The organism is Actinophytocola sp. KF-1 (assembly GCF_054661535.1).
In genome coordinates this window covers 1-56,843 of record NZ_BAAFVK010000018.1, presented here as the reverse complement: position 1 = coordinate 56,843, position 56,843 = coordinate 1, and the positions used below count along the sequence as shown (strand labels likewise).

52 protein-coding genes and 1 pseudogene (1 of these 53 running past the window's edge) are annotated in these 56,843 nt (G+C 71.5%); 28 read left to right on the top strand and 25 right to left on the bottom strand.

Features of this window, described 5'->3' with window-relative positions:
• Window positions 1-378, top strand: the 3' portion of a protein-coding gene (locus ACYQ77_RS39990; protein ID WP_459721804.1) for an alpha/beta hydrolase. Its footprint begins 567 nt before the window's first position; the window shows 378 of its 945 coding nt (coding positions 568-945); the start codon falls outside the window, past its left edge; it ends in the stop codon at window positions 376-378.
• A 96-nt stretch (window positions 379-474) separates the two neighbouring features.
• Here ACYQ77_RS39990 and ACYQ77_RS39985 read toward each other — a convergent pair whose 3' ends face one another.
• Entirely contained in the window at window positions 475-1,026 is a 552-nt protein-coding gene (locus ACYQ77_RS39985) for a sigma-70 family RNA polymerase sigma factor (RefSeq protein WP_459721801.1), read from the bottom strand.
• 264 nt (window positions 1,027-1,290) lie between these two features.
• On the opposite strand from ACYQ77_RS39985, the gene ACYQ77_RS39980 reads away from it, so the two are divergent.
• Genes ACYQ77_RS39980 through ACYQ77_RS39960 form a run of 5 tightly spaced genes read left to right on the top strand, consistent with a single transcriptional unit; the run spans window position 1,291 to window position 5,558 of the window.
• Complete coding sequence (locus tag ACYQ77_RS39980; protein WP_459721799.1) at window positions 1,291-2,064, top strand: DUF4142 domain-containing protein; 774 nt, start codon at window positions 1,291-1,293, stop codon at window positions 2,062-2,064.
• A 34-nt stretch (window positions 2,065-2,098) separates the two neighbouring features.
• Window positions 2,099-3,520, top strand: coding sequence for a DUF1996 domain-containing protein (locus tag ACYQ77_RS39975; protein WP_459721797.1), 1,422 nt, complete (start codon window positions 2,099-2,101; stop codon window positions 3,518-3,520).
• Window positions 3,514-4,083, top strand: coding sequence for a ferric reductase-like transmembrane domain-containing protein (locus ACYQ77_RS39970; protein WP_459721794.1), 570 nt, complete (start codon window positions 3,514-3,516; stop codon window positions 4,081-4,083). Before ACYQ77_RS39975 ends, ACYQ77_RS39970 begins: the two co-directional genes overlap by 7 nt.
• Complete coding sequence (locus ACYQ77_RS39965) at window positions 4,080-4,298, top strand: ferredoxin (RefSeq protein WP_459721791.1); 219 nt, start codon at window positions 4,080-4,082, stop codon at window positions 4,296-4,298. Before ACYQ77_RS39970 ends, ACYQ77_RS39965 begins: the two co-directional genes overlap by 4 nt.
• On the top strand, window positions 4,299-5,558 hold the full coding sequence (locus ACYQ77_RS39960) for an NAD(P)/FAD-dependent oxidoreductase (RefSeq protein WP_459721789.1): 1,260 nt from the start codon (window positions 4,299-4,301) through the stop codon (window positions 5,556-5,558).
• 45 nt (window positions 5,559-5,603) lie between these two features.
• On the opposite strand, the gene ACYQ77_RS39955 is transcribed toward ACYQ77_RS39960, so the two are convergent.
• The 3 genes from ACYQ77_RS39955 to ACYQ77_RS39945 form a co-directional block, all read right to left on the bottom strand.
• Window positions 5,604-5,948, bottom strand: a complete 345-nt coding sequence (locus ACYQ77_RS39955; protein ID WP_459721787.1) for a hypothetical protein — start codon at window positions 5,946-5,948, stop codon at window positions 5,604-5,606.
• A 15-nt stretch (window positions 5,949-5,963) separates the two neighbouring features.
• A complete protein-coding gene (gene secD / locus ACYQ77_RS39950; RefSeq protein ID WP_459721786.1) occupies window positions 5,964-8,165 on the bottom strand; it encodes a protein translocase subunit SecD in 2,202 nt (733 codons plus the stop codon).
• 186 nt (window positions 8,166-8,351) lie between these two features.
• Window positions 8,352-8,645 carry a hypothetical protein gene (locus ACYQ77_RS39945; RefSeq protein ID WP_459721783.1) on the bottom strand — a complete coding sequence of 98 codons (294 nt, stop codon included), beginning with the start codon at window positions 8,643-8,645 and terminating at the stop codon, window positions 8,352-8,354.
• 114 nt (window positions 8,646-8,759) lie between these two features.
• Here ACYQ77_RS39945 and ACYQ77_RS39940 point away from each other — a divergent pair, with 114 nt between their 5' ends.
• A complete protein-coding gene (locus tag ACYQ77_RS39940; protein ID WP_459721780.1) occupies window positions 8,760-10,028 on the top strand; it encodes a CHASE3 domain-containing protein in 1,269 nt (422 codons plus the stop codon).
• Window positions 10,029-10,114: 86 nt separating this feature from the next.
• A complete protein-coding gene (locus ACYQ77_RS39935; protein ID WP_459721778.1) occupies window positions 10,115-10,237 on the top strand; it encodes a hypothetical protein in 123 nt (40 codons plus the stop codon).
• Between the two features lie 98 nt (window positions 10,238-10,335).
• Here the strand turns inward: ACYQ77_RS39935 and ACYQ77_RS39930 are convergent, their stop codons facing one another.
• The 3 genes from ACYQ77_RS39930 to ACYQ77_RS39920 form a co-directional block, all read right to left on the bottom strand.
• On the bottom strand, window positions 10,336-11,274 hold the full coding sequence (locus ACYQ77_RS39930) for a pentapeptide repeat-containing protein (RefSeq protein WP_459721777.1): 939 nt from the start codon (window positions 11,272-11,274) through the stop codon (window positions 10,336-10,338).
• Between the two features lie 44 nt (window positions 11,275-11,318).
• Window positions 11,319-12,407, bottom strand: coding sequence for a hypothetical protein (locus ACYQ77_RS39925; protein WP_459721774.1), 1,089 nt, complete (start codon window positions 12,405-12,407; stop codon window positions 11,319-11,321).
• A gap of 115 nt (window positions 12,408-12,522) precedes the next feature.
• Window positions 12,523-13,284 (bottom strand): helix-turn-helix domain-containing protein, encoded by a 762-nt coding sequence (locus ACYQ77_RS39920; RefSeq protein WP_459721773.1) that lies wholly within the window; start codon window positions 13,282-13,284, stop codon window positions 12,523-12,525.
• Window positions 13,285-13,353: 69 nt separating this feature from the next.
• Here ACYQ77_RS39920 and ACYQ77_RS39915 point away from each other — a divergent pair, with 69 nt between their 5' ends.
• Window positions 13,354-14,313, top strand: coding sequence for an aldo/keto reductase (locus ACYQ77_RS39915; RefSeq protein ID WP_459721771.1), 960 nt, complete (start codon window positions 13,354-13,356; stop codon window positions 14,311-14,313).
• 53 nt (window positions 14,314-14,366) lie between these two features.
• Complete coding sequence (locus ACYQ77_RS39910) at window positions 14,367-15,800, top strand: gamma-aminobutyraldehyde dehydrogenase (protein ID WP_459721768.1); 1,434 nt, start codon at window positions 14,367-14,369, stop codon at window positions 15,798-15,800.
• A 429-nt stretch (window positions 15,801-16,229) separates the two neighbouring features.
• On the opposite strand, the gene ACYQ77_RS39905 is transcribed toward ACYQ77_RS39910, so the two are convergent.
• The gene (locus ACYQ77_RS39905) at window positions 16,230-16,841 is read right to left on the bottom strand and encodes a hypothetical protein (protein ID WP_459721767.1); all 612 of its coding nucleotides are present in this window, start codon (window positions 16,839-16,841) and stop codon (window positions 16,230-16,232) included.
• 57 nt (window positions 16,842-16,898) lie between these two features.
• On the opposite strand from ACYQ77_RS39905, the gene ACYQ77_RS39900 reads away from it, so the two are divergent.
• The gene (locus ACYQ77_RS39900; protein ID WP_459721764.1) at window positions 16,899-18,215 is read left to right on the top strand and encodes a pentapeptide repeat-containing protein; all 1,317 of its coding nucleotides are present in this window, start codon (window positions 16,899-16,901) and stop codon (window positions 18,213-18,215) included.
• Here the strand turns inward: ACYQ77_RS39900 and ACYQ77_RS39895 are convergent.
• The 5 genes from ACYQ77_RS39895 to ACYQ77_RS39875 are packed head-to-tail and all read right to left on the bottom strand — an operon-like array spanning window position 18,212 to window position 23,459.
• On the bottom strand, window positions 18,212-19,402 hold the full coding sequence (locus tag ACYQ77_RS39895) for a saccharopine dehydrogenase family protein (protein WP_459721763.1): 1,191 nt from the start codon (window positions 19,400-19,402) through the stop codon (window positions 18,212-18,214). The genes ACYQ77_RS39900 and ACYQ77_RS39895 overlap by 4 nt on opposite strands.
• Window positions 19,399-20,199: an ABC transporter permease gene (locus ACYQ77_RS39890; RefSeq protein ID WP_459721760.1), complete on the bottom strand. Its 801-nt coding sequence runs from the start codon at window positions 20,197-20,199 to the stop codon at window positions 19,399-19,401. The genes ACYQ77_RS39895 and ACYQ77_RS39890 overlap by 4 nt, the downstream gene beginning before the upstream one ends.
• A complete protein-coding gene (locus ACYQ77_RS39885) occupies window positions 20,200-21,108 on the bottom strand; it encodes an ABC transporter permease (protein WP_459721757.1) in 909 nt (302 codons plus the stop codon).
• On the bottom strand, window positions 21,105-22,241 hold the full coding sequence (locus tag ACYQ77_RS39880) for an ABC transporter ATP-binding protein (RefSeq protein WP_459721754.1): 1,137 nt from the start codon (window positions 22,239-22,241) through the stop codon (window positions 21,105-21,107). Before ACYQ77_RS39880 ends, ACYQ77_RS39885 begins: the two co-directional genes overlap by 4 nt.
• Window positions 22,242-22,244: 3 nt before the next feature.
• A complete protein-coding gene (locus ACYQ77_RS39875; RefSeq protein WP_459721751.1) occupies window positions 22,245-23,459 on the bottom strand; it encodes a polyamine ABC transporter substrate-binding protein in 1,215 nt (404 codons plus the stop codon).
• 108 nt (window positions 23,460-23,567) lie between these two features.
• Here ACYQ77_RS39875 and ACYQ77_RS39870 point away from each other — a divergent pair, with 108 nt between their 5' ends.
• Both ACYQ77_RS39870 and ACYQ77_RS39865 read left to right on the top strand, forming a co-directional pair.
• Complete coding sequence (locus tag ACYQ77_RS39870; RefSeq protein ID WP_459721748.1) at window positions 23,568-24,014, top strand: Lrp/AsnC family transcriptional regulator; 447 nt, start codon at window positions 23,568-23,570, stop codon at window positions 24,012-24,014.
• A gap of 460 nt (window positions 24,015-24,474) precedes the next feature.
• Window positions 24,475-25,827 carry an aspartate aminotransferase family protein gene (locus ACYQ77_RS39865; RefSeq protein WP_459721745.1) on the top strand — a complete coding sequence of 451 codons (1,353 nt, stop codon included), beginning with the start codon at window positions 24,475-24,477 and terminating at the stop codon, window positions 25,825-25,827.
• On the opposite strand, the gene ACYQ77_RS39860 is transcribed toward ACYQ77_RS39865, so the two are convergent.
• Complete coding sequence (locus ACYQ77_RS39860; protein ID WP_459721743.1) at window positions 25,824-26,681, bottom strand: serine/threonine-protein kinase; 858 nt, start codon at window positions 26,679-26,681, stop codon at window positions 25,824-25,826. The genes ACYQ77_RS39865 and ACYQ77_RS39860 overlap by 4 nt on opposite strands.
• A gap of 87 nt (window positions 26,682-26,768) precedes the next feature.
• On the opposite strand from ACYQ77_RS39860, the gene ACYQ77_RS39855 reads away from it, so the two are divergent.
• The 4 genes and pseudogenes from ACYQ77_RS39855 (at window position 26,769) to ACYQ77_RS39840 (ending at window position 29,808) form a co-directional block, all read left to right on the top strand.
• Entirely contained in the window at window positions 26,769-28,349 is a 1,581-nt protein-coding gene (locus ACYQ77_RS39855) for a phytoene desaturase family protein (protein WP_459721740.1), read from the top strand.
• Window positions 28,350-28,383: 34 nt separating this feature from the next.
• Complete coding sequence (locus tag ACYQ77_RS39850) at window positions 28,384-28,617, top strand: hypothetical protein (RefSeq protein ID WP_459721737.1); 234 nt, start codon at window positions 28,384-28,386, stop codon at window positions 28,615-28,617.
• A 23-nt stretch (window positions 28,618-28,640) separates the two neighbouring features.
• Window positions 28,641-28,739, top strand: a pseudogene (locus tag ACYQ77_RS39845) (protein kinase domain-containing protein); the annotation flags it as partial.
• Between the two features lie 106 nt (window positions 28,740-28,845).
• Window positions 28,846-29,808: a hypothetical protein gene (locus tag ACYQ77_RS39840; RefSeq protein WP_459721736.1), complete on the top strand. Its 963-nt coding sequence runs from the start codon at window positions 28,846-28,848 to the stop codon at window positions 29,806-29,808.
• Between the two features lie 83 nt (window positions 29,809-29,891).
• Here ACYQ77_RS39840 and ACYQ77_RS39835 read toward each other — a convergent pair whose 3' ends face one another.
• The 9 genes from ACYQ77_RS39835 to ACYQ77_RS39795 form a co-directional block, all read right to left on the bottom strand.
• Entirely contained in the window at window positions 29,892-30,338 is a 447-nt protein-coding gene (locus ACYQ77_RS39835; RefSeq protein WP_459721734.1) for an SRPBCC family protein, read from the bottom strand.
• A 38-nt stretch (window positions 30,339-30,376) separates the two neighbouring features.
• The gene (locus ACYQ77_RS39830; protein ID WP_459721732.1) at window positions 30,377-30,811 is read right to left on the bottom strand and encodes a hydrolase; all 435 of its coding nucleotides are present in this window, start codon (window positions 30,809-30,811) and stop codon (window positions 30,377-30,379) included.
• Window positions 30,808-31,251, bottom strand: a complete 444-nt coding sequence (locus tag ACYQ77_RS39825) for a response regulator (protein ID WP_459721730.1) — start codon at window positions 31,249-31,251, stop codon at window positions 30,808-30,810. Before ACYQ77_RS39825 ends, ACYQ77_RS39830 begins: the two co-directional genes overlap by 4 nt.
• Complete coding sequence (locus ACYQ77_RS39820) at window positions 31,244-32,866, bottom strand: sensor histidine kinase (protein WP_459721728.1); 1,623 nt, start codon at window positions 32,864-32,866, stop codon at window positions 31,244-31,246. Before ACYQ77_RS39820 ends, ACYQ77_RS39825 begins: the two co-directional genes overlap by 8 nt.
• Entirely contained in the window at window positions 32,859-33,986 is a 1,128-nt protein-coding gene (locus ACYQ77_RS39815) for a PP2C family protein-serine/threonine phosphatase (protein ID WP_459721726.1), read from the bottom strand. The genes ACYQ77_RS39820 and ACYQ77_RS39815 overlap by 8 nt, the downstream gene beginning before the upstream one ends.
• A 173-nt stretch (window positions 33,987-34,159) precedes the next feature.
• On the bottom strand, window positions 34,160-36,442 hold the full coding sequence (locus tag ACYQ77_RS39810) for a hypothetical protein (RefSeq protein WP_459721724.1): 2,283 nt from the start codon (window positions 36,440-36,442) through the stop codon (window positions 34,160-34,162).
• Between the two features lie 30 nt (window positions 36,443-36,472).
• The gene (locus ACYQ77_RS39805; RefSeq protein WP_459721722.1) at window positions 36,473-37,258 is read right to left on the bottom strand and encodes an alpha/beta fold hydrolase; all 786 of its coding nucleotides are present in this window, start codon (window positions 37,256-37,258) and stop codon (window positions 36,473-36,475) included.
• A 21-nt stretch (window positions 37,259-37,279) separates the two neighbouring features.
• Window positions 37,280-38,065 carry a hypothetical protein gene (locus ACYQ77_RS39800; RefSeq protein ID WP_459721720.1) on the bottom strand — a complete coding sequence of 262 codons (786 nt, stop codon included), beginning with the start codon at window positions 38,063-38,065 and terminating at the stop codon, window positions 37,280-37,282.
• Between the two features lie 209 nt (window positions 38,066-38,274).
• Entirely contained in the window at window positions 38,275-39,438 is a 1,164-nt protein-coding gene (locus ACYQ77_RS39795) for a ThuA domain-containing protein (protein ID WP_459721717.1), read from the bottom strand.
• Between the two features lie 416 nt (window positions 39,439-39,854).
• Here ACYQ77_RS39795 and ACYQ77_RS39790 point away from each other — a divergent pair, with 416 nt between their 5' ends.
• The 8 genes from ACYQ77_RS39790 (at window position 39,855) to ACYQ77_RS39755 (ending at window position 51,967) form a co-directional block, all read left to right on the top strand.
• Complete coding sequence (locus ACYQ77_RS39790; RefSeq protein ID WP_459721714.1) at window positions 39,855-44,210, top strand: ExeM/NucH family extracellular endonuclease; 4,356 nt, start codon at window positions 39,855-39,857, stop codon at window positions 44,208-44,210.
• A gap of 838 nt (window positions 44,211-45,048) precedes the next feature.
• Window positions 45,049-45,942 (top strand): TIGR03619 family F420-dependent LLM class oxidoreductase, encoded by an 894-nt coding sequence (locus ACYQ77_RS39785; protein WP_459721711.1) that lies wholly within the window; start codon window positions 45,049-45,051, stop codon window positions 45,940-45,942.
• A 65-nt stretch (window positions 45,943-46,007) separates the two neighbouring features.
• Entirely contained in the window at window positions 46,008-47,966 is a 1,959-nt protein-coding gene (locus ACYQ77_RS39780) for an APC family permease (RefSeq protein ID WP_459721709.1), read from the top strand.
• Between the two features lie 97 nt (window positions 47,967-48,063).
• Complete coding sequence (locus ACYQ77_RS39775) at window positions 48,064-49,116, top strand: alpha/beta hydrolase (protein WP_459721706.1); 1,053 nt, start codon at window positions 48,064-48,066, stop codon at window positions 49,114-49,116.
• Complete coding sequence (locus ACYQ77_RS39770) at window positions 49,116-49,841, top strand: esterase family protein (RefSeq protein ID WP_459721703.1); 726 nt, start codon at window positions 49,116-49,118, stop codon at window positions 49,839-49,841. The genes ACYQ77_RS39775 and ACYQ77_RS39770 overlap by 1 nt, the downstream gene beginning before the upstream one ends.
• A gap of 11 nt (window positions 49,842-49,852) precedes the next feature.
• The gene (locus ACYQ77_RS39765; protein WP_459721702.1) at window positions 49,853-51,082 is read left to right on the top strand and encodes an ATP-grasp domain-containing protein; all 1,230 of its coding nucleotides are present in this window, start codon (window positions 49,853-49,855) and stop codon (window positions 51,080-51,082) included.
• A gap of 126 nt (window positions 51,083-51,208) precedes the next feature.
• Window positions 51,209-51,595, top strand: coding sequence for a ribonuclease domain-containing protein (locus ACYQ77_RS39760; protein WP_459721699.1), 387 nt, complete (start codon window positions 51,209-51,211; stop codon window positions 51,593-51,595).
• Between the two features lie 9 nt (window positions 51,596-51,604).
• Entirely contained in the window at window positions 51,605-51,967 is a 363-nt protein-coding gene (locus ACYQ77_RS39755; protein WP_459721697.1) for a barstar family protein, read from the top strand.
• Here ACYQ77_RS39755 and ACYQ77_RS39750 read toward each other — a convergent pair.
• Together ACYQ77_RS39750 and ACYQ77_RS39745 are read right to left on the bottom strand one after the other, a co-directional pair.
• The gene (locus ACYQ77_RS39750) at window positions 51,960-52,673 is read right to left on the bottom strand and encodes an isocitrate lyase/PEP mutase family protein (RefSeq protein WP_459721695.1); all 714 of its coding nucleotides are present in this window, start codon (window positions 52,671-52,673) and stop codon (window positions 51,960-51,962) included. The two genes, ACYQ77_RS39755 and ACYQ77_RS39750, sit on opposite strands and share 8 nt — an antisense overlap.
• A complete protein-coding gene (locus ACYQ77_RS39745; RefSeq protein ID WP_459721693.1) occupies window positions 52,670-53,134 on the bottom strand; it encodes a carboxymuconolactone decarboxylase family protein in 465 nt (154 codons plus the stop codon). Before ACYQ77_RS39745 ends, ACYQ77_RS39750 begins: the two co-directional genes overlap by 4 nt.
• A gap of 46 nt (window positions 53,135-53,180) precedes the next feature.
• Between ACYQ77_RS39745 and ACYQ77_RS39740 the strand changes: the two genes are divergently transcribed.
• Genes ACYQ77_RS39740 through ACYQ77_RS39730 form a run of 3 tightly spaced genes read left to right on the top strand, consistent with a single transcriptional unit; the run spans window position 53,181 to window position 56,449 of the window.
• Window positions 53,181-54,551, top strand: coding sequence for an aminotransferase-like domain-containing protein (locus ACYQ77_RS39740; RefSeq protein WP_459721691.1), 1,371 nt, complete (start codon window positions 53,181-53,183; stop codon window positions 54,549-54,551).
• A gap of 48 nt (window positions 54,552-54,599) precedes the next feature.
• On the top strand, window positions 54,600-55,826 hold the full coding sequence (locus ACYQ77_RS39735; RefSeq protein ID WP_459721689.1) for an erythromycin esterase family protein: 1,227 nt from the start codon (window positions 54,600-54,602) through the stop codon (window positions 55,824-55,826).
• Window positions 55,823-56,449 carry a dienelactone hydrolase family protein gene (locus ACYQ77_RS39730; protein ID WP_459721687.1) on the top strand — a complete coding sequence of 209 codons (627 nt, stop codon included), beginning with the start codon at window positions 55,823-55,825 and terminating at the stop codon, window positions 56,447-56,449. Before ACYQ77_RS39735 ends, ACYQ77_RS39730 begins: the two co-directional genes overlap by 4 nt.
• Window positions 56,450-56,843 lie beyond the last annotated feature (394 nt).

Sequence of the window (56,843 nt, the reverse complement as noted above, 5' to 3'; positions counted from 1 at the left end):
GGGCCGCGCAGCACGGACCTGGTGATGGGCATCGTCTCCGCGTACGGGTACGACCCGTTCGCGCTGTGGGGCGACCCGGTCGCCGACGCGCGGATCTGGGCCGCGCACAACCCGTACGACCTGGCCAGGAAGCTGCGCGGGGTGCGGGTGTACCTGTCCACCGGCAACGGCGAACCCGGTCCGCTCGACCCGCCGGGCGCGACGCACGACGGCCTCGAGGAACTGCTCGGCGAGCAGACGGTCGCCGTCGCGGAGCGCCTGGCGCACAAGGGCGTATCGGTTCAGACCGACTTCTACGGCCCCGGCAGGCACACGTGGCCCTACTGGGAGCGGGCCCTGCACCGCTCGTTCCCGCTGCTCGTGAATTCGATCATGTAAAAAGAGGTGTTACCGAAAGGAATAGCCCATTCGGCGTGCCGGCTCAGCAGCGCCGAATGGGCTATTCGTTCTGGGCTGTTCGGGTTTGTCTTCCGGTCATTCCTTCTCGAGAGCGTTCCGCAACGCTCTCAGCGCGTAGTAGACGCGGGACTTCACCGTTCCCTGGGGCACGCCAAGAACCTTGGCTGCCTCCTCGATGGTGCGGTCCCGCAGGTAGGTCTCGGCAAGTGCCTCGCGGTGCTTGGGGCTCAACGCCTGCAGCGCGTCGGCGATCACCATGGCGGACAAGGAGTTCTCCGAATCATCAGGGATGGTCATGGTCTCCAGCGGCGTGGGATCGACCTCGTGCGGGCGCGCGTTCGAACTGCGCCTGCCGTCGATCACCAGGTTGCGCGCCACCGTGTACAGCCACGCGCGTACGCCGATGGACTCGCGGTCCAATCGATCCGCGTTGCGCCAGGCGCGGACCAAGGTCTCTTGCACTACGTCTTCGGCCCATTGCCTGTCGTTGCCGGTCAGGTACAGTACGTGACCGAACAACGCTCCGCCGAACTCTCGGTAGAGCATCCTGACCAACGCCTCGTGTCTGTCCGAGGCGTCGTCCGCGCCGACGACTTCCAATCTTGGACGCCGGCTCACGGCGGACATCTTTGCCCCATCGGGTACCAGAAGTGAAGTGACCCAGGTCACACTTGTTTCCCCGCTGTGATTGAACCGTGATTCTCACGTGTCCGTATTTGCTGGTGACCGCACGTGCTGGTGTCCGGAGCGAAGTCCTTGCGCAGAAAGGAAAACTCATGAGCACCCGATGCGACCGGCTCGCGGAGGTCGCGGGGATCGCCCCTCTCGATCGCCGCACCTCCGCGAGCGACGCCTGAGTCCACTATGGAGGGAGGACGGCTCGGTCGTGTCGTGGCGGTGACGCTGCTGGTGCTGCTCACCCCGTTGGCCTGCGCGGCCTCCGGGGCCGGCGTACCGGCCGCGTCCGGCCTCCCGTCGTTGTCCGGTGGCGCTTCCCCCGCCGCGCAGCCGGACAACGACGCGGAGGCCCCCGCCGGCCCTGTCACCGACGAGGCGTTCCTGATCAGCGTGCGGAAGACCGGCCTGTGGGCGATACCGGCGCGGCGGCAGGCAGAAGAACAAGCGGACAACGCGGAACTGAGGGACATCGGCCGGGGGCTGGCCGACGACCTGACGACGCTCGACGACGAGGCCGGGGCGATAGCGACCCGTCTCGAGCTGACCTTGCCCGACCAGGCGGACGCGGAACAACAGAGCCGGCTCGACGAGCTCGGCGGCTTGTCCGGCGCGGACTACGAGCTCGCGTTCGTCAACCGGTTGCGCGGCGCGCTCGGCGAGTTGTTCCTCGTCGCGGCGCACGCCCGTGCCGGGAGCTGGGACGACGAGGTCCGCGCGTTCGCCTCCCTGGTCAACGACGTGGTCGACGGGCACATGACCGACCTGGACAACACCGGGCTGGTCACGGACGGCGCGCCACCTGAGCCGGCGCGCGCCGCGTCGACCACCCAACCAGCACTGGGACCGGCGACCTCGACACCCGAGGTGACGCCTGTCGCGAGCACGAGCACCGCGGACGGTGGCATCAGCGCATCGCTGATCGCCCTGATCTGCATGGCGGAGGCCGGACTGACCGTCGGCCTGGTGCGATTCGCGCGCTCGCGCTGAGTCCCGAGCACACACGAAATGAGGCATACCAACGATGGGTCGACACAAGAACCCGCGGTACAACCGGAAACGCCTGGTCGTCGCGGGTACCGCCGCCGTGACGGTGTTCGGTGCCATGGTGGGCATCGGCATCTACGGCAGCGCACTGGCTGACCAGGACCAGCGCAGCGCCGCCGAAGTGAGCCAGTCGTGCCTGCCGCCGCCACCCACGGCCAGCGCGCCCCCGAGCACGACGACCACGGAGGCACCGCCGTCGTCCGACACCGCTCCGCCGGAGACCGCACCGACCGAGACCGCCACCGAGACCGCCACCGAGACGGCGACGGACACCGCGACGGACACCGCCACCGAGACGCCGACGGACACGGCGACGAACACCGCGACGGAGACGGCGACCGGCACCGCGACGGAGACCTCGGAGACCGAGGAGCCCATGGGCTTCGGCGGTGACCAGCTGGTGTCGCTGAACGGCCACCCCGGCCGCGGCACGCCGCCCGACTACGGCGGCCCCCGGCCGTCCGAGCAGGCGCCCGCCGCGCCGCGCGGCGCGATCCTGCCGGAGTTCGGCGACGAGGAGTGCGAGGACCCGCTCGGCCCGTTCCCCCAGGACTTCATCGACATCCGCAAGGTCCCGCGGTCGAACCTGGCCGCCCAGCCGAGGACCCGCCGCGGCGGCTCGTCCGGCACGTTCACGGTGCGGTGCGGCCGCAACGAGAACGGCCACAACAACTCGGCGAACATGATCGCCGCGCCGGGCAACGTGAACGGCGCCCAGCACACCCACGACTACGTCGGCAACCTGACCACCGACGGGTTCTCCAGCAACGAAAGCCTGGCCGCCGGCGGCACCACCTGCACCAACGGCGACAAGTCGGCCTACTTCTGGCCGATCATCCGGATCCGCAACGCGGGCTCGACGGCCGTGGACCCGCTGAACGCGCACAACGTGGGCGACCCGCTGCTGCCCGCGTCGGTGTCGATCCAGTTCCGCGGCAACCCGAGCCAGAAGGTGACCCCGGCGCCGCAGTTCCTCCGCATCCTCACCGGTGACGCGAAGTCGTCGACCAACGGCGGGGCGAACGCCAACGCGAAGTGGACCTGCACCGGGTTCGAGAACCGGATCACCACGAAGTACCCGCTGTGCCCGCGCGGCAGCCAGACCGTCCGGATCGCGGACTTCCCCGGCTGCAACGACGGCAACACCGACAGCGCGAACCACCGCACGCACCTCGCGTTCGCGGACCGCAACGGCGCCTGCCCGGCCGGCTTCAAGCCGATCCCGCAGCTGCGGATCACGCTGAAGTACAACATCCCGAGGGGCAAGGTGTTCGCGCTCGACGCGTTCCCGGCGGAGAAGCACAACCCGCTCACCGACCACAACGACTTCGTGAACGTGATGGGAGACCGCCTGATGAACCAGGTCGTGCGCTGCGTCAACACCGGACGGCGATGCTAGTTCTCGCCGCGAACGCGGATGACGGCGTACGCGAGCTGTCCGTGCTGTCGGCACGGCTCGCGTACGCCCTCATGTGCCTGACGCTCACGTGGGGCGTGCTGGTCTCGACGGGCTGGTTCGACCGGCTCACGGGACGGCACGCCCTGCGCGCGTCCCACCAGGTGCTCGCGACGATCACGCTCACGTTCGCGTTCGTCCACGGGCTCTCGTTCCTGCTGCTGTCGACCCCGACCCCGGCGGCCGACCTGCTGATCCCGTTCCGCGGCGCGCTGCGCGACACGTTCGGGATCCTCGCGTTCGAGGGCATGCTGACGGCCGCGATCGCGGTGGGGCTGAAGCGGTGGACGAGCTACTGGCGGTGGCTGTGGCTGCACCGGCTCGCGTACCCGGCGTTCGTGCTCGGCGTGCTGCACGCGTTCTTCCAGGCACTGGCGCGCGGCACGCTGTCGGCCGTGTACCTGGGCGGGCTGACGCTGCTCGTGCCCGCGGTGACGGTGATCCTGCTGCGGCTCGTGCCCGCGAAGACCTTGGAAGCAGCCGGACTCGCGGAGGACGGGCCATGAGCGCCACGAAGAAGTCCCGGTACCGCATCAGCGTGAACAACGACCGCTGCCGCCGCTTCGGCATCTGTGCCGACGAGGCGGCGGCGCTGTTCCAGCTGACCCCGAACGGCGGGCTGCGCTACCAGCGGTCCGTGCCCGTGGACGCGGTCGCCGTCGCCAAGGCGGCGGTGCGCAGTTGTCCCACCCTCGCGATCGCGTTGGAGGAGAGACGGTAGATGGCCGAGCGAATCGTCATCGTCGGCGCCGGACCCGCGGGTCTGCGCGCGGCCGAGCGCTTGCGGGAGCTGAAGTACGACGGCGAGCTCGTCATCGTCGGCGAGGAGCCGTACCGGCCCTACCACCGGCCGGGGCTGATCAAGCCGCTGCTCACCGGCCGGATGCGGCCCCGCGACCTGCGGCTGCCCGTGCTCACCACGATCGACGCGATCTGGCGGTACGGCACCCGCGCGTCGCACCTGGAACCGGACGAGCACCTGCTGCACCTGCCGGGCGGCGAGGAGATCCGCTACGACGGCCTCATCATCGCCACCGGCGCCCAGGCACGGCACCTGCCCGGCGCGCCGCGCCACGACCCGCGCGTGCACGTCCTGCGGACCGTCGCCGACGCGGTGGCGCTGCAGAAGACCATGACCCGCACCCGCGGCCCGGTCGCCGTGATCGGCGGCGGTTTCGTCGCGTGCGAGGTGGCGTCGGCGGCCCGCTCGATGGGCCGCGACGCGACGATCGTCGTGCGCGGCTCGTCGCTGCTGCGGCACGTGCCCGGCGAGGACTTCAGCCGCACGGTCCACGCGTTGCACGAGGCCAACGGCGTGCAGGTGGTGACGAACGCCGCTGTGCACCACTGGGTGCCGCAGCCGGACGGGATCGCCATGCACCTGACCACCGGGCAGGTCGTGTTCGCGGGCTGTGTCGTGCTCGCGGTGGGCAGCGTGCCCGCCGTGTCCTGGCTGCGCGGCTCCGGCATGATCATCGACGACGGCGTGATGTGCGGGCCGACCTGTCACGCCATCGGCACCCAGGACATCGTCGTGGCCGGCGACGCGGCCCGGTGGCCCAACCTGCGCTTCGACAGCGCACCCCGCCGCGTCGAGCACTGGCTGAACGCCGTGGAGATGGGCCGCGCCGCCGCCGCGAACCTGCTCGCCGGGCAGGAGAAGGCCAAGCCGTACACGCCGCTCCCCCGCTTCTGGACCGACCAGCACGGCATGCGGATCCAGGGCGCCGGCACGCCCGCGCTCGCGAAGGACCGCATCCAGCTCGCCAGCCCCGCGATGGTCGGCAGGCGCGTGACCGGCTACGTCACCAACGGCAACCTGGTCGGCATCATCGGCTGGGACACCCCGCCCGCCATGCTCAAGTGGACGAAGGAACTGGACAAGCAGACGACGAAGGCCATGCGCCAGCGCCTCGCCGCGCGCAGGCAGCCCCGCACCCCCGTCGGCGAGCGCACCCTCCCCGGCGTCCGCATGTCCTGAAAGGCGCGTCCAGGACGTGGTCGGGCCCTGAACGCGCCTTTCATGTCAGCGGCGGCGCGGCAGGTACGTCTCGTTCGACTGCGGGTCGTGCAGGGTCAGGCCGTGCTGGTCGGCGAGCGCGATGATCTTCTCGATCGCCTGCTCGCCGACCGGGTCCGTCCGCAGTCGCATGAGGACGTGGTCCGCGCCCAGTGCCAGCGGCGTCTCCGCCCACGGGGAGTCGGGCGCGGGCGCGTGGTCGGGGAAGATCCCGGCCAGCGCCTCGTGGAAACGCGCGATCCGCACGTCGAACTCGGCGTCGGCATGGTCGTCACGGGTGCAGGAGGCGTACATCTCGCGCGCGGCCTCCGCGTCGGCCGGGGCGGCGAGCGCCGCGAGGTCGAAACTCACGCGGCCATTATCGCCTCACACCACCGCGCCACTTCCCTCCCGTTCCCTGCGCACCGGCTTGCGCTTGCCCGCGCCCGGCCACCTGCGGTCGAGCATGATCGCCGCCGGGCCCGCGGTGACGACCGTCGAGAACGTGCCGATCACCAGCCCCAGCAGCAACGCGAGCGCGAAGTCGGCCAGTGACCCGTCGCCGAGCACCAGCAGCGCGCCGAGCACGAACAGCACGCCGATGCCGGTGTTGACCGTGCGCGGCAGCGTCTGCAGGACCGCGTCGCCGACCACGTGCGCGAACGGCCGCCGCCCGCGCAGCTCCCGGACGCGGTCGAACACGACGACCGTGTCGTTGACCGAGTAGCCGATCACGGTCAGCAGCGCCGCCAGGAACACGCCGTCCATCGTCTTGCCGAACCACGCGAAGATCCCGAGCAGCAGCAGGACGTCCTGCGCGAGCGCCAGCACGGTCGCGAGGCCGAGCCGCCAGTCGAACCGGATGGCGAGGTAGACGAGCTGCGCGGCGACCGCGAGCCCCAGCGCGAGCAGCGCCTTGTCCCGCAGTTCGGCGCCGAGGCTCGGGCCGACCTGCTCGTCCCGCACCTCGTCGGCGGGCCCGAGCGACGCGACGGCCGCCGCGACCCGGTTCGCACCGGCCTCGTCGAGGGGCTCGGTGCGCACGGACACACCGTCCCCCGACTGCTGCACCACGGCGTCGTCGAACCCGGCGTCCGCCACCGCGTCCCGCACCTGCTCGACGCTCGCTGCGGTCGTGTACTCGAACAGCCGCCCGCCGGTGAACTCGACGCCGAGCCGCGGCCCGACGAACACGAGCCCGGCGAGCGCGACCAGCACCGCGGCGACGGCGCCGACGAGCCAGCGCTTCGGGTCGGCGAGGAAACCGGTGTCGCGGCCGCGGATCCACCGCCGCACACGGCCCTCGTGCGCGAGCCCGCTCAGCCGCGGCGCCGCGCGGGTCATGGCGAGGTGGGCGAGCACCCGGGTGAGGACGAGCGACGTGAACATCGAGGCGAGCACGCCGATCGTGAGGGTGACGCCGAACCCGCGCACCGGCCCGGACGCGAGCCAGAACAACAGTCCGGCGGCGAGGAGCGTGGTGACGTTGGAGTCGACGACCGCGGACAGCGCGCCGCGGAACCCGCGGTCCGCCGCCGAGGGCAGGTTCCCCTTGTACTCCTCGCGGGCGCGTTCGTAGGCGAGCACGGTCGCGTCGACGGCCATGCCGATGGCGAGCACGAACCCGGCGAGCCCGGGGAGGGTGAGCGTCGCGCCGATCGCGACCAGCGCGGCGTAGGAGACGGCGGTGTACCCGGCGAGCGCGAACACGGCGACCAGTCCCGCGAGCCGGTAGACCGCGATCAGGAACAGCGAGACGAGGACGAGGCCGACGACCGCGGCGCGGGCGCTGACGTCGATGGCCTCGGCTCCCAGCGTCGGCCCGACGGTCCGCTGCTCGACGATCTCGACCGGCACCGGCAGCGCGCCCGCGTTGATCAGCAACGCGAGGTCGGCGGCCTCCGCCTGCGTGAAGCGGCCGGTGATGTCGGTGGCGCCGCCGAGCATGCCCACCCCGCAGGCGATCGACGGGTCGACCTGCGGCGAGGAGATCACCTTCTCGTCGAGCACGATCGCGACGCGGCGGCGCGGGTCACCCGCCGGCGCGCAGGCGGCCTCGGCGGTGAGCTTCTCCCACGCCCGTTCGCCGCCGTCCTGGAACTCGACGGACACCACGCGCCCGGTCCCGTTGGGGTCCGGCCCGGACCGGGCGTTGGCGACCCCGCTGCCGTCGAGCGCGGCGGGCCCGACCCGGATGGGCTCGCCGCTCTCGGCGGTCAGCGCGGTGCCCCCGTCGAGGACGACGGGGTGGAACGTGAGGGCCGCGGTCCGCCCGATGACCTCGGCGGCCTCCGCCGGGTCCTGCACGTCGGGCAGTTCGACGACGATGCGCCGCTCCCCGCTGCGGTGGAGGTTCGGCTCGGCGACCCCGAGCGCGTCCACGCGGCGGCGCAGGATCTCGAGCGTCCGGTCGGTGCTCTCGGCATCGGCGACGACGGTGGGCGAGTCGTGGGTTTCGAGGACGAGCTGGGTGCCACCACGCAGGTCGAGCCCGAGCCGTGGCGTGGCGGTGAGGACGAGGTAGAAAGCGGCGGCGAGCACGGCGAACGACAGCAGCGCACGGCCCCGCCACGGAATCTGGCGTGACATCGGGGTTTCCTTCGCACGAGGAGTTGTCCACAACCCACCCGGTTGTCCACAGCCAGACGCCAGATCCGGAAATTGTCGGTACCTACCGGTAGACTGGCATGGCGGGTGGCCCCCGGGAATGGGTGGGGGTCTAGGTACGTACTGGGCGGCGCGTTTTCGCAGGTCAGAGGCTTGCGGCGCGCCGCGTCAGGCTCGTGCGGGGGGTGCGCGGTCCGTCGCGGGGCGGCGGTCGGCGCGCGGGAGGGGCGCCGGCTCGGCGGTGACGGGGGCCTGCCGCGGCGCGAGCGGCGGGTGTTCCGCGGTCTCCGCGCCCGCCAACGGCAGTTCCGGCGTCGTGAGCGGTGCCGGTAGGCTCGGCGCCGCCGTCGACGCGACCGTGTGCGGTGCCAGCGTGCCCGGTTCGTGATGTGCCGGGGTGGCCGTCGCGAAGACGGCGAGCAGCGCGACGAGCAGCCCTGTGACCACCGCGCGCCGGTTCATGACCGCCACCGTAGCGGAAAGCTGGTCCGGGCATTTCCCACCATGGGGAGTTGACGTTTGTTTCCCTTGCGACGCAACGGTTGTGCGCTCGCGCACGGTAACTACGATCGATCCATGCGTCCGCGCACGCTCCGATGGCGCCTCTACGTACTCGTAGGCGGCCTGGTGTTGCTCGTGCTGATCGCCGTCGCGGCCACGACCACGAGCAGGCAGCGCGTCGCCGACCTCAGCGGCGAGATCCGCGGCACCCTGCGACCCGCCCAGGCGTCGGCCGCCGCGCTCGCCAAGGCGTACGTCGACATGGAGACCGGCGTGCGTGGCGTCCAGCTCGGCGGCGACGGGCTGCGCCGGCCGTACGACGACGGCCGCGCCACGGCGGCGACCGCGGGCGAGCGGTTGCGCACCGTGCTGGCGAACGACCCGGCGGGCACGAGGCTCCTGACGTCGGTGACCCAGGCCGCGGCGGAGTGGGAACGGACCGTGGCCACGCCCGCGCTGCGCGGCGCGGCCACCGTCGCCGTGACCGACACGGCCCGCTTCGACGCGCTGCGCGGCCTGCTCACGTCGCTGCAGCAGCACATCGACCGCCGCACGGCCGTGGTGGTGCAGGCGTGGACGGACGCGCAGTCGCTGGCGAACGTGGTGACCCTGGTGTGCGCGGGCATGGCGCTGGTGATCGGCGGCCTGATGATCGCGCTGGTGCGCCGTTCGCTCGTGCGCCCGGTGAACGACCTGGTCTCGAACGTCCGCGCGGTCGCGGCGGGCGACGTGTCCCGTCCGGTCGCGGCGGCCGGGCCCGCCGAGGTCGTCATGGTCGGCCAGGCGGTCGAGTCGATGCGGCAGCGCGTGGTGCGGGAGAGCGCCCGCGCCGCGCGGACCTCGGAGCAGATCGCCCGCCTCCACGAAGCGGACCGCATCGCGCAGGACCTCGGCGCGACGACCATCAGGGACCTGTTCGGCATCAGCCTGTCCCTGCAGTCGACGGCGGCGCGCCACCCGTCGGCGGCCGCGGCACTGCGCGCGGTGACGGCGGACGTCGACCGCGTGCTGCACGAACTGCGCTCCCGCGTCTTCGACGGCGACCGGTCCATCGCGGACGTGCTCACCGCGGTCGAGCCCGAACTGGCCGGGCCGCCGGTGGTGCGCGGCCCGGCGGACACCGCGGCGCCGATGGCACTGGAGACGTTCCTCAACGACGTGCTCCCGCTGTACGCGGCCGCCACGACGATCACCATCACGACGACCGACACGAGCCTGCGGGTGAGCGTCTCCGGCCCGGCGCCCCACGACCCGGCACTGCTGAAGGAAGCCGCCACCGACCACGCGGCGACGATCACCTTCGAACCCGGCAACGCCACGATCGAGTGGTCGGCGGAGCACTGACGAGCCACCAGCCGCAACCTCGATCCAGCATGACAACACCGGACTCGTCCCCCGGCCACATCACGACCACCGACACGAACCTGCGAGTGAGCGTCACCGACCCGGCACCCCACGACCCGGCACTGCCGAAACAAGCCGCCACCGACCACGCCGCGACAATCACCTTCGAACCCGGCAACACCACAATCGAATGGTCCGCCGAACACTGACGAGCCACCAGCCGCAACCTCGACCCGGCATGACAACACCGGATCGGTCCCGCGGCCACATCACGACCGAACGGCAGGCCAGGCGCTGACCCCGCGCGTCACACTTCCGGGATCACCCGCACCTCGTCCGGGGAGTCCGCCGGTTCGTCCCGCCAGCCCCTCGGCCAGTTGCGGTCGGCGGTGGCGGAGGCGGTCGCGTCCGTCAGGTCGACGGTCCGGCCCGCCGCGGGTTCGTCGCCGAAGTCGACGTCGCCCGTGAAGGACGCGTTGCGGAAGTTGGCTCTGCGCGGGCCGAAAGCGGCGCGGCGGAGGTCCGCGGTGCCTGCGAAGCGGACGCGGTGGAAGTCGGCGGTCTCGGTGAACTCCGCGTCGCGGAACGCCGCTATCTCGCGGAAGGTCGTGTGGCGGAAGCTCGCCCGGCGCACCCGGCATTCGCGGAACCAGAAGAACTCCAAGGTCGTGCCCGTGATCGTCAGGTCGATGTCCGGCCAGAAGCGGTCCGGGTCCGCCGGGCGCAGGTGGGTTTCCAGCACGTCCTGCACGGTCAGGCGGACCAGCTGCTCCTGCGCCGCGGTCTCCGTCGGCTCGGGCTCCGCTTTCGGTGGTGTGTACGGCATCCGCAGGTACGCGCACAGCAGGTTCACGACCGTCTGGCGGTGCCTCGGCTCGTCCTGCGCCAGGCGCTCCAGCGCGTACACGCCCGCCAGCCGCACCGGTGCCTTGTCGCTGCCCAGTTGGTCGGCCGCCTTGCCGTACAGCTCGGTGATCCGGCGCTCGTTCGCGTCGTGTTCCTTCTGCTCCAGGTCCAGCTCGACGTACCGCTGCCGCCGGGCCGCGAGCAGCAACGCCGCCGCGCCGCCCGCGCCGATCACCAGGCTCGCCGCCGTCCTGAGCGCGTCCAGGCGGTGCACGGACGCCGGGTCACCGCCGCCCAGGAACAGCCACAGCACCGTGACCGCCACCGCCGCCGTGGCCGCGAGGCCCACCGCCCACCAGACGATCGTCCTGCTCGACAAGGCCTTCGACACGGCACGCATGATGTCAGGCCCTCCCGGCCGGGTGCGGCCGGCCGGGGCAGGGGTCAACGACAGACCCACCGGAGCGGGACCGCACCGTCGCCGTCCCTCGGGATCGCGAAGCCGCCCGCCTCGCGGTCGTTCAGCGCGGTGACCGCACCCGTCACGTGCCGTGGCGGTGTCGGCAGCGGAGCCGGCAGCGCGCCGTCCCACAGCACCGGCTCGCCGTCACGGCCCTCGCCGACCACCACGCCGTCGTCGTTCACCGCCACCGCCGTCGCACCGCCCAGGAACACGCGCGGCTCGTCGCCCGTCCGCCAGCCCGCCGCCCTGGTCACGCCCTGCGGCTCGCCCAGCGCGCCGACGACCTGCCCCCGCCGCAGGTCCTGCACGTCCCCCGCGGCCAGCGGAACGCGTGTGCCGTCCGGTGTCCACGTGTAGCCGTGCCAGCGCAGCGCCCCGTCGGCGACGTACCCGGTGCGGGCCGCGACCACGCCGTCGTCGTCCACGGCCGCCCTGCCGTACGGCGCCTCCCCCGCCGGCATGGCGAGGACACGCGGTGGCCCCGTCGCGGGCCACACCACCAGCCTGCTGCCGTCGTGGCCCACCACGTCCCCGCGCGCGTTGACGTCCAGTGCCGTCGACGAGCCGCCCGACTCCGGCAGCCGTTCGAAGCGGCCGCCGCGGTGGCGGAACGCGTGCTGCGTCCGGTCCGGTCCGGTCACGGTGCCGACCACGACGCCGTCCTCGTTCACCGCGGTGACCGCCGTGTGCAGGCCGAACGCCGCCCCGAGCGGCTCGACCTCACCGGCACGCCACCGCACCGCCTCGTTCACGCCGTCGGTGCCGGCGATCCCGGCCAGCCACTCGCCCGCACCCGCCGTCACGCGGCCGTAGTAGGCGTCGTCCGGCAGCGGGAGCACGTCCGGCGCCCACTCGCACGCGCGCAGCGCCGGCCCCGAGCCCGTGGCGGAGCGCAAGGACGAGCCCATGGCCGGTCCCCCTGCGGACCCCGCGGCCGGTCCCATCGCCGTCGCGGGCGCGACGACCGCCGGTGCGGCGACCCCGGCGGCCACCACCAACGACGCCAGTGACGCCACCGCCACGCCTCTGCGCGGGAGCCGCCGCACCCGCCAGAGCCGACGATCGCTCATCGGCGCATCCAGTTGCATTCGTTCATGTGTTCGAATCTACCGGCATTCTCCTTCCCGTGGGAACGAACGTGCGACGAGCGTGGCCGCACCCACCGACAATCTTGGTTTCCGCAGGTCAGGCGGGCAGGAGGACCACCACGCGGTGCTCGTCAGGGCCCGGCAGCGCGAGGGTTTCGTAGGCCAGCCGCCGCGCACCCCACCGTTCGACGCCGGTCTGCGCGGGCAGCGCCGACGCGGCCTCGTAGCGGTCGGCGAACTCGGTGCCCGCCGTGATCGACAGCTCCACCGCGAGCGCGCCCGCCGCGAGGTCGCCGAGGTCGGCGGCGGCGCGGACGGCGGCCGCGTGCCGGTCGGCGACCTCCGCCCAGTCGGGGAACGCGGTCCGCGCGCGGGCGTCGGCGAACACGTAGCGCGCGAGGTTGGGGCGCTCCTCGTCCAGCAGGCCGAGTGGCCCGGCGAGGGCGCGGAAGCCGTCCGAGCAGGCGAGGACGTCACCGGCCGGGTCGGCAACGTACGCGGGCGTCGCCCCGAGACGGTCCAGCAGCGCCCGGACCGTGGGCCGCAACACCGGCGCACCGGCCGCCTGCTTGCACTGCGCACCGCTGTCGGCCTTGATGAGGCGGTAGAGGTGCACGCGTTCGTCCGCGGTCATGGCCAGCGCGTCGGCGAGCGAACCCAGGACCTGACCGGACGGGAAGCGGTCACTGCCGCGTTCCAGGCGGGTCAGGTACTCCACGCTGATACCCGCGCGTGCCGCCAGTTCCCCGCGCCGCAGCCCCGGAGTGCGGCGGCGCGGTCCGGTGGGCAGCCCCACGGACGCGGGTGTGGTCGCTTCCCGCCGGGCACGCAGGAACCGGCCCAGTGCGTTGTCGGCCATGATCGCCGAGTCTAGAGGGGCCCTGCCACGGTCTCCCTGTGCGCGGACGGGCAGGTCAGGGTGGCGGTCATGCGTTATCGACTGTTCGGCCGGACCGGCCTGCGCGTCTCGGAGATCCTCCTCGGCACCATGACCCTGCGCGACGAGCGGGAGGCCCGGCGCGTCCTCGACGTGTACGCCGACGCCGGCGGCAACGTCCTCGACACCGCGTCGGCGTACGGCGAGAGCGAGGAGGTGCTCGGCGCGGTCGTCGAACGCCGGGACCGGTTCGTCATCGGCACCAAGTACACGCTCTCCCGCGACGCCGCCGACCCCAACGCGGCGGGCAACCACCGCAAGAACCTCGTGCTGTCGCTGGAGCGGAGCCTGCGCAGGCTGCGGACGGACTACGTCGACATCCTGTGGGTGCACCTGTGGGACCGGCACACCCCGGTCGAGGAGACCATGCGCGCGCTCGACGACGTCGTGCGCGCGGGCAAGGTGCTCTACGCCGGGATCTCGGACGCGCCGGCGTGGTTCGTCGCGCGGGCGAACACACTCGCGGAGTGGCGGGACTGGACCCCGTTCGCCGGCCTGCAGGTCCCGTACAACCTGCTGCGGCGCGACGTCGAGCGGGAGCTGCTGCCGATGGCGGAGGCGCTCGGGATGAGCGTCGCGGCGTGGGCGCCGCTCGCGGCGGGCGCGCTGTCCGGCGGGACCACCCGGGTCCGCGAGCTGACGCCGAGGGAGCAGGCCGCCGCGACCGCCGTGCGCACGGTCGCCGACGAGCTGGGCGCGACCCCAGCCCAGGTTGCGCTCGCGTGGCTGCGGGCCAGGTCGTCGGCCGTGCTGCCGCTGGTGGGCGTGAGCAGCGCCGAGCAACTGGCCGAGAACCTGCGCGGGCTCGACCTCGTGCTGCCCGCCGACGCGGTCACCGCGCTGGCGTCGGCGGCCCGGTTCGAACGGGGCTTCCCCGCGGACTTCATCGCCGAGTGCGAGCCGTCCCCGTTCGCGTTCGGTGACGCGGCAACGCGGGTGATCGGCCGCTGAAATAGTTGTCGAACGACTTGTCTGCTACGGATTCAGTCGCGAAGATGGCAGCCATGACCGAGAAGCGTGTTCTGCGGAACTTCGTCGACGGCACCTGGACCGACCCCGCCGACGGCGAGTACACCGATGTCGTCGACCCGAGCACCGGTGAGGTGTTCGCGTCCGCGCCGCGGTCCGGCGCGGCCGACGTCGACCAGGCGATGCGGGCGGCGGCGAAGGCGTTCGAGGGCTGGCGGACGACGACGCCGAGGGAACGCCAGCTCGCGATGCTGAAGTTCGCGGACGCGCTCGAGGCCCGGACCGAGGACCTGCTCGATGCGGAGTGCCGGAACACGGGCAAGCCGCGGCAGCTGACCGCCGACGAGGAGATGCCGCCCGCCGTCGACCACTTCCGGTTCTTCGCGGGCGCGGCACGGGTGCTGGAGGGCAAGTCGGCCGGCGAGTACATGGCGGACCACACGAGCTACGTGCGCCGCGAGCCGATCGGGGTGTGCGCGCAGGTCACGCCGTGGAACTACCCGCTGATGATGGCGGTGTGGAAGATCGCGCCCGCGCTGGCGGCGGGCAACACGGTCGTGCTGAAGCCGTCCGACACGACGCCCCTGTCGACGCTGCTGCTGGCGGAGATCGCGGCCGAGTTCTTCCCGGCGGGCGTGTTCAACGTGCTGTGCGGTGACCGGGACACGGGCCGCGCGCTGGTGGCGCACCCGACGCCCGCGCTGGTGTCGATCACCGGTTCGGTGCGCGCGGGCCGCGAGGTGGCGCAGGCCGCGGCCGCCGACCTGAAGCGGGTGCACCTGGAACTGGGCGGCAAGGCCCCGGTCGTGGTGTTCGACGACGCCGACCTGGCGGCCGCCGCCGAGGCGATCGCGGTGGGCGGGTACTTCAACGCGGGCCAGGACTGCACGGCGGCGACACGGGTGCTCGCGGGCCCGGGCGTGCACGACGAGCTGGTGGCGGAGCTGACCGCGCAGGCACGTGCCACGCGCACCGGCCCGCCGTCGGACCCGGACGTGTTGTACGGACCGCTGAACAACGCGAACCAGCTGGCCCGGGTCGCCGGTTTCGTCGACCGGCTGCCCGATCACGCGTCGCTGCGGGCGGGCGGTTCGCAGGTCGGCGACCGCGGCTACTTCTACGCCCCCACCGTGGTGTCCGGCCTGCGACAGGACGACGAGATCATCCAGGACGAGGTCTTCGGCCCGGTGATCACCGTGCAGCGGTTCTCCTCGGAGGAGGAGGCGATCGCGTGGGCGAACGGCGTCGAGTACGGCCTGGCGGCGTCGGTGTGGACGAAGGACCACAGCCGCGCGATGCGCATGACGGCGGCGCTCGACTTCGGGTGCGTGTGGGTGAACACGCACATCCCGTTCATCTCGGAGATGCCGCACGGCGGGTTCAAGCACTCCGGGTACGGCAAGGACCTGTCGATGTACGGCTTCGAGGACTACACGCGCGTGAAGCACGTGATGCACAACATCGGGTAGCCCCGGCGGGTACCAATACCTGTACGAACTCAGCAGCCCAGAACGCGGTCGATTCGTCCCTGCTGCTCATCCGGCGGATGCGGTTGGGGAGCCCGAGGGTCGCGGTGCTGACGACCTCGCGGAACGTTCAGCGCCAGTGGCCTACGGGCTCGGCGCGTTGTGGGGACTGCAGCGGTTGCTCCACATGGTCATGGCCTGGCGGCGGCATCGGCTCGATCTCGAGCTGGGGCGGCAGCGGCTCGAAGCGCTTCCGACAGCGGAGGAGCTCGTCCAGACGCACGCGACATCGGAGCTCGATCCCATCTCAGGGCGGCTTCCCGACGGAGCGCCGTCCGTCGGTGGCACGTCCGTGGCCGAGACCGTGACGCGCCTGCGGCCGGTGCTGGACGCGCGGATGATCGACGATGGCGACGACGTGCTGTCAGGAGCTCACGGGTCCACGATCGGGCGCAGTGCCTTCTCCAGCTCGGTGAACTTCACGCTTTCCAGGACGCGCGCAGGCGGGCTGTCGCCTTCGCGGTATTCGATGCTGCCCGGGCAGGCTTCGCCGCTGTGCAGGGTGAAGTCCTTGACCGCCCGGGAGGTTCGCGCCTCGAAGACCCGGTACCGGTAGGTCGCCGGGGCGAGTTGGACCCAGCGGTTGCCCAGGTACTCGCAGCTGCGCACCACCGGCTCCGCCGACACGGCGTACTCGCACACGACCAGTTGCCGTTCGTTCTCCTCGTCCGCCTGCCATTCCAGCGGCAGGCCGCGGTCGTCCGGGCCGTAGTACTGGTACACGCCGTCGACGTCGAGCACCGGGGTCACCAGTTCCATCGGGTGCGGGCCGGGACCCGTGTACGCGGCGGCGCGGTCGGTGTACTCCGTCGGGTGCTTCGGTTCGCCGTCAGCGGTGTCCGGGCACGGGGTGCGCGGTGGCGCCGCAGGCGGGGGTGGCGCCGGTTCCGGCGAGGTCAGCTTGTCCACCACGATCGGGGCCGCCCCCGCCGCGGCGATCGACAGCACGAACAGGACGAGGAACACCCACTCGCGTCGCGACACGGTCGCAACCTAGCGGGCCGTGGCGGGGACCGGTCCCCGGGATGCGATGGTGGTGCGGTGATCGAACCCGCTCCCCGGCCGGTGCTGCGGCCGATTCCCCGCTGGGTCATCGTCGTCGGTATCCCGGTGATGGTGCTGGTTGCCGCCGGCGCGGTGTGGGTGTTGCTGGGGACGGGGGTGAGCGGTGGGCAGCTCGACGCCATCCGCACCGGCGGCACCCTCGGCGTCGGCCTCGGCGGCATCGTCGTGCTGTGGCTTGCCGTCCGCAGGCAGCGTTCGACGGAACTGGACCTGCTGCAGAAGTACGAGGCGCATCGGCTGGCCGAACGTGTGGCCGCGACCGGGGAAGAGGACGCCACCGCGCGGCGGATCACCGAGCTGTACGCCAAGGCCGTCGATCAGCTGGGATCGGACAAGGCCCCGGTCCGGCTCGGTGGCCTGTACGCGCTCGAACGGCTCGCGCAGGACAACGCCGATCCGCAGCTGCGGCAGACCGTGGCGAACGTGCTCTGCGCGTATCTGCGCATGCCCACACCCGATACCGGTGGCCGGCCCCACACCGTCCAGCAGGAAAGGGAAGTGCGCCGCACCGCGCAGCGCATCCTGGAGCACCACCTGAAACCCGGACCGGACGTCGATCACCCACTGGACTCGTTCTGGCCCGCGATCACACTCGACCTCACCGGGGCGACCCTGGGCAGGTTCGACCTCTCCGACTGCGTGCTCGACACAGCTCGGTTCGCGGGCACGACGTTCACCCAGAAGGTCACGTTCCACCGGACCCGGTTCGTCGGCGAGGCGATGTTCACCAACGCGGTCTTCGCCGGTGACGCGAGCTTCGACCACGCGACCTTCGCCGGACCGACCGACTTCACGGAGGCGACCTGCCGCGCCTCCGCGTCGTTCTTCGCGGCCCGGTTCCACGACGACGTCCGTTTCGGCACGGGGACGTTCGCTGACCACGCGGTCTTCGCCGAAGCGGAGTTCGGCGGCGACGCGTGGTTCACACGTTGCGATTTCGGCGGGTACGCGACGTTCACCGGCGCCACGTTCGGAGCGGATGCGTGGTTCGACGACAGCGGGTTCGCCGACGGGGCCGGATTCACCAGCGCCAGGTTCGAGCGGAGCGCCATGTTCGGCAACACGAGGTTCGCCGGGCTCAGCACGTTCGCCGACGCCGAGTTCAGTACCGGCGCCTGGTTCGAAGGCGCTCAGTTCGAGGGACACACCGCGTTCGCCGCCCGGGTGCGGGTCGACCACCTCGACACCGACAAGGTGTGCTGGCCTGACGGGGTGGTGCTGGGTGACGAGCCCGCCCCGATCGAGGGACGTCCGGGGACGTGGGTGCGGCTCGGCCGGGTGCGGCCCGGCTAGCGCATCCCCCACGGGGAGCCGTACTCGGTGAGCAGGTCGAGGAAGGGCACGGCGTCGAAGGCTTCCGGGCCCAGCACGCCCGTGCCCGTCCACGCGCCTGTCGCCAGCAACTCGAGTGCCACCACCGGGTTGATGGCGGTCTGCCACGCCACCGCCTGGTGTCCGTACTCGCGCATGGACCACTCGTTGTCCACCACGTGGTACAGGTACACCTCCTTCGGCTCACCCGCCGCGTCGCGGCCGCGGACCCACGTGCCCGCGCACGTCTTCCCGCGCATCCTGGGGCCCAGGCCCGCCGGGTCGGGCAGGCACGCCGCCACGACGTCGCGCGGGGACACCGAGACGTCGCCGACGCGCACCGGGTCCACAGAGGACAGACCCAGCTTGTGCAGCGTGCGCAGCACCTCGATGAACTCGTTGCCGAGGCCGTACTTGAAGGTCACGCGACCCGCCGGCACCCAGCGCGGGATGAGCAGCACCTCCTCGTGCTCCACGTTCACGCACTCGACCGGGCCGATGCCCTCCGGGAAGTCGAAGACCTCCGGCTCCGAGAACGGTTCCGTCGTGTACCAGCCGCGGTCCCGCTCCCAGATCACCGGCGGGTTGAGGCACTCCTCGATGGTCGTCCAGATGGAGAACGTCGGGGCGAAGGCGTACCCGTCGACCACCAGGTTGGCGCCGTCGCGGACGCCGATCTCCTCGATCTCCGAGAAGAGGTGGTCGGCCGCGTACCGCGCGAACACGTCCGACAACCCCGGCTCCACGCCGATGCCGACCAGCGCGAGGCGGCCGCGGTCGGTCCAGGTCGCCGCCTGCGCGAACTGGTCGTCGCCGAGTTTGACGCCGGTGCGCGAGTACGGAGCCGACGGGTCCGGAGTGGACAGTGACATCGCCATGTCGAGGTAGTCGGCGCCGGCGTCGAGCGCGCCCTCGAAGATCGGCATGACGAACCGGGGGTCCACCGCGTTGAACACGTGCGTGATGCCGTGCGCCCGGCACAGGTCCGCGACCGCGGCCGACGACGACGCGTCCACGGTGACCGACGTGAACCGGTCGTCCACCACGCAGGCGTCCGCGCGGGCCGCCGAGTAGTCGGCGACCACGTAGGACTCGAAGAACTTGCGCCGCGCCGCGATCGAGACCGCCGCCGCGCCGACGCCGCCCGCGCCGATCTGCAGGATCCTCATACGTACCGCGCCTTTCGCCGGGACCGCAGCTGCACCACGACCACGAGCACGAACGCCAGCAGGAACACCGCGGTGCCGATCACGTTGACCTGGCGCGGGATCCCGCGCTGCGCCGCGCCCCACACGTACATCGGGAACGTGACCGTCGTGCCCGAGTTGAAGTTCGTGATGATGAAGTCGTCGAACGACAACGACAGGGACAACATGGCGGCGGCCGCGATGCCGGGCAGCACCAGCGGGAGCGTGACGCGGCGGAACGTCTGCCACTCGTTGGCGTACAGGTCCATCGCCGCCTCCTGCAGCCGGGGATCGAGCCCCGCCAGGCGTGCCTTCACCGTGACGACCACGAACGACAGGCAGAACAGGATGTGCGCGACCACCACGGTCCAGAAGCCGAGCGGCACCCGCATCGTCACGAACAACGCCAGCAGCGACGAGCCCATCACCACCTCGGGCGTCGCCATCGGCAGGAAGATCAGCACGTTCGTGGTGGCACGGCCGCGGAACCGGTGCCGTGCCAGCGCGAACGCCATCAGCGTGCCGAGGACCGTCGCCACCAGGGTCGCGACGAGCGCGATGCCGATGCTCACCCGCAGCGCCGCCCCGATCCCGGCCGCGCCGAACGGGTTCAGCCAGTACTCGAGCGTCCAGTCGGGCGAGATGTCGTAGGACAGCCGGTTCGGCGCGCGGTTGATCGACAGCAGGAACACGACGACGATCGGCAGGAACAGGTAGGCCAGCACGAGCAGGCCTGCCACCATCACCCAGTGGTCCGCGACCCAGCGCCAGAACCGCACTCAGACCACCTCGTCCGTACCCGCGGCGCGGATGTAGCTGAACACCATCACCAGGATCGTCGCCATCAGCAGGAACGACAGCGCCGCCGCCTGCGGGTAGTCCAGCCGCACCAGGAACGCCGAGTCGATCACGTTGCCGATCATGTACTCGTTGGGCGTGCCGAGCAGCTCGGCGTTGATGTAGTCGCCCGCCGCCGGGATGAACGTGAGCAGCGTGCCCGCGATGACGCCCGGCATCGACAGCGGCAGCGTCACGCGCCGGAACGTGGTGGCCGGCTTGGCGTACAGGTCGCTCGACGCCTCCAGCAGCCGGCCGTCCAGGCGTTCCAGCGTCGCGTACAGCGGCAGCACCATGAACGGCAGGAAGTTGTACACGAGCCCGCACACCACCGCGACGGGCGTGGCGAGCAGGCGGAAGTCGTCGGGGAAGAACGGCAGCGACCGGAAGAACCCCGTGACCGGGCCGTTGTCGGACAGGATCGACTTCCACGCGAGCGTGCGCACCAGGAACGTGGTGAAGAACGGCGCGATCACGCACACCAGCAGCAGGTTCCGCCACCGCCCCGAGCGCTGCGCGATGAAGTACGCGAGCGGGTAGCCGAGCACCAGGCAGATGGCCGTCGCGAGCCCCGCGTACACCGCGGACCGCACGAGGTGCGGCCAGTACCCGACGATCGCGTCGAGGTAGTTGCCGAACGCGAAGGTCTGCGAGTACCCGGTTTCGAGGCTGCCCGCCCGGTCGTACAGGCTGGTGCCGGCGAGCTGGACGGACGGCACGACGAAGAACAGCAGCAGCCACAACCCGCCGGGCAGCAGCAACAGGTACGGCAGCCAGCGCCTGCGGCGCGTGACGGGCGGTGGCGGCGGTTCCGTGCCGGTGCCGACGGCGGTGCCGACGAACGCGGTCACGGCGCCACCCCGAGCGGGTCGGCCGAGTACTGCGTGATCTCGTCGCCCTCGCCCGTGGGCCGGTCGAGCACGAACGAGTGCGGCGGGTACCAGTGGGCGACGACCTCGGTGCCGGGCGTGAGCGGTTCCCCGGCCGCCGCGTTCGCGGAGAACACCGACATCTCCTGCCCCCACGGGGTTTTCAGCAGGTACTCGGTGGAGACGCCCGCGTAACAGGTGTCGGTGAGCACGCCGCGGACCTGGTTGTGCTCGGCGGGCGCGTCCTCGTCGGGCAGCGCGAGCCGCACCTTCTCCGGCCGCACCCCGAGCCAGACGCGCCCGTCGGCGGCGTGCGCACGCGACGCGGGCGCGGCGAACCGTTCGCCGTGGGCGGTGATCAGCAGGTCGTCCCCGGACGTGCCGGACACCTCGGCGGCGAACAGGTTGGACTGCCCGAGGAAGTTCGCGACGAACGGCGACGACGGGAACTCGTAGATGTCGGTGGGCGCCCCCAGCTGCGCGATGCGGCCCTCGGTCATCACCGCGACCGTGTCGGCCATCCACATGGCCTCTTCCTGGTCGTGGGTGACGTGCAGGAAGGTGACGCCGACCTCGGTCTGGATGCGTTTCAGCTCGATCTGCATCTGCCTGCGCAGCTTGAGGTCCAGCGCGCCGAGCGGTTCGTCGAGCAGCAGCACCCGCGGCTCGTTGACCAGCGCCCTGGCGAGCGCGATGCGTTGCTGCTGACCACCGGAGAGCTGCGCGGGCTTGCGTTTGCCGAACGCGGGCAGCTGCACCAGCTCCAGCATCTCGGCGACCTTCTTCTTGGTGTCCTTCACACCGCGCTGCCTCAACCCGAACGCGATGTTCTCCTCGACGGTCAGGTGCGGGAAGAGCGCGTAGCTCTGGAAGACGGTGTTCACGGGCCGCTTGTACGGGCGCAGGCCGGTGATGTCCTGCTCGCCGAGCCGGATCGTGCCGGTCGTCAGTTCCTCCAGGCCCGCGACCATGCGCAGGGTGGTGGTCTTGCCGCACCCGGAAGCGCCGAGGAGCGCGAAGAAACTGCCCTGTGGCACCGTGAGAGAAAGGTCGTCGACCGCCGTCACGGACCCGAAGGTCTTGGTGACGTTCTCCAGAACCAGGTCATCTGCCATCACTCACGCTCCGATCACCTGCTGGAAGCCTTGCTCGAAGATCCGTTCCTGCGCCTCGTTCAACGCCATGAACACCTTCGCCGACGACAACGTGGACTCGCTCGGGAAGATCAGCTCGTTCTCGGCGAGTTCCGGGTCGATGGCCACCATCGCGTCCTGCGCGCCCTGGACGGGGCAGATGTAGTTGACCCACGCGGCCAGCTCGGCGGCGACCTCTGGCTCGTAGTAGTAGTTCATCAGCGCCTCGGCGTTGGCCTGGTGCGTGGCGCGGTTGGGCACCTGCATGTTGTCGGACCAGAGCATCACGCCGGCCTCCGGCGTCACGAACTTGATGTTCTCGTCCTCGAAGTTCAGCTGGATCACGTCCCCGGACCAGCCGACGCACGCGGCGATGTCGCCCTTCGCGAGGTCCTGGGCGTAGTCGTTGCCGGTGAACCGGCGGATCTGCCCGGCGTCGACGGCCGCCTGGAGCTTGTTCAGCGCCTCGTTGAACTGCTCCTCGGTGAAGTTCGACGGGTCGTGCCCCATCTCCAGCAGGATCAGCCCGACGGTGTCCCGCATCTCCGACAGCATCGTGACCTTGCCCTTGAGGTCGGGGCGGGTCAGCAGCTCGTCGACGGTCCGGACCTCTTTGGTCACGTTGCCGTTGTAGGCGATGCCGGCGAGCCCGGTCTGCCACGGCACGGCGTACTCGGTGCCCTTGTCCCACGGGCGGCCGCGCAGTGAAGGCAGTAGGTTCGCCTCGACGTTCGGGATCCGGTCCTTCCGGAGCGGCTGCACCCAGCCGAGCCGGATCAGCCGCGCCGCCATCCAGTCGGTGAGGACGATGATGTCCCGGTCGATCGACTGGCACGTGGAGAGCTGGTTGCGGACCTTGCCGAAGAACTCGTTGTTGTCGTTGACGTCTTCCTGGTACGTCACCTGGATCCCGGCCTGCGCGGCGAACGCGTCCAGCGTGGGCCGCACCGACTCGTCGTCCTCGGCGACGTCGATGTACAGGGGCCAGTTGGACACGACGAGGGTCTTGTCCGAGGCGGACAGATCGTCGCTGCGGCAGGCGGCGGGGTCCTGGCGGGTGCCCGGCATGCCACAGCTGGTGGCCGCCAGGGCGGTGGCGGCCACCAGACCACGCAGGACGGTCCTGCGGGACGTGCGGGTCTGTCCCGCCAGCAGTGCCGCCGCCTCCGGGGAGAGCGACGTAGGCGCCCTGGTTCGCATGGCGACCGATAGTGACACGCGACACGCGGTCAGACAAGGGATTCCGTTGTCACATTCGCGTTTCACGACGAATTGCGTAAGACTCTTCGCTGTAACGGGAGGGACTGAATGGCGGATCTGGACGACGTCTCCAAGGCGATCATCGAGCAGCTGCAGGAGGACGGCCGCAGGCCGTACGCCACGATCGGCCGCGCGGTGGGCCTGTCGGAAGCGGCGGTGCGGCAACGCGTCCAACGCCTGCTCGACTCAGGCGTGATGCAGATCGTCGCGGTCACCGACCCCCTCCAACTGGGCTTCCCCCGCCAGGCGATGGTCGGCATCCGCACGTCGACCGACCTGGAGGAGACGGCGGACCTGCTGGCGGAGATCCCCGAGGTGGACTACGTCGTGATCACGGCGGGCTCGTTCGACCTGCTGGCAGAGGTGGTCGCCCGCAACGACGACCACCTGCTGGAACTGCTGAAGCAGATCAGAGCGGTGCCGGGCGTCGACACCACGGAGGCGTTCATGTACCTCAAGCTGCGCAAACAGACCTACACGTGGGGCACCACCTGACGGCGTGGCGGCCACCCAAGCCGAGCGCAGCTCACCACACAACAGCCTGCCTGCCATCCCGTCGACCTGGCGAAGCCCGATCACACCGGGTCAAGGGGGCCCGAAGCCCAACGCAACCTCCTGCCCAAATCCCCGGGCCCCCTTGACGCGGTGTGATAGCCCTCCGGGAGGTCGACGGGATGGCAGGCAGACAACGGACACCAGTCCCTGCCAAACCAACCCCGTGCCCAACCCCCGCCATCCCGGAGACCAGCCCCTCCGGCGAGGAGGCCCGTCCGGCAGGACGCCCTCCGGCGAGGACGCCCGTCCGGCGAGGACAAACCCAGAACGGGGACAAACCCACGACGGGGACGTGGAACCCCGCGACAGGAGACCCACAAGCCACGGATTCCGTAGCCACAACCCCACATCACAGCCGCAATCACTTGCCCACCCCCCAAAAATATGCGGTAATCGCACCATGGCCGACAACCTCTGGATGCACTTCACCCGCATGTCGTCCTACGCGGACTCGCCCGTGCCGACGATCGCGCGCGGGGAGGGCCCCTACATCTGGGACACGAACGGCAAGCGGTACCTCGACGGCCTCTCCGGCCTGTTCGTCGTCCAGGCGGGGCACGGTCGCGAAGAGCTGGCGGACGCGGCGGCCAAGCAGGCCCGCGAACTGGCCTACTTCCCCATCTGGTCCTACGCGCACCCCAAGGCCGTCGAGCTGGCCGAGCGGCTCGCGACCCTCACCCCGGGTGACCTCAACCAGGTCTTCTTCACCACCGGCGGGTCCGAAGCGGTGGAAAGCGCGTGGAAGCTGGCCCGCGCCTACTTCAAGCTCGTCGGCAAGCCGACGAAGCACAAGGTCATCTCCCGGGCGATCGCCTACCACGGCACCTCGATGGGCGCGCTGTCGATCACCGGGCTCCCCGGGCTGAAGGCGGACTTCGAACCCCTGGTCCCCTCGACCATCCGGGTCCCGAACACCAACCTGTACCGCGCCCCGGCGGGCACGGCCGGCCCGGACGGCACCGACGCGGAGGCGTTCGGGCGCTGGGCCGCCGACCGGATCGAGGAGGCGATCCTGTTCGAGGGCGCCGACACGATCGCCGCCGTCTACCTGGAACCGGTCCAGAACGCGGGGGGCTGCTTCCCGCCACCGCCGGGCTACTTCCAGCGGGTCCGCGAGATCTGCGACCGCCACGACGTGCTGCTCGTGTCCGACGAGGTGATCTGCGCGTTCGGCCGCCTCGGGGAGTACTTCGGCGCCACCCGGTACGGCTACCAGCCCGACATCATCACCTGCGCCAAGGGTCTGACCAGCGGATACGTCCCCCTGGGCGCGATGCTGGTCAGCGACCGCCTCTACGAGCCCTTCCGGCACGGCGCGAGCTCGTTCGCCCACGGTGTCACCTTCGGCGGGCACCCGGTGGCCAGCGCGGTGGCGCTCGCGAACCTCGACCTGTTCGTCCGCGAGGACCTCAACGCGCACGTGCGCCGCAACAGCGACCTCTTCCGCTCCTACCTGGAACGCCTGACGGACCTGCCGATCGTCGGTGACGTCCGCGGCGACGGCTACTTCTTCGGCATCGAGCTCGTCAAGGACAAGGCCACCAAGGAGACCTTCGACGACGACGAGTCCGAGCGGCTGCTGCGCGGCTACCTCTCCAAGGCGCTGTTCGACGCGGGCCTGTACTGCCGCGCCGACGACCGCGGCGACCCCGTCGTGCAGCTCGCGCCGCCGTTGACCTGCGAGGAACCGCAGTTCGCCGAGATCGAGGAGATCCTGCGCGCGGTGCTGTCGGAGGCGTCGAACCGGCTCTAGAACAACGCGCCGCAGGCCGCGGACGCGAACGCCGCGAGCCGGGACCGGGGACGGGCGGGCAACCGCCCCAGCGGCACCCGCTCGCCCGCGCACAACGCACGCAGCAGCGTCACGCACGTCGCCGCGTCGGGGCGGTTCGCCGGGTCGACGTCGGTCATCGCGGTGAGCACCGCACGCCACTCCCTGCCCCACGCGCCGGGCACCTTCGGGCGGTGGACGAGCCGCGCGGCCGCGGCCTCCTGGCCGTCGCCGGGGAACTCGACCTCCCCGGTCAGGCTCTCCAGGAGCACCAGCCCGAGCGCGTAGACGTCCACCGCGGGCCCGATCTCGCTGCCGGCCACCTGTTCCGGCGCGAGGTACGCGGCCGTGCCGAGGACCTTCGGGTCGACGTCGCCGGACGGGCCCGCGATGCCGAAGTCGGCGAGGAAGCACTCGCCCTCGTCGTCGAACAGCACGTTCGACGGCTTCACGTCGCGGTGCACGATGCCCTCACCGTGCACATAGGACAGCACGGCGGCGATCGACGCCCCGATCTCCGCCACCCGATCGGGTGGCAGCGGGCCGCTGTCGAGCCGGTCGCGCAGTGTCCCGCCGGACGCGAGCTGCAGCACCAGGAACGGGCGCCTGCCGTCGAAGCCGAAGTCGAAGAGCGTCAGCAGTCCCGGGTGGGACAGTCCGGCGAGGAGCTCGGCCTCCGCGACGAGGTCCTCCGCGGCGCGGGTGCGGCGGCAGCTCTTCACCGCCACCCGCCGCGCGAGGCGGAGGTCGCGGGCCTCGAACACGTCGGCCATGCCGCCCCCGCCGAGCCGCGGGCCCAGCCGGTAGCGGTGGTCGATCAGGGTGTTCGTGGACACGATCTTCGGATACCCGGCGTCCCCACGTGGAAACCTGGCGCGTGCGGGGTAGTCAGCCAGCTACGGACGGGCGAGGAGGCGCTGATCATGGACGACGTCGACGCCGTGGTGATCGGCGCCGGGCACAACGGGTTGGTGGCGGCCAACATGCTCGCGGACGCGAGCTGGCGGGTGCTCGTCTGCGAGGCGACCGACGCGCCGGGCGGGGCCGTGGCCTCCGCCGAGATCGCCGCGCCCGGGTACCTCGCCGACCTGTGCAGCGCGTTCTACCCGCTCGCCGCCGCCTCGCCCGCCCTGCTGTCGCTGGGGCTCGAGGAGCACGGGCTCACGTGGCGGCACGCGCCGTCCGTGCTGGCGCACGTCTTCCCCGACGGCAGGCACGTCGTGCTGTCGCGGGACCTGGAGGAGACCGCGAAGGCGGTGGCGGAGTTCGCGCCCGCCGACGGCGACGCGTGGCACGCGGAGTTCGCGCACTGGCAACGGATCCGCGACGACGTGCTCGACGCGGTCTTCACGCCGTTCCCGCCCGTGCGCGCGGCGGCCCGGCTCGCCAGGCGGCTCGGGCCCGGCGGGCTGCTGCGGTTCGCACGCACGGCCGTGCTGCCGGTGCGGTCGCTGACGAACGAGCGGTTCGCCGGTGACGGCGCACGCGCGCTGTTCACGGGCAACGCCATGCACACCGACCTCGGGCCGGACAACGCCGGTTCGGGGATCTTCGGGTGGCTGCTGACCATGCTCGGCCAGGAGGTCGGCTTCCCGGTCCCGGAGGGCGGCGCCAGGAAGATCACCGAGGCGCTGGTGCGCAGGCTGTCCACCCGCGACGGCAGGCTCGACCTCGGCAGGCCGATCACGTCCGTGGTGGTCGCGAACGGGCAGGCGCTCGGCGTGCGGGACGCGGAGGGGCAGCTGGTCCGCGCGCGCAGGGCCGTTCTCGCCGACGTGCCCGCGCCGCTGCTGTACCGCGACCTGGTCGGCGAGGAGCACCTGCCCGCGCGGCTGGTGGCCGACCTCGGCGACTTCGTGTGGGACGACGCGACGATCAAGGTGGACTGGGCGCTGTCCGGCCCGATCCCGTGGTCGGCGCCGGGGGTCGGCGGCGCGGGCACCGTGCACCTCGGCGCGGACGTGAACGGGCTCGCGGGCGTGGCGAACGACCTCGCGTGCGGCCGGGTGCCGCGCAACCCGTTCCTGCTGCTCGGGCAGATGACGACGGCCGACCCGGCCCGCTCCCCCGAGGGCACGGAGGCGGTGTGGGCGTACACGCACGTGCCGCGCGGCGAGACGTGGCCGGAGTCGCGGCTGAAGCGGCGGGCGGACCGGATCGAGCAGGTCATCGAGGACCAGGCGCCGGGGTTCCGGTCGCTCATCGTGGGCCGCTCGATCGCGGGTCCCGCCGAGCTGGCCGCACACAACCCGAGCCTGGTCGAGGGCGCGGTGAACGCGGGCACCTCCGCCATCCACCAGCAGCTGGTGTTCCGGCCGGTGCCGGGGCTCGCGCGCGCGGACACGGTGATCGACCGGCTGTACCTGTCGGGGGCGTCGGCGCACCCCGGCGGCGGCGTGCACGGCGGGGCCGGCGCGAACGCGGCGAAGGCGGCGCTGGCCCGGGAGCGGGTCCCCGGCTACCACGGAGTCATCTCGGCAGCGCATACATTGATCTACCGCTAGCCGCATGGACTGCCGCCCGACGGGCGGAGGTGGGATGCGGGCGCTGGGGGACGCGGACACGCGTCAGGTGGGGCGGTACCGGCTGCTCACCGAGCTGGGCCAGGGCGGCATGGGCCGCGTGTTCCTCGGCTACGGGCCGGACGGCAGGCTGGTCGCGGTCAAGCAGGTGCGCGCCCAGCTCACCGAGGAGGACGGGTTCCTCGCCCGGTTCCGCCAGGAGGTGGCCGCCTCGCGCTGCGCCTCGCGGCCGGGCTGGCGTCGGCGCTGACCGAGATCCACCGCGCCGGGCTGGTGCACCGCGACCTCAAACCGTCGAACGTGCTGCTCACGGCGGACGGCGTGCGGGTCATCGACTTCGGCATCGCCCGCGCCGTGGACGGCGAGAGCACCAGGGTGACCCGCAGCGGCTGGCTCATCGGCTCACCCGAGTACATGTCACCCGAACAGGCGGAGGGCCACGGCGAGCGACGTGTTCTCGCTCGGTTCCGTGCTGGTCATGGCATGCACGGGCGGCAGCCCGTTCGCCGGGCCGTCGACCCCGCGCACCCTCTACAACCTGGTGCACGCCGACCCCGGCCTCACCGCGCTGCCCGGCAGGGTGCGCGAGATCGCCGGGCTGTGCCTCGCGAAGGACCCGGCCGGCCGGCCGACGCCGGACGAGCTGCTCACCGAGATCGGTGCGATCACCCCGTCCACGAGGCCGTGGCCACCCGCCGCGCACCGGCTGATCGAACGCCAGCACGCCGAGGTCACCGCCCTGCTCGACGGCACACCCGCCGACACGGTCACCATCGCACCGCCCCGCGACGAGACCACCACCATGCCGATGCCCGCGGCCGACACCGTCGCCACCGAAACGCGGGTCGTGCCTGCGGTCCGGCGCAGGCGGTGGCTCGTGCCCGTGCTCACCGCCGTCGTGGTCGTCGCGGCCGTCGCCGGGCTCGTCGTGTGGTCGCCCTGGTCCGGCGTGCCCGCGACGACGCGGTCACCAGGCAGCAGCCTTGCCGGGCTCGACGGCCACACCGACGTCGTGAACGAGCTGGCGTTCCAGCCACCGGACGGCGACCTGCTGGCCACCGCGAGCAACGACAACACCGTCCGCCTCTGGGACCTGACGTCCCGGTCCGAGGTCGCCAGGGTGACCCTCGACGACAACGCCACCGACCTCGCGTTCAGCCCCGACAGCTCGCTGCTCGCGACGACGCGGGGCGAGACCGTGCGGCTGTGGGACGTGACGACCGCCCGGCAGGTGGGTGCCGCCATCGCCGGTGCCAGCGGTGAGTCGTTCGGGGTCCCCGCGTTCAGCCCGGACGGGCGCACGCCGGCCGTCCCGCACCTCAACGGGCAGACGACCCTGTGGGACGTCACGACCCGCGAGAAGATCACCACGCTGAACAACCGCGCCCTGGCCACCGGCACCGACGACGGGGAGGTGTGGGTGTACCGGATGCCCGGCTAGGTCCTGTTTCACTGCGCTGACCTGTGAAGCTTGGACCAAAAGCCGCTGTCAATGCTGATCACCGCCGGGCGATGAAACAGGCGCTAGCGCGAACCGACGCCGCCGACGGCCAGGTCGGCGAGCCGGGACAGCGACTCGCGGTTGCGCGGGACCAACAGCACCGCCTGCACGGCCTTCGGCAGGATCGCGGCCGGACCGCGCACGACCTGCTCGGACATGAGCACGTCGGTGCCGCTGCCGTCGGCCGGGGACAGCTCCAACCGGACCCGCGCGGCGCCGAACGGCCACAGGCGGGCGTCCAGCTCCAGCATCCGCCCCGGCTCGACGCCGACGACCTCCGTCGCGTCGTTCGTCACCAGCGGCCACGGCCCGACGCTGTGGTGCACCCTGGCGCCGACCTCGGGCCAGCCCGGGTCGACCGCCCGCACGTGCGAGGCGCCGACCACCCAGCCCGAGTACGTCCACCCGGTGGCCAGCACCGCCCACACCTGCTCCGGCGACGCGGCGATCCGCTCGGTCACGTCGATCATGGCTGTCCTCCAGGGTCGGAGAACTCCAGGTACCCGGCTCAGTGCCGGGCAAACCGGGCGACGACCCGCTTGAACCCGATCAGCTCCCGGTAGCTGGGCCGCGCGGCGAACATCGCGAGCGTCCACAGCGCGGGCCGCCTGGCCTCCGCGCACAGGTGCAGCACCTTGTCCTCACCACCGTGCTGACCGGCCCAGACACCGATGTGCGCGCCCCACGCGTCCTGCGACGAGTTCACCAGCACCAGGTCGAGCGGGCGCGGCACAGCGACCCGCTGTGTCGACTTCACGTCGTCCCACAGCTCGCTCGAACGCAGGTCCGGCGGGTCGTAACCGAAGTGCCGCAGCACCTCGTACGCGAACAGCTGGCAGTTCGCGCCGTCCGCCAGCCCGGGGCGTGCCAGCACTGCGGGCGAGCCCGGGTAGCGGGCGCCGACGTACCGGACCTCCCAGAAGGCGTCCGGCAGCTCGATCATCCCGGTAGTTTCACCACCGTCACGAAGAAGTCGTCGATCTGACGGATGACGTCGATGAACCGGTCGAAGTCGACCGGCTTGCTCACGTACGCGTTGGCGTGGAGCGTGTAGCTGCGGAGGATGTCCTCCTCCGCCTCCGAGGTCGTCAGGACCACCACGGGGATCACCCGCAGCTCCGGGTCGGCCTTCAGCTCGGCGAGCACCTCGCGCCCGTCTACGCGCGGCAGGTTCAGGTCGAGGAGGATCAGGCCGGGCCGCGGCGCGTCCGCGTACTCCTCCTCCCGCCGCAGGAACCGCAGCGCCTCCTCACCGTCGCGGACCACGTGCAGGTGGTTGCGGATCTTGTGGTGCTCGAACGCCTCGCGCGTCATCAGCACGTCGCCGTCGTCGTCCTCGACGAGCAGCACGTCGATCACGTCGAGCGGGGTGGGGTCAGCCATCGGTGTCCTTCTCGTCGGCCTTGTCGTCAGCGTCCGCGGGTTCCTCGCCTGCGCTGCCGGCGTCGATCACCGGCAGAGTGAAGCAGAACCGGGACCCGGTTTCCACCTCTGTGTCCAGCCAGATCGTGCCACCGTGATACTCGACGATCTTCCGGCACATGGCCAGCCCGATCCCGGTACCCGGGTAGTCGGCCTTGTTGTGCAGCCGCTGGAAGATCACGAAGATCCGTTCGGCGTACTCGGGGTCGATGCCGATGCCGTTGTCGGCGACCGCGAACTCCCAGAAGCCGCCGTCGCGCCGGACCGTGATCGACACCTTCGGCGGTTCCTCGCCGCGGAACTTCAGCGCGTTGCTGATCAGGTTCTGGAACACGGCCGTGAGCAGCGGCACCTCGGCCGAGACCGTCGGCAGGTCGTCGGACGTGACCGTGGCCCCCGTCCGCTCGATCGCGTCCGCCAAGTTCGCGAGCGCCTGCTCGACGACCGCGTTGCAGGACACGTCGACCGGCTCGCGCACGATCCGGCCGACCCGGCTGAACGCGAGCAGGTCGTTGATCAGGATCTGCATGCGCTTCGCGCCGTCCACGGCGAACGCGATGTACTGGTCGGCGCGCTCGTCGAGCTTGCCCTTGTACCGGCGTTCGAGCAGCTGGCAGAAGCTCGCCACCTTGCGGAGCGGTTCCTGCAGGTCGTGGGAGGCGATGTAGGCGAACTGCTCCAGCTCGGCGTTGGACCGCTCGAGCTCGGTGGTCCGCTCGTCCAGCTCGGCGTTGGACCGCTCCAGTTCCTTGGTGCGCTCGTCCAGCTCGGCGTGCGCCACCCGCACCGCGGACAGGTCGGAGAGGATGCGCTCCCGCATCACGTTCACGTCCGCGCCCAGCTCGCGGAGCTCGCGCGGGCCGCTCTGCGCGACCGGGTGGTCGAAGTCGCCGCGGGACACCACCCGGACCTCCTCGGCGAGCCGCGACACCGGCCGGATGGCCGCGAACCGCAACCCGACCGCCAGCACCACGACGACGACCGCGAAGGCGATGCCGATGACGATGAGCGTGCCGTTCAGCGAGGCCGCCGTGCTCTGCAGGGTCTCGGTGGCGGCCATGCGTGCCGCGTTGAGATCGCGTTCCAGCTGGTCGAGGGCGTCGCGGACGGGGTCGAAGACGTCCCTGCCCCGCGTGACCGACTGGTTCGGCTCGTCGTTCGGGGCGGTCGCGATCGCGGCGATCGTCGGCTGCGCGTAGTTGGTGCGCCACGTGTCGGCCCGCGAGACGACCTGGTCGAGGTCCGCCTGGATGTCGGGCAGGTCGGCGAGCAGGCTGCGCAGCGCGGTGACCGCCTCGTGCTGCTCCTTGAGGCCCGCGGTGTACGGGTTGAGCACGTCCTCGTCGGCGCCCAGCACGTAGTCCCGCACGCCGGTGTCCTGGTCGACGAGCGCCGACTCGAGCCGCAGCGCCTGCTGCAGCGCGGGGTCGATGTTCATGACGACGTTCTCGCGGGCCTCGCCGAGGCGCTGCAGCGCGATGCCGCCGACGATCACGGCGGTCAGCAGGAACAGCGCCAGCGCCGCGACACTGACGTTGATGATGCGGCGCAGCGGCCAGCGCATCGCGTCAGCCATGGCTCAGTGCCACCACGGCGAGGTCGTCGTCGAGGTCGCCGCCGTTCAGGTCGCGCACCTGGCTGATCACGTGGTCGAGCAGCGCCGCCTCCCGCAGGCCGGCGTCGAGACCGGCGTTGACCAGCTCGATCAGGCCGTCGACGTCGAGCCGCCTGCGCTCGGTGCCGACCCGGCCCTCGATCAGCCCGTCGGTGTACATCAGGACCGTCCACTCCGTGCCCAGCTCGACCTCGCAGTTCGGCCAGTTGCCACCGTCGCCGACGCCGACCGGCGTGCGGACCGGCGCCTTCAGCTCGCGCACGTCCCTGCCGCTGATCAGCAGGGGCGGTGGGTGGCCGACGAGGTGCAGCGTGCCCGTGGTCCGGCCCGGGTCGATCGAGAGCATGCAGAGCGTGGTGAACAGGTTGGGCTGGTACCGCTCATGGGTGAACACCTGGTTCACCACCGAGAGCACCTCCGTCGACGGGCGGGTGGACAGGACCATCGTCCGCCACGCGACGCGCATCGACACGCCGAGCGCGGCCTCGTCCGGGCCGTGGCCGCAGACGTCGCCGACCACCGCGTGCACGCAGCCGTCGGCGGTCTGGACCACGTCGTAGAAGTCACCGCCGAGCAGGAGCCGCTGCCCACCGGGCGAGTAACGCGTCGTGACCCGCAAGTCGTGGTCCGACACGATCGGTGTCGGCAGCAGGCCGCGTTCGAGGCGGCCGTTCTCCTCGGCGTAGATCTGCGCGTCCCGCAGCTGGCGCTGCAGCGAGTCGGACCGCTCGCGCTCCACGGCGTAGCGGATCACGCGGTCGAGCAGGTGCCCGTCGACCTGGCCCTTGACGAGGTAGTCCTGCGCGCCGAGCCGGACCGCCTCCTCGCCGAGGTACTCGTCGGCGAGCCCGGTCAGCACGACCACCGCGACCGACGGCACGTTGTCCTGCAACCAGCGCAGCCCGTCCAGCTCGTGCGTGTCGGGCAGTCCGAGGTCGAGCAGCACACACGCGACGTCCAGCACGGCGGCCTTCGCCTCGGCGAGCGTGCGGACCCGGTTCAGCTCGACGGCAGCGCCGGACTCGAGCAGCAGTTCTTCCACGAGGAACGCGTCGCCGTCGTCGTCCTCGATCAGCAGCACCCGCGTAGGCGCGGGTCTCTCACGTGCCCCGCTGAGCGCACCAACCATGACCTGGCCTGCTCGTCCCTCACTCCCCGGGTGCCGACCACGGACGGTCGATACGATCTACCCATCCTAGTCGGAACACGGCAGCGTGCCGGAACGAGCCGGTGCCGCGCGCGTCGCGCGGTGGCTCAGGTGACGGTCCTCTCCTCGCGGCGCACGTCCGGTGCGGGCCGGTCGTTGTTGCGGTAAGGGGCGGTGAGCGTGGCGAGCGCGAGGTCCCACGCCGGGTCGAGGCTGTAGCAGCTGTGGCGGCGCATGGCGAGCCGCGGCCGGGACGCGCCGTCCGCGGGCCACGGGTCGAGCACCCGCCATTCCGCGCCACAGCGGCGGATGCCGGTGACCGGGTCGGTCTCGTCGTCGGCGGCCGCGTCGGCGCCGAGGCGGTACGAGCTGAACACCGGTTCGTCGGTGCGCTGCCAGCTCAGCACCGGCCCGCCGATCGGGTCGGTCTCGCGGTACAGCGACACCCACTGGCCGTGCAGCACGTCGTCCTGCAGCCAGCACAGGAACGGGTGGTTGACGTACGCGGGGAACGCCCGCGCGTAGGCCACCTGCAGCTGCGACCCGTACGTCAGCAACGCGACCCGCTGCCGGTACCGCGGGTCGATCCTGGTCAGCGCGGCCGCGGCGATCAGGCTGCCCTGGCTGTGCCCCGCGAGCACGACGAACCTGGCCGGGCCCGCGACGTGCCACTCGATGCGCCTGCGCAGGTCGTCGATCACCTTGGGCGAGTACGGCGGCGGCACGAACGGGTGCGCGGCCGCGGGCCAGAACGCGACCACGTCCCACACCACGCACGCGCCGCGGCGGACCGCGCTGTCCCCCACCGCGCGACGGCCGAGGTAGACGAGGAAACCGCCCAGCAGCAACAAGGCGACCGTGCCCACGGTGACCGGGTCGAGGCCGGGCAGGTCGCGGCAGTCGGACAGGAACGTGCCGCCCGGGTGGCACACGGTCGCGCCGAGGTCGTCCCACGCCTCGGCGATCGCGGCGCCGGTGAGCACCGCACCGGCCGCCGCCACGGCGATCGCGAGCCAGTGCACGGAGAACTTCACCCGGGCAAGCCACCACGCGCGCGCGACGGCGCGCACCTGGTCCTCCGGCAGCAGCTCCGGGCCCGCGGCCGCGCGCACGAACCGCCGGTACCGCTTGGCGGACAACCACATCCAGCCGGCGAGCACCGCGACGAGCACGACCCCGAGCCCGACGGCGATCCCGGCCGCGAACGCGATCCGCAAGTGGAACAGCGGCAACGCCATCGCGCCCGGGTCCTCCGACGGGCGCAGCGCCCGCAGCACGCCGTAGTCGAGGGCAGCGGTGAACCCGACGCCGAGGAACACGCCGAGCGTGGCGACCACGGGCCCGGTCATGCCGCCGAGGAACCGGCGGAAGGGCTTGGGCGGCCGGGATTCCCTGCTCAGCAGTGCGAGCACGGCCGTCGCCACGACGAGCACCACCAGCGCGCCGAGCGCGCACCCGGCCACCCACATGCCGAGTTCCGCGATGCCCGGCAGCACACCCCGGTCGCGGGCCGGGTACGCGGGCACGGCGAGCATCGTGATCACCGCGGCGGCGAGCAGCGCCACCGCGACCGCCAGCACCGCGCCGGGCAGCCGCCGCACGAACAGCGTGGACAGCCACGTCCGCTTCCCCGTCGGGTCGCCGACGAGCGCGGCGTGCACGACGGTCCACGGCAGCAGCACGACCGCCACCCAGAACGGCCAGTCGCCGCCGCTGTACGCGCGGGCCAGCCCGCCCGCGAGGAGCGACAGCACGGTCAGTCCCGCGGCGAGGTGCAGGTGGCGCAGCGCGGGGATGTCCGCGTCACCGCGGTAGAACTCGCCGCCCGCGAGTCCCGTCTTCGCGGCGGCGTCCGGCAGGGGCTCGGTGTCCGGCACGGTGCGCGGTTTGCCGCCGACGAACCGGATCACCAGCAACCCGGCCGTCACCGCGGCGACCGCGCCGGCGAGCCACCACCGCGGGTCACCCGACCGGGACGCGGCCCCGGTCCACTGCCAGGCGAGGAGGTCGACGGCGGCCTGCGCGAAGCTGAGCACGACGAGCCCGGTCAGCACGATCGCCAGCACGCGGAGCATGGCCCTGGCGACCACCCGCGCCGCCGCGCCCGCGCGGCCGCCGCCTGCCGGGAGCATGAAGCACGCCATGTTCACGAGCCCGAACGGGATCAGTGCGAGCCACAGCGCCTGCCGCCACGAGCCGGACGTCAGCGGTCCCCAGTGGTAGCCCTCCACGATGTGGCCGTCGGCCGCGCGGACCTCGTTCCCCGCGCTGTCGACCGGGCGGAAGAACCGGCCGTCCACGTCGCCCGCGACCTGTTTCACCAGCGGACGGTCGAGCATGTCCACCGGCGGCGTGCCGCTCACCCCGTGGACGCGCAGTTCCACGAACATGCCCCAGGGTCGTCACGGACGGTGAGGCCGTTACGGGGTCCGTGTGAGGAAGTCCAGCACCAGCGGCCCCGCGACCTCCCGGAACTCCTCGAAGTAGGCGTGCCGCGCGCCGGGGAGGACGTGCAGCCGCGCACCGGGCACCCGCTCGGCGATCAGGGGCGCGTTGGCGGCGGGGTTGAAGACGTCGTCGGCACCGTGGACCACCAGCGTCGGCGCGGTGATCTTCGCGAGGGCGTCCCAGCCGTCGTGTTCCTTGCTGGCGGTGAAGTGGCCGCGGCGCGCGTGGGGCGGCATGTCCCGGTCGCCGATCGTGGCGAAGGGCCCGTGGTGGGTGGCGAGCCACGCCGGGGTGTACATCAGTTCCAGCAGCGCCTGCCTGGCCTTGGCGGCGTCGCGCTGCGCGAGCGACCGGCGGACGTCGGCACTGCGCTCGATCCCGTGCGCGCCGCCCGGTGAGGTGCAGCCGAGCACCAGCCGCCGCACCCGGCCGGGGTGGTCGGCGGCGAACCACTGCGCGACGCGGCCGCCCATGGAGGTCCCGTACACGTGCGCCGCGTCGACGCCCATGTCGTCGAGGATCGCCCGCACGTCGGTCGCGAAGCCGCGCGTGCTGTAGCCGGTCTCGGGCTTGTCGCTGCGGCCCGTGCCCCGGTGGTCGAACACGACGGTCCGGAACCGGGCGTCGAAGTCCTCGCGGGGCACGTCCCACCAGTGGTGGTTGTTCGACTGCCCGGCGATGAGCAGGAGCACGTCGTCCCCGGTGCCGTTGACCTCGTAGTACAGCGCGCAGCCGTCATCCGTCCGAGCGAAACTCACGCCCGTGACCGTAGCCGCCGGTCAGACGAAACGCCGCAGCAGTGGGCGCAGGACACGCAGCCAGCCGCGGCCCGACCACGTCGGGTGGCGCACGGCGGTGACCCAGTCCGACGCCGCCAGGAGACCGGCGACCGCGGCCACGACGAACGCGAACGGTTCGGTGTCCTTCCAGGCGAACCCGCCGGCGCCGAAGGTCAGCAACGCGTCCGCCAGGCAGGCCACCGCCGCGATGGCGGCGGTCCACCGCGCCACCCAGCCGAGCGCGAGGAAGCACACGACCGCCGCCGTCGACGCCCCGACCGCGATCATGGTCGCGGTCGCCATCCACAGCGTCAGCACGAGGATCCGGTATTCGGCCTCGTCCCGGATCACCACGCCGGGGCCGAAATTTGTGCGGGCGTGGTGCTGTTCGGCATCGGTGAGAACGGACGGGTACACGGTGACCCACAGGAAGAACACCAGATATCCCACGAGGAGGAATCCGGAGAGCACGCCGGTGTCGCTGTAGTGAATTCCCAGGAACACCGCCGGAATCACGACGACCGCGCCGGCGAACCAGAAGACCGGGGCCGGCAGCCACTCGATTCCGAACCGGCGGGTGACCAGAACCAACCCGAGCGGCACCGTCGCCACGGTCCAGCCCCAGACCCCGCCCGCCGCGATGAAGAGCAGGGACATCACGGCAGCCGCGGCGAGGAAGACCCAGAGGCGCACCCGCGTGAGCACGCGTTCGACCTCGTCTTCGTCCTTCTCCCCCATCGACCACGTGACGACCGACTCGAAAGCGGAGCGCAGCAGTTCGCCCATCATTTCCCCCGTCCAGCCGTTCGACGGCGGTCACCGTCGGCCGGGTCGCGATGAATTCCGTCCGCCCGGCATTGTCCGGGCGGACGTCACGACATTAACGGGGTCGAATCACCGGAGTTTCGCCGCCCTCGACCTGGGCACGGAGACGCGGAGGCGAAATGGATCCCGCCCGGGGCAGGCGTCGTTGACTGCCCCGGCCGGGTGCTCGCTCAGGAACCGAGAACGGCAAGCTCCCAGAGCGAGTAGCCCCACTGGGTGGCGCGTTGTGTGCCGAGCACGCGCACGTACCGGCCGGTCGACCCGACCGTCGCCTCGTCGGTGCCGCCGTCCGAGGTGGTGGTCGAGTACACCGTGCGCCAGGTGGAGTTGTTGTCCGACAACTGGATCTGGTACGCGCGGCCGTACGCGGTCTCCCACACGAGCCGCACGCGCTGGATGTTGCGCACCGAGCCCAGATCGACCGTGATCGACTGCGGGTCGGCGAAGGCGCTGCTCCACCTGGTGCCCGCGTTGCCGTCGACAGCGTTCGCGCCGACGTGGGACGTGCCGGGTTCGACGCTCGTGACGGTGACCGGGCGGCCGCGGGCCAGGTCGGTGACGCCCGTCCCCGCGGAACAGTCGGCGGTGACGGCGCCGCCCGCCCACTGGATGCCGCCGAGCAGCATGCGGGTGAAGTTGGACTCCGTGTAGGACTGTTCGGTGTGACCGAGGCCGGTGTACCAGGCGCGGCCGCCCTGGTAGTTCTGGCACCACGTGATCGGGTGGTCGCCCATGGACCCGCCGCTGTAGGTCGACTCGTCCAGGTTCGCCAGGACCTTCACGGCCGACCGGGGGTTGGTGCGGTAGTTGTACCACTCGTCGGTGCGCGTCCACGTCGACGGCAGGTGCGCGGTCGACGGGTGGGCCGTGGTCTCGACGCGCACGTTCGCCTGCTGGATCGCGGGGTGCGAGGCGAACCAGGCGCCGACGAGACCGCCGTACCACGCCCAGCCGTACTCGGTGTCGGCCGCCGCGTGGACGCCGACGTACCCGCCGCCGCCCCGGATGTAGGACTCGAAGGCGGCCTGCTGGGTGTCGTTGAGGACGTCGCCGGTGGTGGAGAGCCAGACGACGGCCTGGTACTGCGCCAGGTTGGCGGTGGTGAACTGGTTCGCGTCCTCGGTCGCGGTCACCGAGAAGCCGTTCTGCGAACCCAGTGTGGTGATGGCCGCGATGCCCTCGTCGATCGAGGAGTGGCGGAATCCGGCGGTCTTCGAGAAGACCAGGATCTTGGACAGTGGTGCGGCGGCCGCCGGTGGCGGGGCGGCCAGCGGGGTGGCGACGACAGCGACGGCCGCGGTCGCGACAAGGAGAGCCTTGGCAACGGTGCGCACGACTCGGTCCTCTCTCGGTGCAGGGGTGGATCCGAAAGAGACAGCAGGGTGTTGCACATGCAGTTAACATCCGAGGTCTCGTTGTCGTCAAGCGCCCATTCGGACGTCATGAACGAGAAAGTTCGACCCAGACATCAGATGTCTGCGCAGATGTGTCCCATGATCGTTTTCCGCCGAAAAAACGAGTGCACTACGCCATTCGGCATATTCGCAAACGGGCGGCAGGAAATGCCGGGAGCCGTTACCGTGACAATCCGCACATACGGACGGTAACCAGCCGTATCCAGGCGACTCCGTTGGGTGCCAACCATTTCCGGCGCCCATCTAACAATCGCGCAACGTACATCTGCGCGCATTTTTCTCGACACCGTTCACACCTAGGCTCCGGCAGGTTCTACCCGCCTGATGGAGGCCTGATGCCCAGTAGCAGACGTGTCCGTTCGCTCCAAGTCGTCGGAGCGCTGACCGCGATCGCCACGGTCGCCGCGGTCAGCGCGTCGACGGCTTCGGCGGCCGAACCGACGGACCCGTTCCTCAGTGAGATCCACTACGACAACGTCGGAACGGACACCGGCGAGGCGCTGGAGGTGGAGGCCCCCGCCGGCTTCGACCTGACCGGCTGGCAGCTCGCCCTGTACAACGGCAACGGCGGCGGCGTGTACAACACCCGCACGTTGTCCGGCACCGTCCCCGCGGCCGGCGTGGTCGTCGCGACCTACCCGACCGACGGTCTCCAGAACGGCTCGCCCGACGGCGTCGCGCTCGTGCGCCCCGACGGCACGGTCGCGGAGTTCCTCTCCTACGAGGGCCCGCTGACCGCCACGAACGGCCCCGCGAACGGCACCACCGCCACCGACATCGGTGTCGCCGAGGGCTCGGCCACCCCGGCCGGGTACTCGCTGCAGAAGATCGACGGCACCTGGCGCGCGGAGGCCCCGAACTCGTTCGGCACCCGCAACTCCGGGGGCGGTGACCCCGATCCCGATCCGGTCGGCTGCAACCTGACGGTCACCAACACGATCGCGCAGGTCCAGGGCACCACCGACGCGTCACCGCTGTCCGGCAGCCAGGTCGTGATCGAGGGCGTCGTCACGGCGAACCACTCGACCGGTGGCTACAACGGCGTCTACGTCCAGACCGCGGGCTCCGGCGACCGCGCCCCCGCGGCGGGCACCCCCTCGGACGGCGTCTTCGTCTACCTGACCGCCAACGCCGCCAACCACCCGGCCGTCGCCGTCGGCGACCAGGTCCGCGTGCGCGGCGTGGTCAGCGAGTTCAACGGCCTCACCGAGGTCACCATCGGCGCCAAGGCCGACTTCCAGGTGTGCGCGCACGACGCGACCCTGCCCGCCCCGGCCCCGCTGAGCCTGCCGCTCGACCCGGCCGCGCGTGAGTCGGTCGAGTCGATGCTGGTCGCGCCGGTCGGTGACTTCACGGTCTCCGAGGTCTACAACACCAACCGCTTCGGCGAGGTCGTGCTGGCCGCCGGTGACGAGCCCGCGCCGATCCCGACCGACCGGTTCCGCCCCGGCACCGCCGAGGCCAAGGCGCTGGCCGCCGACAACAAGCTGCGGCGCCTGCTGCTGGACGACGGCTCGTCGACGAACCTGTCGAGCGCGGGCCAGCTGCCGCCGTACGTGTACCCGGACGCGCCGCTGCGCGTGGGTGACCAGGTGGAGGCGTTCGCGGCGACCGTGCTGTCGTACGGGTTCAACGAGTGGCGGCTGCAGCCGACCACGCCGGTGACCGCGACGACCCCGGAGCTGCAGCGCACCACGTTCAAGCCGACCAACCCGCGCACCCCCGCGCCGGAGGCCGTCGGCGGCGACATCAAGGTCGCGAGCTTCAACGTGCTGAACTACTTCGTGCACTTCGGCGGCGACGCCCGCGGCGCGGACGACGAGGCCGGGCTCGCCAAGCAGGAAGCCAAGATCGTCGCCGCGATCTCCGCGATGGACGCCGACGTGGTGGCCCTCGAGGAGATCGAGAACTCGGTCCGCTTCGAGGCGAACGACCCGCAGATGGCGCTGAAGCGCCTGGTGGCCGCGCTGAACACCAAGGACGGCGCGGGCACGTGGGACTACGTGCGCTCGCCCGCGAACCTGCCGCCCGCGGCGCAGCAGGACTTCATCACCACCGCGATCATCTTCAAGCCCGCCTCGGTGACCCCGCAGGGCGAGTCGAAGACGATCAACGACGAGACCGTGTGGTTCAACGCGCGTGAGCCGATCGCGCAGACGTTCACCGCGGGCCAGGTCACGTTCACCGTGGTGGCCAACCACATGAAGTCGAAGTCCCCGTCGACCCCGCCGTCGACCGGCGACAACGCCGACATCGGGGACGGCCAGGGCGCGTTCAACGGCGACCGGGTGCGTCAGGCGCGGTCGCTGACCGCGTTCGTCGACGCGCTGAAGACGTCGTCGGGCAGCGACAACGTGATCATCCTGGGCGACTTCAACGCCTACACGCAGGAAGACCCGATGCAGGTCTTCTACGACGCGTCGATGGCGGACGTCTCCAACGGCGAGGCCAGCTACGTGTTCGGCGGCGAGTCCGGTTCGCTGGACCACGCGGTCGCGACCGCGTCGCTGATGCAGCGGGTCACCGGCGTGGACGTGTGGCAGATCAACTCGCACGAGTCGTTCGCGTTCCAGTACGACGGCCACCCGGCGTTCTACCGGCCGGACCCGTACCGGGCGAGCGACCACAACCCGAAGGTCATCGGCATCAACACGGGCGCGCTCGCGCCGATCGACCTGCAGGTGCTGGGCATCAACGACTTCCACGGCCGCCTCGAGCCGCCGTCGGCCGGCGTCGGTGGTGCCGCGCAGCTCGCGGGGCTGGTGAACCAGCTGCGGGAGCAGAACCCGAACACGCTGTTCCTGTCGGCCGGCGACAACATCGGCGCGTCGACGTTCGTGTCGGCGATCGACAACGACAACCCGACGCTCGACGCCCTGAACCTGATGGGCCTGGACGCCGCGGCGGTCGGCAACCACGAGTTCGACAAGGGCTTCGCGGACCTGTCCGGCCGGGTGACCGACCGGGCGGACTTCCCGTACCTGGGCGCGAACGTGTACCGCGGTGACGAGCGGGTGCTGCCCGCGTACGACGTGCGGACCGTGGCCGGCGTGCGGGTCGGCATCGTCGGTGTGGTGACCGAGCAGACCGCGTCGCTGGTGAGCCCCGACGGGATCGCGGGCCTGACGTTCCGCGACCCGGTGGCCGAGGCCGACGCGGTGGCGGGTCAGCTGAAGGACGGCGACGAGGCCAACGGCGAGGCCGACGTGGTCGTGCTGCTCGCACACGAGGGCGCGGCGACGGAGAACATCGGTTCGGCGGCGGACCTGCAGAACGACCCGGTGTTCGGTGACTTCACGCGGGCCAGCGCCGACATCGACGCCATCCTGAGCGGGCACACGCACCAGCCGTACGCCTTCGAGATCCCCGTGCCGGGCACGGACCGGACCCGTCCGGTCATCCAGGCCGAGGACTACGGCGTGAAGCTGGGCAAGGCGACGCTCTCGATCGACCCGGCGACGAAGACGGTCGTGTCGTCGAGCGCCGAGCTGCTCAACGTGACCGGCGCGCCGAGCGACCCCGAGGTCGCGGCGCTGGTCGCGCAGGCCAAGGCGAACGCGGAGGAGCTGGGCAAGCAGCCGCTGGGCAAGATCACGGCGGACATCAAGCGGGCCTACTCGGCCACCGGCGCCGAGGACCGCGGTGCCGAGTCGGTGCTGGGCAACTTCATCGCCGACGTGCAGCTCGCGGGCACGAAGGAGCCGGGCCGGGGCGGGGCGCAGATCGCGTTCATGAACCCGGGCGGCCTGCGCGCCGACCTGCTGTACGCGCCGGACGGCGTGGTGACCTACTCGGAGGCGTTCTCGGTCCAGCCGTTCGCCAACGACGTCGTCACCAAGACGTACACGGGTGCCCAGATCAAGCAGGTGCTGGAGGAGCAGTGGCAGCCCGCCGGTGCTTCGCGGCCGAAGCTGCACCTTGGCGTGTCGGCCGGTTTCCGGTACATGTACCTGCCGGACAACCCGGCCGGGCAGCGGATCACCGGCATGTGGCTGAACGACGAGCCGATCGACCCGGCGGGCACGTACCGCGTGACGGTGAACTCGTTCCTGGCCGCGGGTGGCGACAACTTCAAGACCCTGGCAGCAGGCACGAACCCGGCCACCACCGGTGACAACGACCTGACCATGCTGACCGCGTACATCGGCGCCAACTCGCCGATCACCGCGGACCCGGCCCCCCGTTCGGAGATCGGCCAGCCAGGCCCGACCTGCGACGCGACGGTCACCGGCATGAAGTTCGGCCCGATCACCGTGTCGGAGGGCCTGACCTGCGTCGAGGACGCGACGATCTTCGGCCCGGTCACGGTCAAGCCGGGCGCGTCCCTGATCGTCACGGACGGGCTCATCGCGGGCCCGGTGACGGCCACCAAGCCGGCGCTGTTCGAACTGCACGGCACGCAGATCTACGGCCCGGTGACGGTCACCGGCGCGACCGGCGAGGTCGTCCTCGACAAGGCGAAGATCGCGGGCCCGGTCTACCTGTCCGGCAACAAGGCAGGCGTCCGAGTCGACACGTCGACGATCACCGGCCCGGTGACGCTGACCGCCAACACGGGCGGCGAGACGATCGTGGCAGCGAACACGATCGCGGGCCCGCTGTCCTGCTCGGGCAACAACCCGGCCCCGGGCAACGACGGCAGGAAGAACACCGTGCACGGCCCGGCATCGGGCCAATGCGCGAAGCTGTGAGTTGAGGGAGAAGAAGGCCCGCCCGGCTCCTCGCCGGGCGGGCCTTCTTCATGCACGCATCTGGGTTGCGGGGCCGGGCGCTGCGCACCCGGCCCGCGACGCGGGCTGCGCCAGCCAAGCCGAGCGCAGCTCACCACGAGGGCTGCTGCCCGCCAGCCGGGCGGGCCTTCTTCGTGCACGCAACCCGACCCAGCAAAGCGGCCCGGAACCACGCCGCGAACGCGCTTTTCACAGCACCGGCCAATGCCGCGAACGCGCCTTTCGCGACACAACCACCACCGGGGAAGCCGGACGCTGCGCGCCCGGCCCGCGAAGCGGGCTGCGCCCGCCCAAGCCGAGCGCAGCCCACCACACAAGAACTGCCTGCCTGCCATCCCGTCGACCTGGCGAAGCCCGATCACGCCGTGTCAAGGGGGCCCGGAAGCACGACGCGCCCACGTGCCCAAAGCCGCCGGGCCCCCTTGACGCGGTGTGATAGCCCTCCGGGAGGTCGACGGGATGGCAGGCACCCACGGACACCAGTCCCTGCCAACCCAACCCGAGACCAAACCCCCGCCATCCCGGAGACCAGCCCGTCCGGCGAGGACCCCCCGGAGGGAAAAACCCAGGCAAGGCACACCACCAAACCCGGCGCACACAAACCGCCACAACGGCACTGACCAGCGAAAACAGGCCCCTCAGTACATACGGACAGCCCCCACCACTCCCGGGGGCACCCCGCTGTCCAGTCTACCGGCACCCACCGACACAACCCCGTCCACAACCGCACCCTGTGGACAACCGACCACCCTGTGGACAACCACGGCCCGATGTCGGTCCGGTGCCTTACGTTGGCAGCATGAAGATCGGATTGGGCGCCCCGGTGTCCGGCGCGTGGGCGACGCCGGACAGCCTCACCCACGTGGCCACGACCGCCGAAACCCTGGGCTACGACTCACTGTGGACGTTCCAACGCCTGCTGGTGGGCGTGGACGACCACCTCGACGCCGTCTACCAGAGCGTGCTCGACCCGCTGCTCCCGCTGGCCTTCGCGGCCGCGCGGACCAGCCGGATCCGCCTGGGTGTGGCGCTCGTGAACCTGCCCTTCGTCGAGCCGGTGTACCTCGCCAAGCAGGCCGCGACCCTGGACGTGCTCTCCAACGGCCGCTTCGACCTCGGCCTCGGTGTCGGCTGGTCTCCCACCGAGTTCGCCGCCACGGGCGCGGACAAGGCACGCCGCGGTGCGCGGGCGGAGGAGTACGTCCGCGTCCTGCGAGCACTGTGGACAGACGACCCGGCGTCCTTCGACGGCGAGTTCTACACCGTCCCGCCGAGCCGGATGCTGCCGCGCCCGGTCCAGCCGGGTGGTCCGCCGATCCTCCTCGGCGGCGCGGTCCCGGCCGCGCTGCAGCGGGCCGGGCGCATCGCCGCGGGCTGGATGAGCCGCAGCGCCACCGACCTCGACCGCATCGCCGACGAGATCGCCGTCGTGCGGGCCGCGGCGCCCGACCCGGAGCGGGTGCGGGTCGTCGTGCGTGGTGTGGTCCGGCCCGGGCCGCGCGAGGGCAGGCTCACCGGCAGCTACGACGACATCCGGGCCGACGCCGCATGGCTGGGCGAGCAGGGCGTCACCGAGCTGTACTACGACCTCAACTGGCACGAGGAGATCGGAAACCCAGACATATCAACCGAAAGGGCCACATCGCTCGCCATGGAGATCATCGAAGCGCTCGCTCCGGGACAAAACGGATGACGTGCGGAACCTGACGCCTGCCGCGCACGACCATCGGGCATGCTGTGCCCGAAAGGCAGGGGGACATGAGCGACTTCGCGATTCCGGCCAGTGTGGACAGTCCGGCGACGGGCGGTGCCCCGCGGCGCCCGCTGGGGCGGTGGCTGCTACACCACCAGGTGGCGCCGCCCGTCGGGCCGGCGGCCAGTGAAAGCCACGGGAAGCCGCAGGCGTGGTGGAAGGTCATGTGCCTCACCGGCGTCGACTACTTCTCCACACTGTCCTACCTGCCCGCGATCGCCGCGCTGGCCGCGGGCGCGCTCTCGCCGCTGGCGACGTTGCTGATCGTCGCGCTCACGCTGTTCGGCATGCTGCCGATGTACCGGCGGGTGGCCCGCGAGTCGCCGCACGGGCAGGGGTCGGTCGCGATGCTCGAGCACCTGCTGCCGTTCTGGCGCGGCAAGGTGTTCGTGCTGGTGCTGCTGGGGTTCGTCGCCACCTCGTGGATCATCACGATCACGCTGTCGGCGGCGGACGCCTCGGTGCACGTGGTCGAGAACCCGGCCTTCCCCAGCGCGCTGCACGGTCACGAGGTCCTGCTGACCACGATCCTGCTGCTGGTCCTGGGCGGGGTGTTCCTGCTCGGCTTCTCCGAGGCGATCGGCGTCGCGATCCCGCTCGTCGCGATCTTCCTGGGGCTCAACGCGGTGATCGTGGCGGTCGGGGCCGTCGAGGTGTTCAGCACGCCGGACGCCCTGTCGCGGTGGGTGGCCCGGCTCACCGAGCACGGCAGCGGCTTCTTCGACATCGCGGGCCCGTCGGTGCTGGCGTTCCCGCTGCTGGTGCTCGGCCTGTCCGGGTTCGAGACCGGCGTGAGCATGATGCCGCTGATCAAGGCCGACGACCTCGAGCACAAGATCCGCAACACCGGCAAGCTGCTCGCCACCGCCGCGCTGATCATGTCCGTGTACCTGATCGCCACCAGCTTCATCACGACCGTGCTCATCCCGCCGGCCGAGTTCGAGCCCGGCGGCGCCGCCAACGGCCGCGCCCTCGCCTACCTCGCGCACGAGCACCTCGGGCAGGTGTTCGGCACGGTCTACGACATCTCGTCGATCCTCATCCTCTGGTTCGCCGGCGCCTCCGCGATGGCCGGGCTGATCAACATCGTGCCCCGCTACCTGCCCAGCTACGGCATGGCGCCCGAATGGGGCCGGGCCATGCGGCCGGTGGTGCTCGTGTACACCGCGATCTCCGTCGGCATCACGTTCGCGTTCGGCGCGAACGTCGACGAGCAGGCGGGCGCGTACGCCACCGGCATCCTCGCGATGATGGTCTCGGGCGCGGTCGCGGTCACGATCTCCGCGTTCCGGGCGCGCAGGCGCCGGTCGGGCGCCGGGTTCACCGTGCTCACGCTGATCCTGCTGTACGCGCTGGTGGACAACGTGATCGAGAAGCCGGACGGCATCGCGATCTCGGCCGCGTTCATCGCGGGCATCGTCGTCGTGTCGCTGATCTCGCGCGTCACCCGCACCACCGAGCTGCGCGTGGACCGCATCGAGTTCGACGAGGACGCCCGCCGGTTCGTCACCGACAGCATCGACCACGACGGCCGCCTCGAACTGGTCGCGAACAAGCGCCAGGCCGGTGACGTCGCCGAGTACGACGCGAAGGAACAGGAACAACGCGGCATGAACCCGGTCCCGGGCAGCGCCGACGTGCTGTTCCTCGAGATCGAGGTCGTCGACCCGTCGACGTTCAGCGATGTCCTCCAGGTCCGCGGTGTCACGGTCGGCGACCACCGCGTCCTCCGCGTCGCCGCCCCTGCCGCGCCGAACGCGATCGCGGCCATCCTGCTGACGCTGCGCGACACCACCGGTGTGCGCCCGCGCTGCCACTTCGAGTGGTCGGAGGGCAACCCGATCGGCCACCTGTTCCGCTACCTGATCCTCGGCCAGGGCGACACGCCCCCGGTGGTCCGCGAGATCATCCGCCAGCACGAACCGGACCCGGCACGCCGTCCCGGCATCCACGTCGGCGGCTAGGCGGGCGCCGGACCGCTCACCGTGCGGGGGCAGCGGCCGGAAGCGTGATCGCGGCCCGGCCTTGACTTCACCCGCGGACGGTGACTGTGATGGATCAGTGATCACCGAGACGGAGCCGCTGGTGTCCGATGACTCCGTCGTGTTCCGACTGCCCGACGAGGAGTCCGCGCTGGACAGCACGCGGCTGCTGCCCGCGCTGTCGCTCCCGGACGCCCCGCTGGACTTCGCCCGCGACGAGGGCCTGTGGCGGCTCGCGCTCCCCCGCCCACCCGTGGACCGCATGGAGTACCGGTTCCAGCTGCGCCACCCCGGCGGGCACGTCGAGGAGATCTGCGACCCCGGCAACCCGCTGCGCGCGCCCGGCGCGTTCGGGGACAAGTCGGTCGTGGAGTTCCCCGGCTACACCCCGCCCGCGTGGCTGGCGGCGGACCGGGCGCCGGGCGAGACCGCCGACGTGGCGGTGCCCGCGCCGCTGCTCGGCCGGGACGTCGAGGTGCGGGTCTGGTCGCCGGCCGCCGCCGACGAACCGCTGCCGCTGCTCGTCGCGCACGACGGCCCGGAGTACGACCGCCTCGCCGGCCTGACGGACTACGCCGCCGCGATGATCGCCGCCGGCGAACTGCCGCCCTTCCGGGTGGCGCTGCTCGCGCCGGGCGACCGCGACGACGAGTACGCCGCCAACCCCCGGTACGCGGCCACGCTCCACCAGCGGGTGCTGCCGACGCTGCGGTCGCTGGTGGCGGTGACCGAGCCGGTCGTGGGCATGGGGGCGAGCCTCGGCGGCCTCGCCATGCTGCACGCGCAACGTGCGCTGCCCGGTCTGTTCGGCGGGTTGTTCCTGCAGTCGGCGTCGTTCCTGACCGTCGACCTCGACCCGCAGGAGCAGCACCGGTTCAGCCGGTTCGGGCAGGTCAGCGTGTACGTGGCGGACGTGCTGCGCACGGTGCCGCACGAGACGGTGCCGGTCACGATGACGTGCGGGCTGGCCGAGGAGAACCTCGCCAACAACCGGCAGATGGCCGCCACGCTCGCCAAGCAGGGCTACGCGGCGCGGCTGGTCGAGGTGCCGGACGCGCACAACTACGTCGCCTGGCGCGACGCGTTCCACCCCGCACTGACCGAGTTGCTCCGCACCCTCTGGAGCGTGTGATGCGCCGCGACCAGTACGAGATCGCGGGCGGCACGGTGATCGCCTACGGCCACTACGGCAGGCCCTTCCTCGTCTTCCCCGCCGAGCAGGGCCGGGCGTGGGACTTCGAGGCCAACGGGATGGTCGACGCGGTCCGGCCGCTGATCGACGCGGGCCGCGCCAAGCTGTACTGCGTCGACTCGCACGACGCGGCGTCGTGGTCGAACCGGTCGATCCCGCTCGAGGAACGCGCCCACCAGCACGCCGTGTACGAGAAGTGGATCATCGACCACGTGCTGCCCGCGATCCACGCCGACTGCGGCGGCGCCACCGAGGTGCCCACGGTGGGCTGCTCGCTCGGCGCGTTCCACGCCGTGCTGTTCGCGCTGCGCCGCGCCGACCTGTTCCCGCTGGCCATCGGCATGTCCGGCAACTACGACCCGTCGACGTGGCACGGCTGGGGCGAACGCGGCGACGCCGCCTACTTCACCAACCCGGTCGACTTCGTGCCGCACCTGAACGGCGGCCACCTCGAGTGGCTGCGGTCGCGGCTGTCGGTGCTGCTGGTCGTCGGCCAGGGCCAGTGGGAGGACACCACCGGCTCACTCGACTCCACCCGGGGGCTCGCGGCCATCCTGCGTGCCAAGGGGCTGCTGTGCGAGCTGGACCTGTGGGGCCACGACGTCCCGCACGACTGGCCGTCCTGGCGGGCGCAACTCGCCCACCACCTGCCCCGCTTCTGCTGAAGGAGGAACAGATGGACCGCACGGAACACCTGCTCGGCCTCCTGCTGGGCACAGAGGAGGACTGGCCGCGGGCGTTCGAGGAACTGGTGCGGCGGCTCGGGCCGGTGCGCGCGGGCGGCGGCGAGCACGTGCTGCACACCGAGCGGATCACCATCGAGCCGTTCGACCTGCGCGCCAAACCGCGCTACGACCTGGTGATCGACCGGCTCGCGTACTGGTACTACGTGCCGCGCGAGTGGTTGAAGAAGGTCGCGCTCATGGACGACGTGTACCTGCTGAACAGCCCGTTCACGTTCCAGTCCATGGAGAAGCACGCCGCGTACTGCGCGATGATCCGGCTGGGGCTGAAGGTGCCGGACACGTGGCTGGTGCCGTACAAGAACCCCGTCGACAACGCCCGCTACGCCTACACCGCGGCGAAGTACAACCAGCCGTTCGACCTGGACGAGATCGCGGCGACCATCGGCTATCCGCTGTACATGAAGCCCTATGACGGCGGCGCGTGGCGGGGCGTGTCCCGCATCAAGGACCCCGCCACGCTGCACCGCGCGTACGACGAGTCCGGCGAGATGCTCATGCACCTGCAGGCGTCCGTCGAGGGCTACGACGTGTTCGCCCGCTCGCTGACCATCGGGCCGGACAGCATGGTGATGCGCTTCCAGCCGGACGAACCGATGCACAACCGCTACGCCGTGGACCACGCGTTCCTGTCGCCCGAGGCGGGCGAGGAGGTGCTGACGATCTCCCGGCTGATCAACGCGTTCTTCCGCTGGGAGTTCAACTCCTGCGAGAGCCTGGTCGTCGACGGGTCGGTGCACCCGATCGACTACGCGAACGCGTGCCCGGACATCTCGATCACGTCGCTGCACTACTACTTCCCGTGGGCCATCGCCACGCTGCTGAAGTGGTCGGTGTTCTGCGCGGTGTCCGGCCGCGCGCCGCGGCTGGACCTGGACACCCGCAACTACTTCGCGGTCGCCGACTCGGACCGGACCTACGACGAGAAGCTGGTCGAGTACCGGCGCCTCGCCGACGACTACTTCGAGACCGAGCGCTACCAGGAGTTCTGCGCCACCGCACTGTCCCATGTGGACGACATGGTGCGGGACTGGGTGGTGTCGCCGGACTTCGACGAGCTGCTGGTGTCGACCGTGCGGTCCACCTACCCGGTGTCCGAGCACGACCGGTTCGTCGCGCACTTCCGCGGCCTGCTCGGACTGTGGGTGAAGGAGAACGCCTGACCCGCGAAGTTCACCCGATCTTGTCCATCTCACCCACCTCCTGACAAGGTCGAGGGGACACCATCCACGGTGTTGGTTTCCCCCAGTCCCTGCTCTGGAGGTTCCGTGCACACCCGAATCCCACTTGTGAAACGGTTCGCGGTCACGCTGGCGGCGCTCGCGTCGATCCTCGGCGTGTCCCTGGTCGTCACCCCCGCCGCGGACGCGGCCGTCTACGGCTCCTGCACCATGAGCCGGTGCGACGCCGCGCGCTCCGCGAAGACCATCTGGCAGTCCAAGGGCTACCCCGGCGCGCGTGGCTGGTACAGCTGGCCCAACGGGCAGTGCAACTTCGCGGGCGGCACGTTCTACAACCGCGAGGGGCAGCTGCCGAGCGGCCACAGCTACCGCGAGTTCGACGTGTACCCGCGCGCGTGCGGCGCGTCCCGTGACGCGTACCGGATCATCGTCGACCTGTCCGCCGGCGTGGTCTACTTCTCGCCCAACCACTACGCCGACTTCTACCGGCTCTGAGGAGTTCCCATGGCGCCCGCGCACTGGCTGACGGTGACCACGGAAGCGGCACCCGCGGTGGCCGTCGACGGGCGCGCGTGCCGCACCCGCGCCGCCTTCTTCGCGGAGGCGGCGCGGGTGCTGGACTTCCCCGAGTGGTTCGGGCACAACTGGGACGCGCTGGCCGACTGCCTGCGCGACGCCGGCGCGGTCGACGTGGTGGTGTCACACGCCGAGGAACTGCTCGCCGACGAGCCCGCCGACCGGTTCGCGACGCTGCTCGACATCGCGGCGACCGCGGCGCCGGACGGCCTCACGCTGACCCTCGCGACCGACTCCGCGCACGAGACCGCGCTGCGCCACCGGATCGCGAACGCCCTCGTGACTAGGTGAGGTTCGCGAGCCGCTCGCGCAGCGTGGTCCGGACGAGCCGCCACAGACCGGCCGCGAGCGAGATCCGCGCCGCACCGGCGGACGCCAGTTCGGCGATCGTGGTGCCGGGCAGCAAGGTCACGTTCACCGGCGCCCCCACCGCGTCGGCGAACGCCGGCAGCAGCCCCGCCCGCACGAGGATCGGGTACACGCAGTCGGCGCCCGCCGCCACGTACGCCCGTGCCCGCTCGACCGCCTCGTCGAACACGGCCTCCTGGTCGGTCGCGCCCAGGAACACGTCCACCCGCGCGTTGATCACCAGCTCGGGCGCGGCGGCCCGCACCGCGGCCAGGTACTCCGCCTGCCGCGTCACCGGCACGAGTCCCCCGGCCGCGTGGTCGGTGTCCTCCAGGTTGCAGCCCACCGCGCCGGTCTCCGCCAGCCGCTCCGCGAACTCGGCGGCCGGGAGCCCGTAGCCGGACTCGGCGTCGACCGTCACCGGCACGTCGACCGCGCGTGCGATCCGCGTGGCCGCCGCGAACATCTCCGCCGCGGGCGCGCCCTGGTGGTCCGGGTAGCCGAGCGACTCCGCGACCGCGGCCGAACTCGTGGCCACCACGGGGAACCCGGCCTCGACGACGAGCTTCGCGGTGCCGGGGTCCCACGCGTTCGGGAGCACCAGCGGCGTCCCGGGGACGTGCAGCGACCGCAGCAGCCCGGCCGTCATGCCGCCCGCTTCGGCAGCTTCGGGTGGCCGGGCAGCACGACCCGGTTGTAGGCGTTGATGACCATGACCATCCACACGACGGCCTGGTACTGGGTCTCGGTGAACACCGCCGTGGCGCGCTCGTAGACGTCGTCCGGCACGTCGTTCGTCTCGGCCAGCCTGGTCAGCACCTCGGTCAGCTCGAGCGCGGCCCGCTCCTGCTCGGTGAACAGGTCGGTCTCGCGCCAGGCGGCCAGCACGTGCAGCCGTCGCGGGTCCTCGCCGTCCTTCAGCGCGTCGGCGGTGTGCATGTCGAGGCAGTAGGCGCAGGCGTTGATCTGGGACGCCCTGACCTTGATCAGCTCGAGGACCGTGGTCGCCACGCCCGCGTCGGCCGCCGCCTTGGCGACCTCCCCGGCCAGCGCGTTCAGCGCCTTGAAGGGGCCGGGCATGCCGTTGATGATCGAGATTCGCTGTGTCATGTGATCAACGCTAGCCCCGACTTGTCCACGCGTAGAGTCCAGTTCCATGGCAGATTCGTGGACCAGTTCGTCGGTGGACGCGCACCTCGACTGGACCCCGGGCAGCGGTCGCACGCAGCTGGCGAACGCGATCCGCGCGGCGATCCGGGACGGCCGGTGGCGGCCGGGCTCGGTCGTGCCGTCCACCCGCGCGCTGGCCGCCGACCTGGGGGTCGCGCGCGGCACGGTGACCCGCGTGTACGCCGACCTCGCCGCCGAGGGCTACCTGCGGACCAGTCAGGGCGCGCCGACCAGGGTCGCGACCGCGGGCGCGGCGCCGCTGGCGTCCCCGGACCCGGCGTACACGCCGGGGCAGACGCGCCGGTGGACGTTGATGGCGGGCAGACCGGACGTGTCGCTGTTCCCGCGCGACCAATGGCTGGCGTCCACCAGGCGGGTGCTCGCCAACGCCCCCCACGAGGTGTTCGGCTACGGCGAGCCACGCGGGTCGCTCGTCCTGCGGAACACGCTCGCCGCCTACCTCGGCCGCAGCCGGGGCGTGCTCGCCGACCCGGCGCGGATCGTGGTGGTCGCCGGGTTCACGCACGCGATCACCGTGCTGAGCCACGCGTTCGCCGACCTCGGCATGACCGAGACCGCGTTCGAGGACCCGTCGATCGACCGGTTCCGCCAGTTCGCGGCCGCCGCGGGGCAGCGGGTCGTCGGCGTGCCCGTCGACGACCAGGGCCTGGTCGTCGAGCGGCTGACGAGCCCCGCGGTCGTCGTCACCCCCGCCCACCAGGCGCCGCTCGGCGTCACCATGGCCCCCGGCAGGCGCACCGCGCTGACCCGGTCCGGCGCGATCGTCGTCGAGGACGACTACGACGGCGAGTTCCGTTTCGACCGCCAGCAGGTCGGCGCGCTGCAGGCGCTCGCACCGGAACGCGTGGTGTACGCGGGGACGGCCAGCAAGACGCTCGCGCCGTCGCTGCGGCTCGCGTGGCTGGTGCTGCCGAGGTTCCTGGTCGACCCGGTGGTCGCGGCGGTGGAACGCAGCGGGGTGCAACCGCCCGTGCTGAACCAGCTCGTGCTGGCCGACCTGATCAGCTCGGGCGCGTTCGACCGGCACGTGCGCCGGTGCAGGCTGGAGTACCGCTCCCGGCGGGACCGGCTCGTCGCCGCGCTGCCGGACCACCTGACGCCACGCGGCATCTCCGCGGGTCTCGCGCTGTTCGTGCCGCTGTCCGCGACGGCCGAGGCGGCGGTCCCCGCATCGGCCGCCCGGCACTCACTGGTCATCGAGCCGGTCAGCCCGCACACGATCGGCGCGACGGACCCGCCGACCGGCGTGATGGTCGGCTACGCGGCGCCGTCGAAGGGGTCGTTCGGCGGTGCGCTGGCCGCGTTGCGGGCGGTGCTCCGGGACGTGTCACCGTGAGCGACCGCGCTCGGTTTAGCCGCATCCGGGCCGGGTAGGCCGACCGGGATGGGACGCTACGGGGACGAGATCGCCGGGTTGTCGGCACCGCTGACGGACCCCGGGGACTTCGACGTGCTGCTGGAGCGGATCGGCGACGCCCGTGTCGTGATGATCGGCGAGGCGAGCCACGGCACCCACGAGTACTACAGCTGGCGCGCCGCGCTCACCCGGCGGCTCATCACCGAGCGCGGGTTCACGTTCGTGGCCGTCGAGGGCGACTGGCCGGACTGCGAACGCCTGGACCGGTCCGTGCGCGCCGACCCGGACGCGCCCGCCGACCCGAGGACCGCGCTCGCCGAGTTCGCCCGCTGGCCGACGTGGATGTGGGCGAACGAGGAGGTCGCCGACTTCTGCCGGTGGCTGCGCGGCCACAACCGCACGGCCGAGCGGCAGGTCTCGTTCCACGGGCTCGACGTGTACTCGCTGTGGGAGTCGCTGCGCGCGATCCTCACCTGGCTGCGGGCACACTCGCCCGAGGACGTGCCCACCGCCCTGGCCGCGTACCGCTGCTTCGAGCCGTACGGGGAGCGCGGTCAGGACTACGCGATGGCGACCCGGCTCGTGCCCGACAGCTGTGAGAACGAGGTCGTGGACCTGCTCGTGCGCCTGCGCGAGCACGGGGCGCTGACCGCGTGGCAGAACGCGGAGGTGGTGGCGGGCGCGGAACGCTACTACCGGGCGATGATCGCGGGCGGCGGGCAGTCGTGGAACGTGCGGGACCGGCACATGGCCGACACCCTGGACCGGCTGCTGGCCCACCACGACGGGAAGGGCGTCGTGTGGGCCCACAACACCCACGTGGGCGACGCCCGGGCGACGTCCATGGCGGCGTCGGGTGAGGTGAACATCGGCCAGCTGGCACGGGAACGGCACGGCGCGGACCAGGTGGTGCTGGTGGGTTTCGGCAGCCACCGCGGCACGGTGATCGCGGGCGACGCGTGGGGCGCGCCCATGGCGACCATGCCGGTGCCCCCGGCCCGCCGCGGCTCGGTGGAGGCGCTGCTGCACCACGACGCGCCGCCGAGTGCGCTGTTCGTGTGGCCGGCGTCGAAACCCGCGCTGCTGACCGACGAACTGGACCACCGCGCGATCGGCGTCGTGTACCACCCGGAACGGGAGCGGTGGGGCAACTACGTGCCGACCGTGCTGGGCGACCGGTACGACGCGTTCCTGTGGTTCGACGAGACGAGCGCGCTGCGGCCGCTCGCGCAGCGGAGGAGGACACCGACATGACGCAGCTGGTGCTCGACACGGCGGGCGCGCACCTGGACGCCGACGTGGAGGTGCCGGACGGGGCGGTCGGGGTGGTCCTGTTCGCGCACGGGAGCGGCAGTTCCCGCCACAGCCCGCGCAACCGAGCGGTGGCGTCGTTCCTGAACGAACGCAGGCTCGCGACGGTGCTCATGGATCTGCTGACCACCGACGAGGATCGCGCCGACAGCGCGTTCGACATCGGGTTGCTCGCGGACCGCCTGGTGGGCGCGATCGACCGGCTGCGGGCGGAGCCCGCCACCGCGGGCTTGCCGTTGGGGTTGTTCGGGGCGAGCACCGGCGGCGCGGCGGCGTTGGTCGCGGCCGCCGCCCGGCCGGAAGTGGTGCGGGCGGTGGTGTCCCGGGGCGGGCGCCCGGACCTCGCCGGGGCCGCGTTGGCCGAGGTGCGCGCACCGACGCTGTTGATCGTCGGGGAGCTGGACCCGATGGTGGCGGATCTGAACGAGCGGGCCCGGAATGTGCTCGGTGGGCCTTCCGAGTTGCGGGTCGTGCCCGGGGCTTCGCACCTGTTCGAGGAGCCGGGGACGTTGGAGGAGGTCGCGTCCCAGGCGGCGGACTGGTTCACCGGGGCGTTGCCTGAGTGAGGTGCGCCCTGTGGATGACGTGCCCGGTTTTGTCGGTGGTGGGCTCCAGGCTGGAGTCCGGGGGCCGGAGGCCGTGGGCTGTGAATAACTCGGGCTGTGTCGGTCTTCGTTGTCGGTGGTGCTCGGTACGCTGGGTTTCGGGGGCCGGAGGCCAGGGTTGATCTTGCTGGCTGTGGTTTGCGGGCGTTTGCGCGGCTCGGGTTCGGGCACTGCTCGGGTTCGGGGTGCGTGTGCGGTGCGGCTTGGGCTGGTCCCGGGGTTTGCGTTCCGGGGTGTTCGGTGGTGGCGGCGGATTGTGCGGGTGGCGCACTCACGCGTCAAGGGCGCCTCAGTGTGAGGGTGTTGGTGGCTGCCTGTGTGGCGGTTAGGGTCCGGTTCTTCGGTTGTGTGGTGA

Bases quoted from the DNA above. Each gene is read 5' to 3' on its own strand.
- ACYQ77_RS39985 (WP_459721801.1), bottom strand. From the start codon at position 1,026: ATGTCCGCCGTGAGCCGGCGTCCAAGATTGGAAGTCGTCGGCGCGGAC.
- ACYQ77_RS39975 (WP_459721797.1), top strand. From the start codon at position 2,099: ATGGGTCGACACAAGAACCCGCGGTACAACCGGAAACGCCTGGTCGTC.
- ACYQ77_RS39970 (WP_459721794.1), top strand. From the start codon at position 3,514: ATGCTAGTTCTCGCCGCGAACGCGGATGACGGCGTACGCGAGCTGTCC.
- ACYQ77_RS39965 (WP_459721791.1), top strand. From the start codon at position 4,080: ATGAGCGCCACGAAGAAGTCCCGGTACCGCATCAGCGTGAACAACGAC.
- ACYQ77_RS39960 (WP_459721789.1), top strand. From the start codon at position 4,299: ATGGCCGAGCGAATCGTCATCGTCGGCGCCGGACCCGCGGGTCTGCGC.
- secD (WP_459721786.1), bottom strand. From the start codon at position 8,165: ATGTCACGCCAGATTCCGTGGCGGGGCCGTGCGCTGCTGTCGTTCGCC.
- ACYQ77_RS39945 (WP_459721783.1), bottom strand. From the start codon at position 8,645: ATGAACCGGCGCGCGGTGGTCACAGGGCTGCTCGTCGCGCTGCTCGCC.
- ACYQ77_RS39940 (WP_459721780.1), top strand. From the start codon at position 8,760: ATGCGTCCGCGCACGCTCCGATGGCGCCTCTACGTACTCGTAGGCGGC.
- ACYQ77_RS39930 (WP_459721777.1), bottom strand. From the start codon at position 11,274: ATGCGTGCCGTGTCGAAGGCCTTGTCGAGCAGGACGATCGTCTGGTGG.
- ACYQ77_RS39925 (WP_459721774.1), bottom strand. From the start codon at position 12,407: ATGAGCGATCGTCGGCTCTGGCGGGTGCGGCGGCTCCCGCGCAGAGGC.
- ACYQ77_RS39920 (WP_459721773.1), bottom strand. From the start codon at position 13,284: ATGGCCGACAACGCACTGGGCCGGTTCCTGCGTGCCCGGCGGGAAGCG.
- ACYQ77_RS39915 (WP_459721771.1), top strand. From the start codon at position 13,354: ATGCGTTATCGACTGTTCGGCCGGACCGGCCTGCGCGTCTCGGAGATC.
- ACYQ77_RS39910 (WP_459721768.1), top strand. From the start codon at position 14,367: ATGACCGAGAAGCGTGTTCTGCGGAACTTCGTCGACGGCACCTGGACC.
- ACYQ77_RS39895 (WP_459721763.1), bottom strand. From the start codon at position 19,402: ATGAGGATCCTGCAGATCGGCGCGGGCGGCGTCGGCGCGGCGGCGGTC.
- ACYQ77_RS39880 (WP_459721754.1), bottom strand. From the start codon at position 22,241: ATGGCAGATGACCTGGTTCTGGAGAACGTCACCAAGACCTTCGGGTCC.
- ACYQ77_RS39875 (WP_459721751.1), bottom strand. From the start codon at position 23,459: ATGCGAACCAGGGCGCCTACGTCGCTCTCCCCGGAGGCGGCGGCACTG.
- ACYQ77_RS39870 (WP_459721748.1), top strand. From the start codon at position 23,568: ATGGCGGATCTGGACGACGTCTCCAAGGCGATCATCGAGCAGCTGCAG.
- ACYQ77_RS39865 (WP_459721745.1), top strand. From the start codon at position 24,475: ATGGCCGACAACCTCTGGATGCACTTCACCCGCATGTCGTCCTACGCG.
- ACYQ77_RS39855 (WP_459721740.1), top strand. From the start codon at position 26,769: ATGGACGACGTCGACGCCGTGGTGATCGGCGCCGGGCACAACGGGTTG.
- ACYQ77_RS39850 (WP_459721737.1), top strand. From the start codon at position 28,384: ATGCGGGCGCTGGGGGACGCGGACACGCGTCAGGTGGGGCGGTACCGG.
- ACYQ77_RS39840 (WP_459721736.1), top strand. From the start codon at position 28,846: ATGGCATGCACGGGCGGCAGCCCGTTCGCCGGGCCGTCGACCCCGCGC.
- ACYQ77_RS39835 (WP_459721734.1), bottom strand. From the start codon at position 30,338: ATGATCGACGTGACCGAGCGGATCGCCGCGTCGCCGGAGCAGGTGTGG.
- ACYQ77_RS39830 (WP_459721732.1), bottom strand. From the start codon at position 30,811: ATGATCGAGCTGCCGGACGCCTTCTGGGAGGTCCGGTACGTCGGCGCC.
- ACYQ77_RS39825 (WP_459721730.1), bottom strand. From the start codon at position 31,251: ATGGCTGACCCCACCCCGCTCGACGTGATCGACGTGCTGCTCGTCGAG.
- ACYQ77_RS39820 (WP_459721728.1), bottom strand. From the start codon at position 32,866: ATGGCTGACGCGATGCGCTGGCCGCTGCGCCGCATCATCAACGTCAGT.
- ACYQ77_RS39810 (WP_459721724.1), bottom strand. From the start codon at position 36,442: ATGTTCGTGGAACTGCGCGTCCACGGGGTGAGCGGCACGCCGCCGGTG.
- ACYQ77_RS39800 (WP_459721720.1), bottom strand. From the start codon at position 38,065: ATGGGCGAACTGCTGCGCTCCGCTTTCGAGTCGGTCGTCACGTGGTCG.
- ACYQ77_RS39790 (WP_459721714.1), top strand. From the start codon at position 39,855: ATGCCCAGTAGCAGACGTGTCCGTTCGCTCCAAGTCGTCGGAGCGCTG.
- ACYQ77_RS39785 (WP_459721711.1), top strand. From the start codon at position 45,049: ATGAAGATCGGATTGGGCGCCCCGGTGTCCGGCGCGTGGGCGACGCCG.
- ACYQ77_RS39780 (WP_459721709.1), top strand. From the start codon at position 46,008: ATGAGCGACTTCGCGATTCCGGCCAGTGTGGACAGTCCGGCGACGGGC.
- ACYQ77_RS39770 (WP_459721703.1), top strand. From the start codon at position 49,116: ATGCGCCGCGACCAGTACGAGATCGCGGGCGGCACGGTGATCGCCTAC.
- ACYQ77_RS39765 (WP_459721702.1), top strand. From the start codon at position 49,853: ATGGACCGCACGGAACACCTGCTCGGCCTCCTGCTGGGCACAGAGGAG.
- ACYQ77_RS39755 (WP_459721697.1), top strand. From the start codon at position 51,605: ATGGCGCCCGCGCACTGGCTGACGGTGACCACGGAAGCGGCACCCGCG.
- ACYQ77_RS39750 (WP_459721695.1), bottom strand. From the start codon at position 52,673: ATGACGGCCGGGCTGCTGCGGTCGCTGCACGTCCCCGGGACGCCGCTG.
- ACYQ77_RS39745 (WP_459721693.1), bottom strand. From the start codon at position 53,134: ATGACACAGCGAATCTCGATCATCAACGGCATGCCCGGCCCCTTCAAG.
- ACYQ77_RS39740 (WP_459721691.1), top strand. From the start codon at position 53,181: ATGGCAGATTCGTGGACCAGTTCGTCGGTGGACGCGCACCTCGACTGG.
- ACYQ77_RS39735 (WP_459721689.1), top strand. From the start codon at position 54,600: ATGGGACGCTACGGGGACGAGATCGCCGGGTTGTCGGCACCGCTGACG.
- ACYQ77_RS39730 (WP_459721687.1), top strand. From the start codon at position 55,823: ATGACGCAGCTGGTGCTCGACACGGCGGGCGCGCACCTGGACGCCGAC.